Here is a 57,671-nt window from a genome sequence, read left to right as displayed (position 1 = left end):
TTTTGAAATAAAATGTCATTTCGCCAATAGACATTGGCTGTGTTTCAAAGAAAAACTCTGTTTTAGCTTCCATGCACAAAGCTTCAAGATCATCATAGATCCAGTGGCCAGATTTTATTACTTGAGTTGAATTACCTGATTTTGCAAATAACGAAAAAATCAGGAACGAAATTAAAAGTGTAAAAACTATTTTCTTCATATATATAGAAAAATAACACTTTTTTCACCTTAAAGCAATCTATTGTTAATATAGCAATAAATAACTATACTTGAATTAATGAAACTTTTTATTGACTGCCGCATGCTTAACAGCGGAGGAATTGGTACTTATCTTGAATCTCTGCTTCCCTATTTTACTGAAGCCTACGATTGCACCCTTTTGATTTACAGCAATCAGAAAAACAGTCTTCCTAAATTACCGGCTAATACACATATTATAGAAACTGAAATTCAGACTTTTTCCTTAAAAGAAATGTTCTTTTTTCCTAAAAGTTTGCGAAATATTATTAACCTGTGTGATTTTTTTTACAGTCCTTACTGCAATATTCCTAACGGCATCAAAATACCTGTTTTCACAACTATTCATGATATAGTTTTTCTTGATGTTCCGGGACTTTCATCATCTTTAGGTACAATTGTCCGTAAATTCTTTTATCAGAGGGCTATCAATAAATCTAAAGCAATATTTACTGTATCTCAGTTTTCTGCAGACCGGATCAAAGAAAAACTCCGTCTGAGAAAAAAGCCTTTGATTGTCACATATAATTCTGTTCCTGAGCATTTTACAGCTAATAACAACAAACCTGCTACAGGTGAAATTACAAAAGACAACTCAATAATTTACGTAGGAAACATCAAAAAACATAAAGGGCTTCCTTATCTGCTTGATGCTTTTGAAATCTGTAAGAAGAATGGTCTGGACTGTAAACTTGTAATAGTTGGTAATGCAGATAATTTCCGTTCCGGTGACTCGGAAATTGCACAGCGGCTTTCAAACTCATCAGAAAAAGATATTAATTTTACCGGCCGCATATCAGACAGCGAACTTCAGACTTATTATCAGAAAGCTCGGCTTCTTGTTCAGCCCTCTTTATACGAAGGCTTTGGAATGCCTCCAATGGAAGCTTTATATCTGGGAACAAACGTTGTTATGTCTGATATTCCTGTATTCAAAGAAATCTATGAAGGATTTCCTGTTACATTCTTTAAGACAGCAGACAGTAAAGATTTAGCTGAAAAAATCCAGGAAGCCTTTAATAAACCGGCCCCGGCCGCTTCTGCTATTCCTCAGAAATATTCTTTCAAAAATACAGCAAATATAATCATAAATACCTTCAGGAGCATAAAATGAAAGTTGCATTAGTTCATTACTGGCTTGTTACAATGCGTGGCGGTGAAAAAGTTCTGGAAACTCTTTGTAAAATGTTCCCGGAAGCTGATATTTATACAAATGTTTATAATCCAGATGCTGTTTCAGATATAATCAGAAGCCATAAAGTATATACTACAAAAATCAACAAATTTCCTATGGCAAGAAAGCTGTACCAGAAGTATATGCCGTTTATGCCAAAAGCTTTGATGGAACTCGACCTTACCGGTTATGATCTTATTATTTCCAGTGAATCTGGTCCTGCAAAAGGTGTCTGCCCTGCGCCAGATGCTTTCCATATCTGCTACTGTCATACTCCAATGCGCTATCTTTGGGATATGTATCATGAATATTTCAAGAAATCTAATCCTATTGTAAAATTCTTTATGAAAAAGATGATACCAGGATTACGCCTTTGGGATATCAGTTCAAGTAATCTTGTAGACTACTTTGTTGCAAACTCTCATTATGTAGCTTCCAGAATTAACCGTTATTACAAACGAAATGCAGAGGTTGTTTATCCGCCTTGTGCAATCGAAAAATATATTGATAATCCACGTAATCCCGAAGATTTCTATCTTTTCTTTGGTCAGCTCGTCGGTTATAAACGTGCAGATCTTGCTATTGAAGCCTGCATTAAATCTGGACGCAAAATTGTTGTTATTGGAGACGGAAAATCTAAAAAAGCTGCTGAATATACAAAATCTGGTCTTGTAACTTTTACAGGACGCGTAAGTGACCAGGCAATTGCAGATTATCTTTCAAAGGCAAAGGCACTTCTTTTCCCTGGAATTGAAGATTTTGGCATTATTCCTGTTGAAGCAAATGCTGCCGGATGTCCTGTTCTTGCCTATAAAAAAGGCGGAGCTTTGGATTCAATTAAGGAAAATGTTACAGGTATGTTCTTTGAAGAACAGACTACAGATTCCCTTATCAAATGTATGGATTCTTTTGAAAAAAGACAGTCTGAGTTCACTGACAGAAAAGCATTTACTGAACATGTACAGCAATTTTCTGAAAATGAATTCATCAAAAAGATTAACTTTATTGTACAAAATAGAAATAAAATGTTATAATATAAAAACTATATATGGAAGTATCTGCGTATTTTAAGAAAAATCATCCACATACAAGCTCTTTTATCTCTGGCTTTTCTCTTTTTATTGTTGACGCCATTATACTTTTATTATGTATTGGTGCAGGCTTTTTTATTGTAAATATATTTGATTCTTCTGATATAAATTTTAAGTCTTTTGTAAATTACTCAGTTTACATTCCTTTTGTTCTGATTCTTTTTGCAGCAAACGGACTTTATCCTGGAATAATGAATTCTCCAACAGAAGATATTAAACATTATTTCGGTTGTACCTTTTTCAGTTTTCTTGCAATAATTCTTACTGTATATCTTGGAAATGTAAATGATGATTATCAATTTCTTGAAGCTATTTTTAAGGATAGTACAGGAAAAGCAGTAGCCTGTGCTTTTATGATTGCAATTCCAATATGTACAATTGCACTCCCTGCATTCCGCGAAATTGCTAAGCACACCTTTGCACATTTCCGCTGGTGGGGAGTTCCTGTAATCATTTACACAGATAAAACAAGCAGTAATTTTATTATTGATAAACTCATTAAATTAAAATATCTCGGATATCATCCGGCAGTTATCATTGATTCAAACGCTAAAGAGCCTTCTGAATATCAGGGAATTCCTGTTTATCCTCCTTCAGAAGATTTACACAAACAGATTAAAGCTCATAATATTAAACAGGCAATTATTTGTGATTATAAGGGAGATATGTCTTATATCATGTCTTCTTACAGATATACAACTACTGTTTCAAAACATCAGGCATTCTTTACAAATACGCAGCAGCTCAAAGACATTGGTGGAATCATTGGTTTTTCTTCGATCCATAACCTTACTTTTAAGAGAAACCTTTTCATTAAACGCTGTATTGATGTACTTGCAATCTTGATTACCATGCCTATTGTTTTACCAGTTATGATTATTCTTGGTATTCTTACGAAGCTTACATCAAAAGGTCCAATTTTTTATGGTCATAAACGCATTGGTAAAAACGGCAAAGAAATTAAATGCTGGAAATTCCGTTCTATGTGTGTAAACTCACAGGAAATTCTTGAGCAGATTTTAGCTACAGATCCTGTACGACGCGCAGAATGGGAGAAAGACCGTAAATTTCTTGATGACCCTCGTGTAACTAAGTTTGGAAAACTCCTTAGAAAAACAAGTCTCGATGAACTTCCTCAGTTATTTAATATTCTGGTTGGACAGATGAGTCTTGTTGGTCCACGCCCTGTTACTGAACCTGAGCTTGTAAAATACGGAGACTATAAAGATTATGTTCTATCTGTTTCTCCAGGATTAACTGGAATGTGGCAGGTTTCCGGTCGTTCAGATACAGGTTATGAAGAGCGCATTTCGTTTGATACTTATTATATTCAAAACTGGTCTATATGGCTTGATATCTGGATTCTTATCAAAACTGTATGGGTCGTATTAGTTGGAAAAGGTGCATATTAAAAAATGAAAAAACTTACTGCTATTATCCTTGGATTACTTTTAACAGTACCATTTATTTATTCTGAAAATTATAAGATTGCAAAAGGCATTTATAACACAAAGGGCAATTTTAAATTAACTACTACAAAAGCCAGCAGCATTGAAAGAAATTATCCGCTGGATAAAAAAACTATTTTTAATGATGAAGAGCTTGAAGCTTATCTCGAGAATTATCATCAGCAGCTTAAAAATTCACGCTTCTTCGAAGAAATTGATGTAAGCTGGGAAAAAGCCAGTACAGATGACGGCTTTGTTTTAATAAATGTTATTGTTTCTGTTGTAGATTCTAATCACTTCCTTGCTGTTCCTTATGCAAACTTCAAGGATGACTCAACTCTTACAAAGATTACTCCAAAAATCAAAGCTAAGGATACTAACTTCCTTGGAACTATGAATCCTTTAACTTCTGATTTCAATATCGAAATTAAAAAAGACAAATCACAAGGATTCTGGACATTTTCGCCAGGATTCAATATTTCTTATGACTACCCTTTTAAGGCTGGTCCTTTTAATTTAACCTGGGTAAATGATCATACTATAGACTTTACTTTTGGTGATTCTCATCCTGAATGGAATGTAAAGACTGGTTTAAAGACTGTTCTTCCATTTGATAAAATTTCTTTAAATCTTGAAGTATATCAATATTGTATTGGAGAAAATGATTACATTATTTATGATGATGAGATCTATTTTAAGAACGATATAAACTTTTCAACACCTATATCATTATATAAGTTCAAGAACTATACATATCTTACTTATACACCATCTGTAAATTTTGGTATTAATTATGATTTAAATGGTATTGATGAATACAATTCCGATTTACAAGGACCTGCTATTTCATTCTCTCATAAACTTTATAATTCAAATATCAACTGGAAAGGAAATTACAGACAGGGATATTCATGGAGTCTTTCTAATTCATGGCCATATAACTTCTATCGCAAAGAATGGTCTCCTTCTGTATCTATCGAAGGCCAGTATTTTAATTTCATAAAACTTGAAGACAGAGATTATTTTGATTCAATTGGAATTGCTGTAGATTTATACGCATTTACGTATTTTAATCTTACTCCTTCTAAGCTTTATGACAGTTCTGAAAGCGGATATGGTGAAAAAATCGGAAGTAGAATTCGCGGTGTACCTGATGATACATATTTTGGAAATAAATCTCCATCATATACAACATCAACTGCAATTGTTATGAACTTTGATTTCCCAATTAATATAGTTACTACACATTTTAAGCATGATTTAATTAATTTTGATATGCAGTTCTCTCCATTTATGGATATTGCAATCTATAGGGACAGAGCTCTTCCATTACAGACAGACTCTTTAATCTGCTGTGGTATGGAAGTTCTTGTTTATCCATATAAATGGTCAAGTTTTACAATTCGTGGAAGTATTGGATTTGATGTAAAGAGTGCTATTTCAGAAAGAAATGTGATAAAAGGACTTCTTCATAATAAAGAAATCAGTATTGGATTAGGACATCATTTCTAATCCAATAATCAAAATACTAATCAGTCATGTGTTCAAGCTGAAGCACAGCATCACGCTGCCAGTATGTTTCTGGGGTATATCTTGCAATAACTCTTAACAGAGCTTTTGAAAAGTTTTTATAGCCTGCTTCTGTTGAATAACTTGCAAGAATATTAAAACTCTTCCATGCTGAATTCTTATTTCCCCATTCAATAATATCCTGATAATATGAAGCTTCCTGCATAAAGCCTTCAATATTCTCATATTCATAAATTGAATTACGCGAAATAAGAATCTCATTTATTCTTGTTAAACTTGTAATAGCTGCAAGTGCTGCAAATTCCAAAGCTTTATCATTTCTGTTTGCTTCATGATAATATTCTGCCAGCTGGTTATATGCATCAATACAATTATATGAATTTGCACGATATAGATTAAAAAACTTAGTCATTGAATCATTCTTGTTAGCAGAAATTGTACCTATCATGGAACGCTTTAGTGCAGCATCTTTATAATTTTTATCTTCTGCAAGAATATTCATAAGTCTTAATTCCATCTTAGCTGTATCATCCTCAAGACGACTGATTTCTGCCAGCATGTACAGAATTTCATACTTTTCATCTGGAATATCCAAAACATCAGCTTTATCCAGAGCCATGAGATAATAGTCTTCGGCGAATTTATATTCACCTTCAAGTTTATAAATATCTCCTATTAATTTGTGGGCTTCTGGGAAAGCTTTTGAGCTTTCAAGATATATCAAAAGATTATTTACCGAATTATCAAAATAATCCTTTCCCTTCTTTTTGATATAGTATTTTATAATGTCGGCTGTTTCATATTCCTTTCTGTTTTCTAGGACTGTAAGAACAGGATCAAAATGATCTCCTGCTGCCTGCACACGTTTTGCAGAAAGAGAATTCTTTACTGTATTGATTTGTTTTTCAATGCGTTGTTTTCTGTATAAAATAGCATCTTCAGAATATTTTAAGGCTTTTCCATAATCGAGTGCATCCATAGCCTCAATTGCATTTCTATATGCTTCTACACTTTCATCCAGTTTTGCTTTTTTATCTGCAGAAAAAAGAGAAAAACACAAAGCTGAAAAAATAAAAAATAATACAGTTTTCTTCATAAAGATTTCAATTCTTCCTCAAATACTTTATCGGCATCTTTTGCATCAATCGTTCGTACTATTTTACCTTTTTTGAAGATTATTGCTTTATCTGCTGTTCCTGCTATTCCAAGATCTGCGTGACGGCCTTCTCCAGGTCCGTTTACAACACAGCCCATAACTGCAACTGTAATGTCCTTATCCATAGCCATAAGTTTTTTCTGCCAGCGGTCTACAAATGAATGAACATCAAAACCAATGCGGCCACATCGCGGACAACTTACAAGAGTAACTCCACCTGCACGTTTTCCACATTCTTTAAGAATATTTACACCGGCAATTACTTCGTTTTCTGCAGAAGAAGAAAGACTTACACGGATTGTATCACCAATTCCCTGAGCTAAAAGAGTCGAAAATGCAATTGAAGATTTTACAAGTCCGCCGATAAGAGGCCCCGCTTCTGTTACACCCAGATGCAGCGGATTATTATATTTTTCTGCATAAAATTTATTACACTGTATAGTTTCGTTAACATCTGAAGACTTCATGCTCACAACATACTGATCAAACTTAAGGTCTTCAAATACAGCAGCCTCGCGTACAGCAGTTTCACAAAGCCCCTGAGCACGTGTAATCTCACCTGCAGCAATCTGCTTCTGCAAATCCTGAGGAAGACTTCCGCTGTTAATACCAATACGAATAGCAGCTCCATTTTCACGGCAGGCTTCTACAACTTTACGGGTATTTTCAACTGAACCGATATTTCCCGGATTTATACGAATGGCAGCAACGTTCCCCTTAAGACATTCCAGAGCCAGTGTATAATCAAAATGTATATCAGCCACCAGCGGCATAGGAGTTCGTTCAGCAATAAGACAAAGCCCCTGAGCACTTTCTACATCAGGCACTGCAAACCGAACAATATCACACCCCATCAGCTTAAGATCATTAAGCTCACGAAGTATTCTTTCCAATTTATCATTATTAGAAGCAAGGTCAGTTATCCCCTCCTTCCACATAGTCTGCACAGTAACAGGATTATCCCCACCGATTATTATTCTATTAGTAACGCCCTTACCACCCAAGGCAACTTCTTTTGTTTTCATAATTTTAATTATAACGGTTAATAAACAAAAACACCATATCTCAATAAGTGAGATATGGTGTAAAAAGATAATTAAACGATACTTGCCTTCAAACAAAAAAATCTGTGGGACGCAGGGGAAAAAGGGAAAGGAGGGACCCAGGTTACGCAAAAAATCGAGCGAAGCAAGATTTTTGCGTGGGAAACCTGGGAGGATTCCTATTCACTTTTTCACCGTCGCTGGGACCCGCAGATTTTTTTGTTTGAAGGATAAAATCTCTGTTATTTAAGCAATTAACGAGAATACCATAGCGAACAAAGCAACAGACTCACAAAGACCAACAACCATGATGTACTGAGCAAAACCTTTTCCAGTTTCACCAAGAGCATCAGAAGCTGCAGCACCTGCTTTTCCCTGAGCAATAGCAGAGAAACACATAGCCAAACCAGAAGCAATACCAAGACCAAGTGCGAAACCTGGAGTCATAGCACCACTTGCTACCTTTGGTTTCATTGCAATATTCATAAGAAGGAATCCGTAAATTGTCTGTGTAAGAGGAGCACCTGCAAATACAGTAAGGATGAATGGAGCCGGCTTGTTATTGATGTAACAGCGTTTCCAAGCACCAATTGCGCCCTGACCGGCAATTCCGATTCCGATTGCTGAACCGATAGCAGCAATACCCATACAAACAGCAGCACCGATGTAACCTAAAATATCCATAATTAATTCTCCTTATTATTTATCCGCACACAGCGGATTATTTCTAATTTTTTGAATCAGCAAACGGCTGATACTTTACACCACTCCAGCTCATTCCAATATGTGTACAGAACTCGAGAGTGTTCAAACGTACACCGTGAACGATAACTGAAAGTACATTCAAAATCATGTTCAGACCATGTCCGAATCCAAGCAGAACTATTGCTGCCAGGAACAGGATTGCGTGTCCAAGAATAGGACCAGCAAGAGTATTTACAGTATTCGAAATTGCGGCACCCGCAAGACCAACGGCCCACAGACGGATGTATGAAACAATATCACTGAATACGTTTACTACTCCAAGAAGTACCGAAATGATATTTTTACAGCTTTCAAGAACAGAAGCTCCTATACTGCCTTCGTAATTTGCAAAGATAAAACTCATTGCAAAACCTACAGCAATCAAAGTAACTTCAATCTTACCAACCGGAATTGAACCGATATTACCGAGCATTGGGAATACCTGTCCATTTACAACCATTGCAAGAACAATCCAGAACATACCTACAAGCTGCATAAAAGAGCCGAGGTCTCCCAAAACCTTAAGTCCTTTTCCATCTGTAAGATTTCTTATACCAGCTTTAATATGTGCTACGCAAAGCTGAACTAAAGCCAGAGAGAAACAGAAAATCTGCAGGTTCTGGTCTTTAGTAAGATATACAGAAGGATCTGAATTCCAAGGAACATACCATTTAGTATCTTCATAGGCTCCAGAAATATACGGAATAGAAAGGTTTTTGAGCCATTCCGGAAGCATATCTGTAGGGATTCCAAACCATGTACAGGTTACGGCACCCCAGACAACAGTTGCTAAAGATACAAGCAGAATCAGTCCGAGAGCTGCAGGCACTTTCTTTCCAGTAAATGCGTTTTTCAGCATTAGAATGATTGTAAGTGCAGCAACAAGAAGACCGTATCCACCGTCTCCAAAAATCATTGCAAAGAAGACTGTAAAGAACAGGAGGAACCAGCCGGAAATATCAAACTCATGATAGCCTGGAACAGTTCCAAGGAAGTCTGTAAGAGGATAAATCAAACTTACAAACTTGTTGTTTTTAAGCTTTGTTGGAACCTCAACATCTTCATCTTCAGGATCAGCAAAAGCAACAGCCCAGCCATTGGCTGAACAGCAGCGCTTGAAATCTTCAAGATCAGCAGATGGTACATAGCCGCTAAGCCATGCAAGATCATTTTCAGTTCCATTCTTTTCGCAGCCCATACCGCAATTGACGTTCTCGAATTCTATATCGCTTTCAAGAGCTTTTTTGAACGCAGCGATTGCCGGAACATACTTAGCGTTTTCAACATAGAATTTCTGTATCTCATCAATTTCTTTTTCATCGCGGCGAATTTCTTCTTCAAGAAGTTTTGTGGAAATTCTTGGATATGGAACTTCGAATGCTTCTGGAAGGAGTTTTTCAGGTCTGCCTTCACCACCGTTTACGATAAGGAAACGTACAGTCTTTTTATCGTTGTTTACGAGAATTGTCTGAATATCAGGGTCTACAAGATTATACTTTTCGGCGTTGATTTCATACAATTTAAGTGCAATGCCTTTTTCCTTCAAGAAGTCTAAATCTTCAATACATACACTTCCCCAAAGAGCAAATCGATCGAGTTCAGTAGTATCAGCAGAAATCTCTTCCATAAGCTGCTTACGGCGTTCACTTTTCTGAACAACCTCAGAACAAAGTTCAATTACCTTTTCATTTGAAAGAGAAGGTGCTGAACCTTTCTTCTGCTTAGGAAGTTTAATTTCTCCGAGGATAGACTCGGTGAGCATTGCGTTATTTGAATATTCTTTAAAGGCTGTGAGTTTTTCGCCAGCTCCCTCGATTTTTTCAAGGTGAACAAGACCAATTCTTCTCAAAGCCTTAAGAGCCTCTTCTTTTTCCTTATTGAGAAGGACAATAGAGACTTTTTTCATCGGTTCAATCATTTAGCAGCCTCCATCTCTTCATCAATTTTAGCCTGCAGCTTTTTCTTTGAAATCTTACTGCGCACAACGGCCGCAACCTGTTCATCACCAAGGTATACGGTGATTTTTTTGATATTAGCCTTTGTTTCAGGAATCTTAACCTTTTCAAAGAGGTTTACGCGCTGTGTTGTAGTACGTAATTCCTGGCTTAGCAGTCTTACCTGCTCGTCCAGAACCTCTGCTTCCAGGTCAAGAGAAAGCGCCTTTTCCATACGATCGGCCGCCATATCAATCCACAGCGGTGTCTTGTAAAGGTCATAGTCGCCTCTTCCAAAGTCTGCACCTTCATATACCGGAATTGTTACACCGGCTATATTTCCAACACCCTTTTTGATGTTCTTTACAGTTACCATATCCGGAGTGAAAGCTTCACGTTCACCGAATACGGAAATCCACTGTTCGAACTCTTTTTCAAGGGCAACGCGGGCGGCACGGACTTCTTTAGCCTTGGCATCTATTGTGCGGATTTCTGTCTGAAGCTGCTGTTTTTTGAGAATCAAAGTAGGAAGATAACGCTTATACATTTTAAGCGCGTCTTTCTGGACCTTGAGCTCATTTTTTGTCAGCTTAATCTTTGCCATGCGCTACCCCTATTTCTTAGGCCAGTATTCGTCAATCAATGATGACTTCAAGCCGGTTTCTTCCGGATCAAAGCATTCAGCCAGAATCTTCCAGCCGAGGTCGAGAGCATCTTCCAGAGAAATGTTCTTTGAAAGATCCATCATACCGTCTTCGAACTTCTTTCCATATGTAAGAAGTTTTTCATCCCACTTACTCATATTGAAACCCATAGATTTCTTTTCGAGTGTATCTTTGTAGTTTGAATAAAGACGGATCATACCATCCATAAGAGCACGGTGGTCGCTGCGAGTACTTCCGTTTACGTTCTGCTTCAAACGAGAAAGAGAACCGAACGGCTCAATACGTCCACCCTTGAGGTAGTACTGACCTTCTGTGATGTATCCTGTGTTATCTGGAACCGGGTGAGTAACGTCATCACCAGGCATTGTAGTAACTGCAAGAATTGTTACAGAACCTGCGCTATCAAAGTCTACGGCTTTTTCGTAGCGTGCAGCGAGCTGTGAGTACAAGTCTCCAGGGTAACCACGGTTAGAAGGAACCTGTTCCTGTGTAATGGCAATTTCCTTCATTGAGTCAGCAAAGTTTGTCATATCTGTAAGAAGAACCAGAACATCCTTTCCCTTTAGAGCGAACTGCTCTGCAACTGCAAGAGAAAGGTCAGGAATCTTCTGACATTCTACTGTAGGGTCAGCGGCTGTGTGCATGAACATTACAGTCTTGCTCAAAGCGCCACCGTCTTCCAGTGTCTTTTTGAAGTAAAGATAGTCGTCGTATTTAAGACCCATACCACCAAGAACGATTACGTCAACTTCAGCCTGCATGGCGATACGTGCAAGCAGCTGGTTATAAGGTTCACCAGAAATTGAGAAGATAGGCAGCTTCTGTGATACAACCAGTGTGTTAAACATATCAATCATTGGAATACCAGTACGAATCATACGGCGAGCCATGATACGTTTTGAAGGGTTTACTGAAGGACCACCAATTGTAACAAGACAGTCTGTAAGAGCCGGACCATTGTCACGTGGCTGTGCTGAACCGTTGAAGATACGTCCAAGCAAATCATCAGAGAAAGAAACTTCCATCTGATGTCCAAGGAACTTAATGTGGTCTCCGGTAGAAATACCGCGTCCTCCGGCAAATACCTGAAGTGATACTACATCACCTTCGATTTTATTTACTTCGGCAAGTGATTTACCAAAGCGTGTTTCAATTTCGGCAAGCTCACCGTATGCAACATTGTCTGCCTTTACGGTAATAACGCTTCCGACGATGGATTCAATCTTACTATATACTTTGTTCATTACTCACCATCCTTAAGCATTGCGCTTACTTCGTCGCGTACTTTACCGTTTGCAGAAGCAAAGTGAGCGTCAACATCTTTTTCTGCTTTCTTGAACTTATCGCTCTTCCAGAGTGAGTAGTTCCAGTCGATAAACTTCTGTCTCATCTGGTTGAAGAAGTTGCGTGCAGAATCTTTATCAGCAAGTTCAAAATCTGAACCAAGAACCTTAAGAACCTTTGCGAAAGTATACTGCTGGCGTTCAACGCTTACAGCAGCATCAATTTCGTCGAATGAGTTCTGCTGCATATATACTGCATCAAGGAATTCGCTCTTGAGGTATTCGATGTAATCTTCGGTTGTTGTACCTTCTTCACCTACTACCTTCATCATCTGGTTTACTTCAACACCGCTAAGGAATACCTTGCGTGCATAAGCTACCCAATCTTCGCGGATAACTGATTTATATTTTGACCATGAAATGATTGGGTCAATTGCAGGATACTTACGTGCATCTGAACGTTCACGTGAAAGTCCGTGGAAGGCACCTACTACCTTCAGTGTTGCCTGAGTTACAGGCTCTTCAAAGTTACCACCGGCAGGAGATACTGTACCACCAATTGTTACAGATCCGATGTTTCCGTCGCGGAGTTTTACGATACCAGCGCGCTCGTAGAAGGCTGCGATATAAGATTCGAGGTAAGCAGGGAATGCTTCTTCTCCAGGAATCTCTTCAAGACGTCCAGACATTTCACGGAGAGCCTGTGCCCAGCGGGAAGTTGAGTCTGCAAGGAGCAATACGTGTAAGCCCATCTGGCGGTAATATTCAGCAAGTGTAACAGATGTATAAACTGAAGCTTCGCGGGAAGCTACAGGCATAGAAGATGTGTTACAAATGATGATTGTTCTTTCCATAAGAGAACGGCCTGTACGTGGGTCCTTCAACTCAGGGAACTCTTTAATTGTTTCTACAACTTCACCCGCACGTTCACCGCAGGCAGCGATGATTACGATATCAACGTCGGCGTTACGTGATGTTGTATGCTGAAGTACAGTCTTACCGGCACCGAATGGGCCTGGAATACAATATGTACCACCCTTAGATACTGGATAGAATGTATCGATAAGACGAACCTGTGTTACCATTGGCTCAGATGGAGCAAGACGCTCAGCATAGCAGTCTACGGCACGTTTTACAGGCCACTTGAATGCCATTTTAAGTTTATGGTCTTTTCCCTTTTCATCTGTTACAACACAGATTGTATCTTCAATGGTATATTCTCCAGCCTTTTCAACCTTCTTTACTGTATACATTCCAAGAAGATCAAAAGGAACAAGAATTTTATGTGTAAATGGTCCTTCAGGAACAGAACCAATTGGATCTCCACGGAGAACCTTGTCTCCAGGTTTTACAGTTGGAGTCCATTCCCATTTTTTATCACGTGGAAGTGAATCTACATAAACACCACGCTCAAGGAAGAAACCTGCTTTTTCTGCAACCAGAGGAAGCGGGTTCTGAAGTCCATCAAAAGTCTGACCGAGCAATCCAGGGCCAAGTTCTGCACAAAGAAGATCGCCGATTAAGTCTACTTTATCACCGGCTTTAATTCCCTGTGTCATTTCGAAAATCTGCATCTGAGCCTTGTTACCGCGGATACGGATAACTTCGCCTCGGAGCTTCTTTCCGTCTACATTAACGTAGCCTACTTCATTCATAGAAACAGAGCCTTCGAATTCAATCGTGACCATGTTTCCGTTGATGCCGACTACTTTTGCTTTAGTAGTATTTGCCATTATTTATCTCCATCCAAAATCGTATCGTATATCTTATGATAAGATGTTTTTCCGTTTTCAACCTCGAACTTGCGCATTCGCTCTATAAGCATAAGACGGAGGCCGTAGGCATACACCGCATCAATTGAAAAAGCATCCAGAGGACGCAAATCATCGAGCAGACGTAACCTGTACTCATAAAGAAACTGCTCTGCACTCAAAGGGCTGTCCATTCCAACTGCGGTACGTGCTGCAGAAATAATATCTGCTGTACATCCAGGTGGGAGCGGTACACTGTCTTTTTTGAGTTTCTGTGCACGAATCTGAGCGAGTGCACAACGCAGGTTTCTTTCTTTTTCATACCAAACATCCAGAAAGGCAGAGCCTGTGGAGGTAAGTTCCATAGGAGGAACTAAAGAAAGGCCTTCAAGCACGGCTTTTTCTTCTTCGGAAATAAAGCGTGAAGCAACTTCACGGAACTGCTCTGTATTCATAGGCAGTGCTGATTTTCCTTCAGAAGGTGAGATATTTGGTAACTGTGAAACCAAATAATAATAAGCCACTACTCTGCGTCCTCTGCAGCAACTTTCATAAGAGCTGCAACTTTTGGATTAAGGTAAGCGGCAAACATTTCGGCAAGGCTTTCTGCTGAATAGTCATAGAAGGCTGCACCATTCTTAACACCGATTCTGAATCCGGCGGTAAGTGTCTTATCCGGCTTAATCTCAAGTCCTTTTTTGATTTCTGCTTTGAGGGCTGTTTTAAGAGAAGATTCAAGAGCCTTCAAATCTTTTTCGCTAAGAAGAACTGACAGTTCTGAAGCGTCTGAGTTTTTTGCCCAGGCTTTAACTGTTTCTGGAACAAGTTTTCCCAGAACATCTTTTGAAAGAGCTTTTTCTGTACCAGTCTGAATAAGACCGTCAAGCTCGCCTATCAGAGCATCCTTAAATGAGAGAAGCATGTTGCGTCCAGCCTGTACGATAGCTTCTTCGCTTGCTTTCTCCATTTTTTTTGTCTCTGATTGTGCACTTTTTATAATCTCAGCAGCTTTTGACTGCGCGTCTGCGATTATTGCTTCTGCCTTCTTCTCCGAATTTGCAATTATTTTTGCAGCATCCTTTTCTGCAGCAGCAACGCCGTCCTTCTTGATTTTATCAATCAGTTCTTGCAATTGTACATCCATCAAAGTACCTCACTTATAACAATGTCCAGAATAATATAATAATTATACCCCATATACCGCGTTTTTCAATTAAAAAGTGTGGTATTGGGGTAGAATTTTTGTGTAGAGAAGATTAATTTATGTTTAATAAATTAAACCTTTAAACCAATATATCAGATTATTTATTTATTGTAAAGGAATAAATAGTCTTAACCTTCATCTTCTGGCCTGGTTCAAGGATACAGCTTGGGAATGAAGCCTGATTTGGTGTATCTGGGAAACACTGTGTTTCAAGACAGAATGCATCATGTCTGTCATAAACACGGCCGTTCTTTCCAATAACTCCCTTGATGTAATTTCCAGTATAGAACTGACAGCCTTCCATATTAGTAAATACTGTCATTTCATGTCCTGTTGTTGGTTCTTTTACAGTACAGAATTCAACAAGATCCTTGTCATCAAGAGGAAGTCCGCAGTGTGGATTTTCAGGATCGTAAAGTTCTGTTACATAGCAGTGGTCATAACCTACTCCAACATTCTTAATATCCTTTCCAATCTTCTTTTCCTTTGTGAAATCAAAAGGAGTTCCCTTTACATCGAGAAGTTTTCCTGTTGGAATAAGTTTTGCATTAACTTCAAGACGCTTGTCAGAATTCATCTGAACTGTATGATCACCGATGTTTCCGTTACCTGCAAGATTGAAATATGCATGGTTAGTAATATTGATTGGAGTAGCCTTATCTGTTTCTGCATTATAAAGACATGTAAGGTTATTATGCTCATCAAGAAGATAAGTAATTGTAAGCTTTAAGTTTCCTGGGAAGCCCTGCTCTCCATCTGGAGATTCACGTGTAAAACGAACACCGCAAAGTTTTCCGTCATCAATTACCTTGCCCTTCCACATCATTTTATTATAGCTGTCGAAACCGCCATGAAGACAGTTTGGACCATCATTCTTATCAAGTGAATATTTTTTTCCGTCGAGTGCAAACTCAGCTTTACCAATACGGTTAGCAAAACGTCCTACAATTGCACCAAAGAATACTGTTCCGTTTATATATCCTTCGAGAGTTGAATGTCCCAGAACAACGTCTGTCTTTTTTCCATTACCATCATTTAATACAATGCTTGTAATTGTACAGCCGTAATCTGTGCACGAAAAAGACATGTTTCCGTTTTTTACTGTAAAAAGATTTACCTTTGTTCCATCACAAAGCATTCCGAATTTTGATTTAGTTACTTTCATTGCGGGTTTAAACTCCTTATGTATATCACAATTTTATTATAACATATCTATTATAAACTGAACTTCTGAAGCAGGACAAGATAATTCTTCTGCAATATCATCAACCTGCATTCCCTGATGAAACAACTTCTCAACCTTATCTTTTAACGGACGGTTTGATTTTGTAGCACTCTCCGGCATTTCATCATAAACCTTTGTTACTATAAGCGGCACTTCTTTATAAGCAGCCCCATCTTTTGTCACAACAGTTTCATCTTTTAAGATTGATTTTTCTTCCGGTTCATCAAAAAGAGAACCTTGTCTTACAGGTGCTTTTTCTGTAACGCGAAATGAAGCATCTGGATCAATAAACTGATTTCTTTTTTCTTTCTGACCAACCGGTGTAATTTCTGAGAATCTTTCATTTTCAACAAAGACTGTTTTTCCATTTCTTTTTCCGGAAATCTTTTGTGCCTCTGCTATTACATTCCGGAGCAGCTGAGTTGCCTCGCGGAAATTATCCATCTTTTTATCAGCTTCGTTTAAAAGTGCGCGGAGCCTTCTTGAAGATTCATTTATCAATTCAATGTCTCTGTTTGCATTATTGTTTACATCAATAATGACACGGTTCATCTGATTTTTTGTTTTATCAATAATTGCATCTGTTGAAAAAAGTTTTTTAAATCTTACGAGAATAATAATCATCAGAATTAAACTTACTAATGCAATGAAAAGAGCTATATATGCGGCCATAATTTCCTCGTTTTACCTTGTGATATCTATAATCGTTCCAAGATATGAACGGTCGCTTTTTGGAGGGCGAACTTCCTGAGTATCATCCTGTTCAATTTCATCAGAGTTTTTTCGCTTCTGATTTTTACCACCGTAAGCACCAGAGGAATTTGAACCATTTTGATTTACACTATTTGTATCTGATTTTTCATTTGAAGTTTGCTGAACTTTTGCAGCATTTTCCATACTTCGCTGAATATTTCCCTGCTGCTGCATAGCTTCCGTTAACTGAGCCTGCTGTGCGCCTGCCATTGTTTTTGAGACATTAGAAAGTTGTGTGTACATTGTCTGAAGATCAATCGGCTGAATACCCATCCGGCTGCTCCTCTGCTAATGATGGCGGCTCATAAGGTCCTCGTTTACTGAAGGCCTTATCATAATAGAAGGTAACTCCCTTTGTATCAATTTTGACTTCATCAAGAACATCACGGATATAAATCTTAACTCCGGCATAAACATCGCCCTCAACCTTAACTTTTCCAACAGCCTTAAGGTCGCGAAGGTGTTCCTGAATCTTGTTGATTTCATCTGTCATCTTCTCAAGCTCTTCACTTATCTGTTCACAGCGTTCTTTGAGAGTCTTGAGCTTTTCTTCTTTTTCCTGAGGAAGCTTTTTACGAAGCTTTTTCTGTTGTTCAAGAGTCTGTATATCGAGGTCGCAGTTTTCGTATTCCTTTGTAGCCTTAGCCTGCATATTCTGCAGTTCTTCAAGACGCTTTTTAGCGCGTGGATCAACACCAACTTCGAGAATTGTTTCTGTACCACCACCAGGAGAACCAACCTTTCGCGCACAGATTTCCTCGGTAGCCATAAGATGTCCACCAATAATCTGTGCCTTCTTTCCGCGAAGTACGATATTCTTCATGGCTGTTACGCTGGAGTTTACGATAGAGTCATTTACGATAACATTCTCTTCAACTTCAACGGTTGTATCATTGATAAACTTAGCCCAGAGTGATTTACCGGCTTTGATATAACCTTCGCCTTTTCCGAATACACCCTGGCGGACAATAATATTTCCAGTAGCTTCAAGACGAGATTTGTCGACGATTCCACCAACTTCAATATTGGTTGCTTCAACCTTATAGCCTTCCTGAACGTTTCCTTTGATGACAACAGTTCCGACAAATTTAACATCACCGGTTTTAACATTAACTGCGTCGAGGTATTTAACAGGCTCTACGGTTACCTTTCCGTTTACAAGCATAACTTCACCGTCAATCTCGGCTTTAATTGTTACGCCGTCGCGGTCAAGTTTAACATTGGCGCCAAGCTGAATCTGAATATCTTTTCCATTCTTTGCTTCAAGGTAGCGGCCGAACAATGTCTTACCGCCCTTACCTCTTTCTGCAGGAATCTTCTGTGCAAGCGGCTGATCTGCAATAACGTTCTGAATATTGTTAAGCTTCTTATAGTCAACCTTTCCTTCTTCATCAACCTGAGCCTTAAGTTTTTTAGGGTCAGTTTCAAAGTTATAGGAAATGTATGCGTCATGACCATCAACAGGTTCAATTGCAGCGGCGACTTCATAAGGATTATTATAAACAGGATTGTCAACGAACTCGCGGATTTTGTCTTCTTCAATACAAGCTTCTACAACACCCTGCTGAAGGATGGCTCTTTTAATCATATCAAATGAAGCTTCACTTCCACTCATTGATGGAGGAGAAACAACGATAGAGCCCTTCATTTCATCTTTAGTAACTTCAACACCAATTACAACGTCACCGGCAGGAACATGTTTAAATGCACCGACAATTACGTAATCATTATCAGTTCCGTTTTTAACGCTCTTTTTTACAAGCTCTTCATCAAAACTGATTGTGTCAGGACGTTTGATTTCATCAAGAACATCTTTGAGTTCAATTGGAAGTCCTTCTCCAACAGGAAGAAGAACTTTAAGCATGATATCTGATTTGAAATGACGGATATAATAAAGTCCGTCGCGATTTATAACTTTTGCTTCTTCGCCCTCTTCATCAAGATCAAACAGACCTTCAGAAGCAAGACGTGTCTGCTTTTTAACGGTTTCTGGATCCTGGTAAACCATAATTTTCCATGGCTTTTTTCCAAGACCTAAAATACCGTCACTGCCTTTTTCTACAACTTCGTAATGTAAATTGGAAAGTTTGGTATCCAGCTGGACAACTGCATCAGCAAGAGCTTCATCGATAGTATCTGCATTAACTTCAACGAAATGCAGATTTTTATCTACCTGAAGAAGCGTATTCATATCTTCACGAAGTTTAGCCAGCGTTACCATTTTTAAATTTATCCCTAAATAATTCCTTTTCTGAGGTTTGTAAGTTTTGCACGAAGTCTTAAGTTAGCTTTTGTATGGAGCTGAGAAATTCGAGATTCACTTACTTCAAGAACTTCACCAATTTCTTTAAAGGTAAGATCTTCATGGTAGTACAATACAATTACCATTTTTTCTTTTTCCGGCAATTCACTGATAGCCTGTGCGATTACCTTTTTGATTTCTTCACGCTCAGCAATTACATCCGGATTAAGGCTTGAAGGTGACTCAATATTATTTCCGATTGACATATTGTCATTGTCGTCTCCGGCATACCATACATCATTAAGCGAAAGTACACTTGTACCAGAAACCTTCATTACTGTTCTGTGATATTCATCCTCACTCATATTGAGAGAGCCGGCAATTTCAGAATCAGTTGCTGTACGACCAAGACGAGATTCAAGAGAAACGATTGCATCTTCAATTTCGCGTGACTTCTGACGCACTGAACGAGGAACCCAGTCTATCTGACGGAGCTCATCAAAGATTGCACCACGGATACGTGTAACTGCGTAAGTCTTAAACTTTACTCCCTTAGCAGGATCATATTTATTTATTGCATCAAGAAGGCCGAACTGTCCGTAACCAACAAGATCATCAAACTCTACCGAAGCAGGAAGTCCAACTGCAACTTTACCTGCAACATATTTTACAAGAGGCATATACTGCCGTATAAATTTGTCTCTGAGAACTGGTGATTTGGTCTTTTTGAATTCTTCCCAAAGATCATCTTCTTCTTTTTCGTCATTAATTGGCATTTATACTCTTCCTCTTTTTATGAATTTTCATCTGATAGCACGGAGCTGATTGCCTTTGCCATAAGGGCTGCATCCTGAACTTCTGCGGGACCACTATTTTTTTTTGATGACCCCATAGATACAAATTCTGAATCAGAGTCTGAATCATCATCTGATGCAGAACCGGAACTTTCAGAAAACACAAAGTTTTCCATATCTGGCAAGGTATCTATTCCACCCTCTTCATTACTATTTCTGTTTGAAGAAGGAGCAGGACTCGCGTTTTCAACAGGAGTACTGCCTGCCGCAGGTTCTTCTGAAGTTGTAACGGCAACAGCTTCTGCCGGAATGACAGCTTCTTTGCCTGAAAAATTCTTTACAGTTTCAAAATTCCTTAATGGAACAAACCCCTGTGCAGAATTCTGACCTTCAGCATCCCCACTGTTTGAGTTTCGAACATCTGAATCATTAAGCATCTGATGATTATCACCGACAACAAAATGATTATCGCTCTCACTCGGTGCTAACTCTTCATCCTGAATCGTTATATCAACGTTATTTCCTAAGGCAGAGCCGCCAACAGGAACTGATGAAGAACCAGCAGAATAGTCGCTCTGATAATCACCATCTGTACCATCTGAAAGGAATTTACTATAAATAAAGGAAATTCCCAATCCAAGCAGGCCGAAGATTACGGCAAAAATCAGTGCTTTTAATAAAACGGATAAAATCGAAGAATGGGAAAAAAGACCTGATACGAAGGACAAAATAAATCCGCACCCTGCAAACAGTCCGATATATTTTGCGCCTCGCATTTTTCCTCCCAATTACAATTACCCATAAATATTATACACCACTAGAGTGTATATGTCAAAAATTGCTGCCAATTTTTTAACAGCGATTTTTGAACGTTTTTAAATTAGCGTTTTTTACTAAGGAACTTCTTAAGGAAGCTTGAAACTCCCTCATTAAATTCCGGCTCAGTTTTTTCAATTCGTCCAACAATATGTTTTAAGTATACAGCCGGTTTTGATGTAGGATTTACAACAATAAACGGCTTTTGTCTGATTACCGAAGCCTGTACAAGAGGATCTTCAGGAATACAACCAAGATACTCAATCTTATAACCAAGGAACTGACCTACGATTGTAATGATTCGTTCTGAAATACGTTTACCTTCGTCCGGTGAGTGAACACGGTTTACAATAAGCTTGATATTTACAGTACGATCAACAATTTCTGTAGTTATGATTTTGATGATTCCATAAGCATCTGTAATTGCAGTAGGTTCCGGAGTTGTTACTACAAAAACCTCATCAGCAGCAGCAACAAACTGAAGAACGTTATTTGCAATTCCCGCACCTGTATCTATGATGATGATATCTGCATTTCCAAGGGTTGCAAACTGATTTGCAAAGTACTCGAGTTCTTCAACACTAAGATTAGCAATTTTTGAGAATCCGTTGGCTCCGGCAATAAACTTAATACCGAACTCAGTATCCATGATAATCTCTTTCATTGTCTTCTTTTTATTGATAACATGCATAAGATTATACTGAGGCACTATGTTCAGAAGAACATTTACGTTTGCCATTCCAAGGTCACCATCAATAAGGATTACCTTTTTACCCAGCTGAGCATAGGCAATTGCCATATTAACGGCAAAGTTTGTTTTTCCAACTCCGCCCTTTCCACTGGTGATGGCAATTATTCGTGTATTATGATCTCTTTTTGCAGCACTGCCTTTTCCAGAATCTGAAGCATTTGAGTTACCATCATTAAATAATTCACTTAAACCTTCTGCCTGTTCTTCCATATTTATGCCTGTCCTCCAAACTTATCTTCTATATGTATTCTATCAATCTTGAAATTTTCAAGTTTTGTCAGAAAATCAACAACATTCGCTTTTGTAATATCTCTTGAGGCAACCTGCCCGTGAGTTATATATGAAACAGCTTTATGCTTATCATACATTACACTGATAACATTTCCAAACTGTTCAGATTCATCACACTTTGTAACGATTACAGATTTATATCCGAACGGTTCGTAGTTCTGCATTATATTCTGAAGATCCCTTGTTTTTGTTCCTGCCATTAAAGCAAGATAGATATCAGGATTCATTCCAGGTACTTCAAGCAACATTTTCATCTGTGCAATATGAGTTGCATCATTCGGACTGAATCCTGAAGTATCAATAAAGATTGCATCCATATTTGCACGGTTATCATCATAAAGAGTTTTTAAGTCTTCTGTGTGTTCAGCTTTATAAACGTGGGAATCCATATGTTTACCCCAGCGTTCGAGCTGTTCCATTGCACCTACTCTCATTGTATCTGTTGTAATAAAACAGATTGCAGGTCTCTGTCCGTTGTGTTCTGCGGCAAAGGCTTTTACAAACTGAGCAGCAAGTTTTACAAGAGTTGTTGTTTTTCCAACTCCAGTTGGTCCTACAATTATAAATACATGTGGCGGACGGAAAGCAGTTTCTTTTGCAATTGTAATTGATTCTCCAATCCAGTCTACAACACGTCTTTCTACGAGTTCAAAATTATCAAGCTGTTCAAGAGAGAAATCGTTTCTGATTTTTTCTTCTATCATGTTGATATAAGAAAGTGAGAATTCATTCTGCTCAAGCATTTCTTCAATTTTCTTTATTGATTCATGTTTATCTTGAGAAGCGGCTGACATCTGCTGCATCTGCTTAAGCTGGCTTGTGATGTCATTTTTGAATTCTTCGAGTGTTCTGGTAACCATTACATTTGTTACGTTTCCTGCCTGCTGCAAAATTGCCTCGCGGTTACGGGCAAGCTGTTCCTCTTCTGAATAAGATTCATTAAAAGATTTCTGATGAGGAACTACATAACTTACAATTGTAACTGGCTTTTTCTTCAGATACAAAAATCCGCCAGGCCTAAAATCTACAACCTTGTTTGTAATTCTGAAATTTTTACCATATAAATTAAACAGTTTTTCCTTACATTCCTCAAAGGTACTTCCGGTTATTTTCTGTTCAATTTCATCTTCATATGCCATTTCTATCTCTTTCCTTTTTTACACGTTTTCGTCATCAGCAATTTCATCAATAATTTCCAGAGAAACTCCGGTACCAGCTGCATATACTTCCATATCTGATATTACTGCAATTCCAGGCATTTCTTTTTCAAGGGAAGAACGCACAAGCTGACGGACAGCAGCAACAGAAATAATTATTGGCTGATATCCAAGCTGACTTACTTTTGCAAGTGAATCACTTACTGCCTGTACCCAGCGCCTTCGATCTACAGGATCCAGTGCAACATAAGGTTTAGAACCATCAGAAGGATAATATGCATGTTCAGCAATCAACTCAGACAGTTCCTGTGACAGTCTCATTACATGCAGTTTTTTATTATCATCTGCATACTGCATACAAATCTGTAAACCTAAGGCTTCACGAACTTTCTGTGTTAAATCCCAGATATTATTCTGTGTAACCTGTGCATAGTTTGCCATTGTTTCAAGAATACGCACATAATTTCTGATAGAAACTTTTTCTTCAAGAAGATTCTGCAGAACTTTTTCTATTATGCCGTAAGGAATCTTTGCAGTCTCCAGAACTTCAGAAACAAGAACTGGATTATTCTTCTTAACTGTATCCAGAATAACTGAAACTGCCTGACGGTCAAGAAGTTCTGCAGCATGATTTCTGATAATCTCTGTTATATGTGTAGAAATAATTGTCGGTGGGTCAACAATTACATAACCTGCACTTTCTGCTTCGCCTCTTCTATCTTCCGGAAGCCAGATTGCATCCATACCGAATGCCGGATCCTTTGTCTTTTCTCCATCAAGTGGTTCTGTAACTGAACCTGTATCAAGACACATTACATAACCAACACGTACAGAAGAATGTCCGGCTTCAATACCGGCAATCTTAAAGCTGTAATCATTTGGCTCAAGAGTCATGTTATCCTGAATATGAATTTTTGGAATATCGAGACCTATGTCATGACGCGCTTCTACACGAATACGCGAAATTCGTTCAAGAAGTTCAGCTCCTTTTTCCTGATCAACAAGTGGAATAAGTGCATAACCAAGTTCGAGCGAAAGCGGATCAAGCATAACAATAGGCTCTTCTTTTGATGCAGTCTGTTTTGAATCCTTCTGTGCTTTTTCCTGTTTCTGTGCAAGTTCCTGTCTCTGTTTATCACGGGTCATTCTGTAGCCGATGAAAATTGAAAGTGCTCCGACAGGAAGAAGAAGCATCTGAGTTCCACCTCGTAATGCAATACCTGCAACGATGAGAACTGCACCAACAATTTCGTAAATATGTCCGTCTCCGGTGAACTCTGTTTTGAGCTGCTGATCCAGAGACTCATCTGACTTAGTACCAGTAACAAGTAAACCTGTTGCAAAAGAAATAATCAATGAAGGAAGCTGTGAAGTAAGACCGTCACCAATTGTCAGTGTTGAATAAGTATTCAAAGCATCTGTCAACGGCATACGGTTCATTATCATTCCGACAAGAAATCCGCCTATCAGGTTTATAACGGTGATAAATACTCCGGCCTTAACATTTCCGCTTACGAACTTAGAAGAACCGTCCATGTTTGAATAGAAGTCTATATCACGTCTTACAGAAGCTTTAAGTTCTTCGGCCTGTTCTTCTGTAATAGCCCCCTGGTTGAAACGGTTATCAATATCAAAAAGTTTCTGATTCATTGAGTCCAAAGAGAATCGGGCTGCAACTTCTGAAACGCGTCCGGCACCTTTAGTAACTACAAGAATCTGTACAACAATCAGAATGATAAAGATTACAAATCCAACTACAAGATTGTTTCCAGCAACAATTCTGGCAAAAGACTTTACCATGTCACTCTGATTTGCAAGGGTTCCTCCCTGCATTTTTCCAGTAAGGATAAGTCTTGTAGAAGAAATATTTATTCCTAAACTGAACAGAGTTTGAAAAAGAATTACCCGAGGGAATGTCTGAAAGTCTGAAGGACGAGGGGTTCTTACGACAACAAGAAGAATAACAATTGCCAGCATAAGATTTAAAATCATACTGAGGTCAATTATCATTTTAGGAATTGGAACAAATAAGAGGAATACAGCTAATACAACTGCAACCGGTACAATATTACCGGATATAAATTTGAGAATTGTCCCTCTACTTTCGTTTGCCATTAAGTCCCCACCCAAGCAATCTACTATTTATAATTCTTATACTTGTCTAAATGTGCATAAATTGTTGCAAGAATTTTAAAATATTCTTCAGGTATTATATCACCAACTTCCAGATTTGTATACAATTCTCGTGCCAAAGGACGATTTTCTACAACTGGAACCGAGTTCTGTTCTGCAATACGGCGGATTGTAAGCGCGTTTTCATCCTCACCTTTTGCATTAACCATTGGAGAATTTGCAACTGTCTGATCAAATTTTAAAGCAACTGCAAAGTGTGTCGGGTTTGCAATTACAACGTCTGATTCACTAACTGCTTTACGTATATTCTGCGAAAGTAATTGTCGCTGCATCTGCTGAAGTTTACTCTTAACTTCAGGATCTCCTTCCATTTCTTTATATTCTTCCTTTACTTCCTGCTTTGTCATTTTCATTTCTTCCATGAAATCATGACGCTGTACAAAGTAATCTGGAATTGAAAGAATCAAAAATAATACGGCAACGGTGATTAGAATCTGAGCAGCCATTCTTGCAACCTGACCAAGCGCACCAGCAACATCACCATTATCAATTATATCAATCAGAACGAACAGATCTTTTTTGATATATAAATATGCAACAAAGATGATTATACCAACTTTCAGAAATGACTTTGCAACATTAAAAAGTCCTTTCATTGAAAAGATTGTTTTCTTAAGATATTCACCAATCTTTGGTACAATTTTAGAAAACTTTGGCTCTATCGGTTTAAGTGAAAATATAAAACCTCTGGTTTGTACAATATTTGCCATTACTGCTGATACTGCACTTATAAGACCGACAGGAAGTACACACTTTATAAACACATTAAAAAACGCCGGTAAAAAAGTCGGATTTTTTACATCATATGTGGAGCATTGTGTAAAATAAAATTTGAATATTGTTACGATTTCATTAAAAAACCACTTTGAAAGAAAAATTATTGTAACGACACAAAGCAGTAAAACCAGTGCACCACTAATTTCCTGACTTTTTGCTACACGTCCTTCTTTGCGTGCTTTTTCAAGTTTGTATTCGGAAGGTTGTTCGGTACGGCCTTCATCATCTGCTGCCATAGACTACACACCTCCCGAAATTGTTGTAAACAGATTCTCTAAATCAGCAAAGCCTTTATTAAATGAACGTACAAAGAAATCTATTATACTAGGCATTGCAATAGCAATAATTGTAAATGCCACTAAAATCATAATAGGAAAACCTTCAGACAGAAGGTTCATCTGAGGTGCGGCCTTTGTAAGAAGACCTGTACAAACAGTAATTAAGAACAAAGTTCCCATAACAGGCAATGCAATTACAAGAGCATCAGAAAAAAGTCCTGTAAGTCCGGAAATCATAAAGCGGGCAAGTTTTTCATTTGCAGTTGCTATACTCAAAGCGCTCAATGAAGAGAAGCTTGAAACAAGTCCGCCTAAAAATAATTTCTGAAACCAATGGGTCTGCATAAATACAAGCATTGCAACGAGATTAAAAAACTGTCCCATCAAAGGGTTTTCAACCTGTGACAAGGCATCATATGAACTGGCTGCAGAAAGTCCCATCTGAAAAGCGAGAAACTGTCCTGCAGAACTGAAAGCAGCAAAAATTATGGAAATAAAAAATCCCATTATGATTCCAATGAGAGCTTCACCAATCAGTAAAAGAACATAAATCATTGAAAAAGCACCGTCATCTCCAATGTACGGCTGATAAAGAGAAGCATCTATTCCACCATAAATAAAAAATGCCATATAACCTGCAATTGCAACTTTAGCAACTCTTGAAGCAGAACGCATGGAGAACATAGGAAGTGTCAAAATTAAAGCAAAGCACCTTACAAAAACTATGAGATAGACTGGAGCTTTAAGTAAAATACTATCCAGCATAACTCACCTATTTTGCAAAATCCGGAATTCGACTGAACAACCTTATTGTATATTCACCAAGAGATGTAAACATTGTTCCACCCAATAATGCTATTACGAGAAGAATAACAATCAGCTTTGGAAGAAAAGTAAGTGTCTGTTCCTGAATGGAAGTTGTTGCCTGAAAGATAGCTACAATAAGTCCAACTAAAAGAGCGAGTCCTAAAACAGGTGCAACAAGAGAAATTACTTCAGTTACTGCACCACGCATAAGTGAAATGATAACACCAATTGACATTTTTCAGACCTCCCTTTTCTTTAGTTTAGTGTATTACAGAATTAAACAACTGCTGTGTCAAAAGTCCCCAGCCGTCTACAAGAACAAACAGAATCAGTTTGAACGGCATGGAAATCTGTACAGGCGGAAGCATCATCATACCCATTGCCATGAGGATACTCGCGACGACCATATCTATAATGATAAATGGTATATACAAAATTACACCAATCTTAAATGCAACTGTAAGCTCATGAAGAATATAAGCAGGCACCAGAATATGAGTAGGAACATCCGCAAGTGTATTTGGCTTTTCAAGTTTAGCCATATTCATAAACATTTTGATATAGCTTGTATCACCGGCCATCTGTTCATACATAAACATTCTGAGCGGCGCTTCTGCTTCGTGATATGCCTGCTCAATTGTGATTTCACTATTTGAAAGCGGCTTATAAGCATTATCATAAACTTTGGTAAATGTTGGCCACATCACAAAGATTGTCATGAAGAATGCAATACCGTTAAGTACAGATGTTGGCGGAACCTGCTGTAATGACAAAGCACGCTTTATAAAGTCCAGTACGATAGAAAAACGCAGGAAGCAGGTTACAAGTATTAAGATACTTGGTGCAAGAGTCAGAATTGTAAGAAGAAGAAGGAGTCTTACAGAAAAGGCAACTTCTTTTCCTGTCTGTGGTTCAGTAATCTGTACTGCAATATTTGGCACAACTGAATTCCGTACATTAGGATTCATCTGTGTTGTTCCCTGTGTAGAACCTTGAGGAAAATTATTGTTCTGAGCATAAAGCAAACTACCCTGTGTAAAAATAAACAGGGCAAAACTGAGGAAAATTATTTTAAGTGATTTTTTTGATTTCATTTTAACTTTCCTCATCTATTCCGGTTTTTCCGGTATTACTAAACAGATTATCTACCTGCTGTTCAGTATCTGTAAAAACATTTTTCTGTCCGCCTTTTTTAATCAGGAACATATCAAGAACATCAGAAAAACTTGCAGGCTTTTTAGTATTATTTTTCTTATCTGCTGTAAGATTCATTGCTTTAATCAATTCTTCATCATGAATCTCACCGAGCAATGTAATATTATCTTCTGTAACACCAATCAGATAAGCTTTATCAATAAGAGTGATTACTTCAACAGATTTTCCCGGGGCAATATTTATGTAAGCTGCCCGTCGCAGGTATTCATCATCAGTCTTAACAATATTAGTTTTCTTTTTGATAAACCAGAAAACTCCATAAATTAAACCGACAACAATAATAAGAACTACAATCATTCTTACAAACATACCGACTGTTGAAGGTCCTTTATATGTTTGTGCTGTTGTAGAATTTTCAGAAACAGCATCATCTGAAATTATGATTGTTTCTTCTGAGATTTGATTAGATGTCTGATTATTTGCAGTTGTTTGAGAATATAATGCAAAAACTGCGGCCATAAATACAATTACAGCCGCAAATAGTTTTTTTGTTTTTTCCAATTATTAAACCCACCCTTTTAAAAATTGGTAATATTGTTTAGTTCAATTCTGATACTCGTTCCATAGGAGAAAGGATTTCAGTTACACGAACACCGAAGTTTTCATCGATGACTACAACTTCTCCCTTTGCAATCTTCTTATGGTTTACAAGAATATCTACAGGCTCACCGGCAAGTTTATCAAGCTCGATAATTGTACCTTCACCCATTCCAAGAATATCTTTAATGGTTTTCTTTGTACGACCGAGCTCTACAGTCATTTCCATGAATACGTCCATGATAAGACTGATATTGCCCTGTTCACCAGCATTAAGACCTGTCTGGAGATTTGGATACTGTAACTGCTGAACGTTAGGAACATTCATTCCCATATTTACACCCATGTTCTGTGGCATTCCCATTCCCATACCACCCATGGCCATTCCATTACCCATACCCATATTTGGCATTCCGCCCATAGGCTGCTGCATTCCCATACCCATTCCCATATTAGGCATTGCACCGCCCATCTGCTGCATTCCGCCCATTGGAGCACCGCCCATAGCCTGACCGCCTGCTGCAGCATTCATTCCACCGAGATCAATTGGAGTAAGACTTGCAGAATCATCTGTTCCACCACCGAGAGCCTTTGTAAGACCTTCAGCAGCATCTCCACCAATACATTCCCAGAGGGTATATGCATTTCCATCATAAGTAAGCGGATAACTTGCAAGCACAAAGTCACCCTGTGGGAACATGATCATAGCCTTTGACTCATTAAGAGTTTCTGGAGTTCCATAACCAAGTCCAGAAGCATTTCCTTTGCTCTCTACTTCCTGGATTTCTGCACTGATATGAGTTGCAATAAATTCAGAAACAACAGAAAGAACCATATCATCAACTTCTGTTGCTTCTTCTGAACTTACAAGCTGGAAAATCTTAAGTGCAAATTCCGGAGCCATAAGATAAAGATGGCTTCCTTTTACACCTGCGTTATAGTCTGCATTGATTCCGATTACAACCTCTGGCAACTTTGACAACACGTGGTCACGGTTAGTCTGCTCAACTACAGGATTTTCTGTAGTAAAGGTTACGCTTGTTGTTTTATTGATATTTTCTTCCAGCTTAGGCTTAAGCGCATCAGCCATTGATTGAAGAGTCGGTATATCAAAATGATATGTAGGACCATTACCTACATGTCCAGATGAATTCAATCCGTCAATTGCAACACCTGAAAGCAAAGCATCAATTTCATCCTGTGAGATAGCACCATCACTCATAAGTATCTTCTCCTTCTACAGAAAGCTCTTCAAACTCGTCTGACTCAATGTTTTCAATCTTTCCTGTAATTTGAACTGCCATTTTTTTACCGACAACACCTGGCTGACAGTAAAACTTTTTCTTATTTCCTACGCTAAGAGTCAGAGGATCTCCAACTTTTACGCTTGAAAGACGTACAACATCACCAACACGCAGTGAAAGAACGTCTCTAATTGACAAATTAATTGTACCAATTTCTGCTACTACATCCATATCGACAGTAGTGAGCTGCTGCTTAATAGTTCCCAAGTACTGAGTTGTAGAACTTTTTCTTACAGAAGAGAACCAGAACTGAGAAGACAGCTTTGAAATAATTGGTTCAAGTACGAGGTAAGGAATACAAAAATTCATCATTCCTTCCTCGTCCCCTACCTTAGTTTCCAGAGTTACAAGCACAACCATTTCGGTTGGTGGTACAATCTGAGCAAACTGAGGGTTAGTTTCTATCTGAGCAAAACGAGGACGAAGGTCAATTACCTGGGTCCAGGCTTCACGGATATTTGCAAGAATGCGGACAATAACCGTTTCCATTACTTCCTGTTCGATATCTGTAAGGTCACGGTTTTTATTTCCTGTTGTTGCTCCACGACCACCAAAAAGGCGGTCGATCATACAGAAGGTAATTGCCGGGTCAATTTCCAAAACGGCATTACCCTTAAGTGGATCCATGTTGATTACAGCAAGAGTTGTAGGTGTTGGAATAGAACGAATAAATTCCTCGTATGTAAGCTGATCTACTGAAGCAACGTGTACATGAACAAGAGAACGAAGCTGAGCAGAAAGCGAAGTTGTTGTTAAACGAGCAAAGGTCTCATGCATGTTTGAGACCGTACGCAGCTGTTCCTTAGAGAATTTATCAGGACGCTTGAAGTCATATATCTTTATTTTGCGGGCACTATTGACCGGCTTAAAGTCATCTGCTTCGGTATCACCCGAGCTGATTGCTGTAAGAAGCTGGTCAATTTCGTCCTGTGACAGAACTTCGTTCATGAAACTCCACCTTTATTTAATTTTGCTCTATTACATCTTTCTGCTGGAAAACAACATCACGAATTCGTGAACTGCTAAGAATCTTATCATTGATTCCGTTTTTAATTTCGTTTTCCAATGCATCTTCATTATTTGTATTGCGAAGCTCTGCAGCAGTTTTACCACTGAAATAGCGGCGCAGGAAAGCCTTAAGCTCTACAGTACGCTGTGTAATTTCTGTAGAAGTAGCCTTATCATCCTTTTTATAGGCTAAAGCAACGTCTACACGTACAGTTGCAGGAGGATCATCACATGTTGTTGTCTGGATTATTCCTAAAGATGTATACCAGTCGTAAATTTCACGCTGGCCAGAAACATATTCTTCTGATGTCGGAATTGCAGTAACCTGTGTAGAGTTTTTACTTGTAATCTTTACAGTTACAACAACTACTACAACAATAACAATGATTGCAGCGAGTCCAATAATAATCCATTTAAGAAGGCCGGAAAGTAATCCGCCAATACCACGCTTTTTTTCAGGAGCTGAACCAGCCCCTCCCTCATCGAGGTTGATTTCATCATCGTCTGCCATTTCCCCTCCAGCAAATCAATAACATTAAATAATTTACCACTAAAAGTGTCCTTCGTCTAGGATAATAATATCCACGCGTCTGTTATACGCACGACCCTCTGCCGTATCGTTGGAAAACTTTGGTCTGGTGTCGGAATAACCGGCCACAGAAAAATCATTTTCCCTTACTCCATAATCGGCTAAATAATGCAGAACATTAATAGCTCTTGCAGCAGAAAGTTCCCAATTACTAGGAAATTTTGAATTTTCTGCTACCGGAGTATTATCTGTATGCCCTTCTATACGGAATCTTCTTCCTTTCAGTTCATCAGAACGGAAAAAATCCGCAAGACGAAGAAGGGTTTCGCGTGTATCATTTATATTCAAATCAGCACTTCCCTCTTCAAAAAAATTATCTGAAAGAAGTGTAATAATAAGTCCACGTTCATCACTTGTAATTGTAATCTTGTTAGATTTTACATCAGGAGCAAAAAGGCTTACTGCCTTCTTTTTTGCCATACCAAGTGATTTTCCTTTTTCAAGAGAAGGAAGTGAGTTAATATTGTTTCCGAGATCTGAAAGCTGTCCTGCAGACAAGGAAAGACCACCAGAGGTTGTTTCTGTTTCCTGCATCTGAAGAGACTGTGTAATTGTAGCCATCTGGGTAACATCTACTTCTGAAGGGTTATAAAGCATAACGAAGAAGCAGAGCATGAGGGTAATCATGTCACCATAAGTACCCAACCACGCGGTCGACGGTTTTTCAGGCTGTTTGGCTTTCTTTCCCATTTTTTCTATTTAATCCTTAAAAACTAGTCCTTCAAAACATCAGCTTCAATAGCTTTTCTTGTAACTGGATCAAGATAAGTAAGAAGCTTCTGTGCCATAATACGAGGGTTTTCACCGGCCTGAATGGCAAGTACACCTTCAATAATCATTTCTTTAGAACGCATTTCTAAAGCATTCTGATTTGCAAGCTTTGTTGAGAACGGAGTAATCAACCAGTTGGCCATCATAGATCCGTAAAGTGTTGTAATCAACGCAACGGCCATGTTAGGACCGAGGGAAGATTTATCTTCGAGGTTGTTCAACATACCAATAAGACCAAGTACGGTACCCATCATACCGAAACCCGGTGCGAATCCAGCCCAGGCATTGATAAGACCAATCCATTCCATATGGCGGTTTTCAACCTGAGTCATTTCATTTTCCATGATTGCACGAATAATGTTACCGTCTGTACCATCAACTACGAGACGAAGTCCCATTTTCATAAACGGATCTTCAAGATCATCAAGACCATCTTCAAGTGCAAGAATACCTTCACGGCGGGCTTTTTCAGAAAGCGCCTGCATATTTATTACAATATTCTTTTCACCAAAATCCGGAACCTTAAATGCCTTACCCATAATTTTGAACATACCAAGGGCTTTCTTTAAAGGAGCCGCAATAAACATGGCGAAGTAAGAACCACCGATTGTCATGAAAACAGACGGGATATCGATAATTCCGCCTAATGTACCACCAGATGTCAATACTGACATGACGATCATGGCAGCACCGCCGACAATACCCAGTAAAGATGCTATATCCATTACAAGACCTCTTGTCTCTCAACTCCGATATTTCTTCGGTAGTTAATGATTTTTTCTATAATTTCATCGGGGGAATTCTTGACAATGATTTTACGCCCTGACAACATAGTAAGTGTCAGGTCAGGAGTAGATTCCATACTTTCAATCATGTGCGGATTCACCCAATATTTTTTCCCATCTAACCGCATTACATCAATCATATGTTTATAATTATATACTTTAATTATAATCTTTTTTTTTCATATTTCAATTATTATTTTCATTATATGCAAAAAATATGGCTTTTTTTGATAGTTTTTTAGATATTTTTTCCACTTTTTTATAATTTTTCATTATATAAATAAGAATGTATGACAAAATACATCATACGCTATATTATTATATTTATACTAAGGAATTATTATATATGGCAACTACACCCTGTATATACATTATTGAAGATGAAGAATCTATTTCTAAACTCATTCAGCTCTATCTGACAAAAGAACAAATTGAATCAAAACCTTTTTTAAACGCTGAAGCAGCATTACAGGAACTCAAGGAGGGACATAAACCAAACCTCATCATTCTTGACCTAAACCTTCCTGGAATGAGCGGATTTGAATTTCTTGAAGAATTACAGAAACAATTCAGCAAAGACATGCCTTCTGTAATGATTCTTTCAGCGCGTGATACAGATGAAGACATCATAAAAGGCCTTGGCTATGGAGCAGATGACTTTGTTACAAAACCATTCTCTCCTGGTGTACTGATTGCACGTATAAAAGCAAACCTTCGCCGTCAGAGTTTCTTCCTTGAAAAAATGGAAGCAACAATAAACTTTGGTCCATACTCCCTTTTACTTGGAAGCTGCGTTCTTAAAAAGAACGGTCAGAAAATCTCTCTTTCGACAAAAGAATATGAAGTTCTTGAATTCCTTGTAAAGAATGCAGGCCAGGTAATTGCCCCTGAAAAAATCTACCAGAATGTCTGGAAAGTTGAATACGGTGATATTACAGCGGTCGCCGTTTACATTCAGCGTCTCCGCAAGAAAATCGAAGACAATCCTTTGGACTGTAAATACATTAAAACAGATTTTGGTAACGGATACATTTTTTCGGATGAATATATGACTAAAAACTGTTAGTAATACCTTATGAAGATACGAAAACAATTTTTGATTCTATCATTTTTAGTTGTTTCAGTTCCTATTCTTTGCTCTGTTTTTATTATTATTCATACTTACGTTCACTCTCCAAACAGATATCTTCTTGAAGGTACAGTTCCACCCCAAAAAGAAGACTTCCCTCTTCTGACTGATAAGGAATTAGCTAACCTTACAAATTCATTAAAAATGCTGCCTCAGGAAGTTGAAGCAGTTTTATGCCGTACAACTGACAGAAAAATTATTTATTCAACAATTCCAGATATTAAAGCAGGAACTTATATGTCCAGAGAGGAACTTCTTGAATATGCCTCTCAAACCTCAGATAAATACTTTTACCAGTTTACACGACTACCAACAATAGATTCACAAACCTTTTTAATTACAAGACTTTCACTTAAAAGAATTAACAATGAAAAGAAAACCCGTACTTATCTTAAAATCCTTTTTGCTATTATCATAATTACTTTTTCAAGTCTTATTACAATTCTTTTTATAACAAGGGCAATTTTTGAAGGACTTAATAAGATAGAACATTCCAGCACACAACTTGCCGAAGGAAAACTCGACAAACCTATTACTACAGAAAATAATTCCAGCAAGGAAAATGAATTTACATGCATTATGCATAGCCTTGAAAAAATGCGCTGCGAATTACTGGAAATGCAGACTAGCAAAAACCGCTTTATTACAGGTATCAGTCATGATCTTAGAACTCCTGTTGCCGTTATTAAAGGCTATTCTGAAGCAATTTTAGATGATGTAATTACAGAAGACGCAGAAATCAAAAGATCCATGGACCTTATTGAACACAAAGCCTCTCAGCTAGAAGGTATGATTGAAACCCTTATCAACTTCATGAAGCTTAATAATACAGAAATCAAAGAAAATCTTGTAACTAACTCAATTACAAAACTGATTATAGACTTTGCTAAATATGTTGAAATCACAGGTAAAGTTTTTAAACGTAATGTAAGTACAGATATTCAGTTACCAAAAGATATCCGAATACCTTTTAATAACCAGCTGGTGCACCGTTCTTTTGAAAACCTGTTCAGCAATGCTATCAGATATACAAAAGATAATGATTTAATTGAGATTATTGCCTATACAAATGAAACTGAAAAAGCAAAATCAATCATCTTACAGATAAAAGATTCTGGTGTAGGAATTGATAAAAAAGACGTTGATCATATTTTTGAAACCTTTTACCGGGGAACAAACTCCCGCAAGGAAGAAGGAATGGGCATAGGACTTTCTGTAGTAAAGAGCATTATGGATACCCATGGCTGGGAAATTTCTGTTACATCTCAGAAAAAGAAAGGAACATGTTTTACAATTGTTATCCCTTACTAAGAGTATACCTGATTAAAAAAGCTCTTCAAGAAAACGGTTCAGAAAAAGCATTCCTTCCCTGCTCATAGCATAACGGCCGTCTTGAGTAAGTGTGCAGAGACCTTTTTCTTTCCATGCATTAAAAAGTGAAAGAAATTTCTCAGGTAAATCACAGGCAAAAATCTCTTTATACTCTTTTTCTGATATACCAATTGTTTTTCTGAGCCCCATCATAAAAAACTCAAATTGAGAAGTCTCAAGTTCAATATTTTCAGAACTCTGTGGAGGCTGTCCATTCTGTACCTTTATATATTCATCTATATCAGAATTATTAGTCCATCTGAAGCCTGAGCCATCCGGCTTATAGACTGTACCACAGGCACCACTTCCACAACCGATATAATTTCCATGATTCCAGTAAACAAGATTATGACGACATTCTTTTCCAGGGAGGCAGAAATTTGAAACCTCGTACCATTTATAGCCTTGTGCTTCGAGGAAATCCCTGCCAGCTAGCCATAACTTATCCGCATAATCAAAATCATAATCCAGGTTACCAGCAGCAAATTGTTTTCCAAACGGCGTATTTTCTTCGATGGTAAGGGAATACAAAGATATATGATCTGGTTTATACAAACAAAGCTCCTTCAGCCCTGTAATAAGGCTCTCTTCAGACTCTCCGGGAAGCCCCGAAATCAGATCATATGAAACTTCACCCTTCCATTTCTGACTTATAATTTCCATTGCGTTTTTATTTGTCTGAACATCAGCACGCCGGCAGGCTTTTTTGAGCACAGCATCATTCATGCTCTGTATTCCGCAGGAAATACGTGTAACTCCACAGTCAAAAAGAGCTCGCAGAAGAGTTTCAGTTACATCATCCGGATTAACTTCAATAGTAATTTCAACATCAAAAGCAAGTTTTACTGAAGATTTTATTTTTGAAAAGATTTTTTTAAGCTGATTTTCAGTCAGAAGGCTCGGAGTTCCGCCGCCTATATAAATTGTTTTAAGTTTTTTGATATTATATTCTGAAATACGGAAGTCGATTTCATTACACAATGCATCTATATAAGAATCAGGAACTGCTTCATATGGCTTACTGAAAAAATCACAATAGGCGCATTTTGAAATACAAAACGGAATATGTATATAAAGGGAACTTTCCATCATCAAAAGCTATCAGAATAAACGGAAACTCTTAAACGGAAAATAACACATAAATACTTTTGCACTTACATCTTCTTTATTTACAGCTCCCCAGAGACGTGAATCGTCAGAAGATTTCCTGTTATCTGCAAGTACAAAGTATTCGTTATATCCCAGTGTAAATTCATCAAAAGAGCCTTTTATACCAATTTCTGTATCCCAGTCTGAAGGTGGAACAAAGAAAGTAACATTATAGGGTTTGTCTACAATTTCAAATTCTGTAAGAAAATGCTTTTGTCCAGCCGGTTTGATATAGAGAACATAATCTCTCATATAAATAGTATCACCAGGCATTCCAACAACACGGCGCAAATGTGCTTTAGATGCAGGCAGTTCAGTTTTTTCGATTATTGAAATCTTCTGTGCTGTGAAAAATCGTACAAAAATATCTGCCTGACGTTTAAAAAAGTTAACATCTACAGAATTACGTGGCTTTAAGAGTACGATATCCCCACGTTCATAGGTATTCAGCAATGGAGAAACCATTACAACAGAGTTCTCAGGAACATCTGGTATCATAGAACATGAATTCTGATTTACAGGATAAACAAGATATGTAATTGCAAGATTTACAAATATATAGAGACAGATAAAGAAAAGAATTACTGAAATTGCACGTTTCTGACGTTCTTTTTTAAGCTGATATGAAAAAACTTCTATATTGCGGTTCATGTTGTTCCTTATTTATAAAAAAATATCATAAAGTATAGTTTATTACAACACAGTTTTTTTTGAGTAACTGAATACCCTTCACTATGTTTTTAATTTAAGGTGCGCAATTATAAACGCATCATAATATAGAACAAGCAGAATTTTATTCAGTTACGCTTAGAATTCTGGTAACTTGAAAGGCATAAGACTATACTTTATAATATATCATTATGTCCAACAGAAAGATTATTGCAGAAAACAGAAAAGCACGATTTGACTACTTCATTGAAGATACTTACGAATGCGGAATTGTACTGGAAGGTACAGAGGTCAAATCTGTAAAGAATGGAAATATCTCATTTCCTGACGCCTTTGCGGAAATTACAAATGGCGAGGTATGGGTAAAAAACTTCCATATTTCTGAATATTCTTTCTCTTCTATATTTAATCACGATCCGGACAGGCCTAAAAAGCTTCTGCTCCATGCAGAGGAAATCAAAAGGCTTACCCGACGTGTTGAAGAAAAGGGCTGTACACTTATCCCTTTGGATTTTTATCTTAAAGATGGCCGTGTAAAAGTTACACTGGGAGTCTGTAAAGGTAAAAAGCAGTATGATAAGCGTGCAGCAATTAAAGACCGCGATGTTCAGAGAGACATCCAGCGGGAATTTGCAGGAAAGCTAAGGGGTTGATTTGAAGAACACAAGAATTGTTTCAAAAAAATCAATTTTATCAGCAATTCTTCTCATTTTCACAGCAGTTCTTTCTGCTCAAAGTTATAATATTGACTATTATGGCATCGTCTCTACAGAAATAGATGCAAATATGTCAAAAATGACAAGTGACCTCTATTTTACCCAGCTTTCTGAAATAAATAATTTTTCCGTTTCAGATAAAAGAACTACTCCAAACCTTTCAGAACGTCCTGACGCATCCGAATTTGCAGAAGGCAAACTTTCATTTTTCACCTTAATCACAAAAGATACTAATGCAGATAAATGGATTACTACTTACTATGTAGTAGACAAAACTAAAAACGAAGAACATTCAAAACGCAAAATATATGATTCCTTCTATAAATTATTGATGGAACCAAAAGATGTATTAAAAGATACAATCAAGCAGTTAATTGAAAACGACAACGCTGCAACCGGTATAAGTACATCAATTCAAGAATCAAGCACTCCGAAATCAGCTAAAATCGCTTCTACAGAAGAACTTTCCGGTACCTGGAGCGGGGAAGACAGCATCAATAAAATTGTAATAATGCGTGGTGGCCGTGGCTTTGTAATTTTTAATAACGGCGCTTCAATGAATATTACTGTTGAACTTTCGGGTTCAGAATCAAACAGAACAGTAACCGTTATTCAAAAAGGTAATTCAAACGCCTCATTCTATCCGGATTTAAAACGAACCGCAGCTCTTTCAGCGGCTGTTTCTGCAGCTCCGATAAAATGGACACTCACTTTGACAGATACTAATACTCTTAAGGGAATAAAAAACACACTTCTTCCGGATGGAGACGATTACAAAGAAGGTACAATTCCTGTTGTTTGGACTAAGCTTAATTAGTTGTTTGAGATAATTTAATTAGATTTGAGGAATATCATAAACAGGAATACCGGTAACTATCGGTTTCTTATTTTTTCCTAATACAATATTTCCACAGCTTACATCGTATAAAAAGAAAACCAATGCAAAAAGCAGCGCAAAAGCAAGACCAGCAATTTTACAGATTCTTTCAGAAATAAAATCCGGTTCTTCATGGCGCAAAACAGTACCTGTATCGTACAAAGTTGTCTGAGCCGGTCTAAGACCTGTAATTTTTACTAATTTCTCCCCTTCACTCACGTAATCAAGCTTATGAGCATAAGACGCAATTACAGCACGGTCATTCTGAAGGGCCGCAAGCTCAAGAGAAAGCTCACTATTAATATTCTGAATATCAGAAGTCTGGCGGCTTATAAGCCGCTTCTGCTCCTCCATCTTATTATAACAATGAAGACTATTCTGTCCAAAAGTCATGGATAGAAGAACATAAACGAAGGTACCGAAAAATATAGCTGCCAAATACTTTGCACGATTCATAGATAATTTAATAATCGGCAAAAATTTTCATTTTCTGAAATGAAAATATGTGTTATAATAAAAAAAAGAATATAGTAAATATAACTGTTTTTTTCGACTCATCCTGCCGATAAATAAAAAGTATATTACTATCCGTTTGAGAGGAGCTATATGAGTAAATCTGATGACAATACAAATGAACTTGAGAGCTACGGTGTTTGGGTAAAGAATTCAACAGGTGGCAGCGAAAATACCGAGACCCCAGCAGACACATCGGACGAACTGAATCTTGATGATGTTGGCTTGGATTTACCAGATTTTGATGACTCCGACTTTTCCGACATGTTTAAGGATGAACCGGAAGGAGTTGATTCTAATCCTCTTGATGATTTTGGAAGTGAAGACGATACAACACTCAGCACAGATGAGCTTGCTAATATAACAGATGGTTTTGAAGTTGAACAGGTTGATGCTCCAGCCGAAACTGATGACCTTGATTTAGGCGATTTTGACATTCCAGAAACAACTGAAGAAGTTTCAGAAGAAGTAACAGATGCTGCAGAAGATGCTGGTGAAGAAGTTAGTTTTGATACAGAATTCACAGATTCAACTGATGATTTAACTTTTGACACAGAAATTACTGAAACTGAAGAAACAGCAGAGACTTCAGATGATGATTTGAACTTTGATCTAGGAGAATCAGAGGTTACAACAGAAGATGTAAGTTTTGACATTGATGATTCTCTTGCCGTTGATGAAAGTGAAGCCGTTCCAGAAGAAGTAAACTTTGAAACTGATGATACAACTTCAGAAACTGAAGAAGAAGTTTCTTTTGGTGATGACGAAGAAATCTCACTTGATGACTTTATGGACGGTGGCTTCTCCGATGAATCAGTAGCAGCAGGAAATAACGGTTATGAACCAGGTGCAGAACCTGCAGCCGTTTCTTCTAACACTGAAGAATTGTCTCTCGATGACTTTATGGACGGAGATTCATTTGAATCAGCTCCAGCAGAAGTAAAAGAAGCTGAACCAATCGTTGACGAAGCTCCACTTGATATGGATATCAGTTTTGATGATTCTGCAGATACTGTAGAAACAGAAGACAATGTATCTCTTGATATTATTGATGATGATATTGACGATGAAACAGATGATTCTGAAGAAGTAGAAACAGAAGAAGTTTCACTTGATGATTTTGGTTCAAGTTTTACAGCAGAAGAAACCACTACCCCATCAGTAAGTTCTTCTTCAGAAAATATCAGTACAGAAGATATTGATCTTTCAGACTTTGGAATTGATGCAGATGCAGAAGAAACTCCAATTGTTCAGGACGTAGAAGAATCAAAGAATAAAGATAAGATTGTAGATTATGATCTTTCTGTTGGTGATGAAAATACAGCAACAGCTCCAGTTGTAAATGAAATTAAATCTGATACAACTGAGGAAGCTGAAGAAATCGCAGAACCAGTTGAAGAAAAGCCAGCTGAAAATGCAAATACAACTTCAGTTGATAATTCACTCTTACAGCAGATTGTTTCAGAGCTTTCAAGTCTTAAAGACGAAATGAATAAGCTCAAATCAAATCTTGCAGAAATCAAAACTCAGGAAAATACAGTTAATCCAGCCGCAGTTGTTGCTGCCGGAGCCGCAGGTATTGCAGCCGGTGCTGCTGTCGCTGCCCTTTCAAATGATGATGTAAATCCAGAAACTGCAGAAGAAGATAAAGGTGGATTCTTCAGCGAAGACGATGGTGATGACACAATTGCCCTTTCATTCGATGAACTTGATAACATCATGAATACAGCAGAGTTTGGAGATACTGTTGAAGCTGTAACTGAATCAGAAGAAGAAGCTCCTGCTGAAGAAACAGTTGTTGAAGAACCTGCAATCGAGGAACCAGTAGTAGACGATACAATTTCTGAAGAACCGGTAATCGAAGAAACTTCAGTTGATATTGATACAGATTCTGTAGAAGCTGCAGAAACAGAAGAAAGCTTTGATATTGAAGAAGTTCCAGTTGAAGCTGATGATACAGTTATTGAAGAATCAATTATTTCTTCTGAAGTAGAACCAACTGAAATTACAGATTCTGTAGATTCAGAAATTGAAAATGCTATTTCAGATGAAACAGATACATCACTTGATGACATCACATTTGATGATAATCAGACAGATGACTTTGACTTCTCAGATGAAAAACTTGAAGAACCAAAGATTGATGAGTTTATTCCAGACGGAAATGATGAACTTTATGAAAATGAAGAACTTCCAGATGAGATTTCAATTCCTAAGGAAGACGACCTTCTTGTTGAATCAACTTCATCAGACTTTATGGATTCAGTAAAAGAAACTACAGAAGAAGATGAAACTGCAACAGAATTTATTGCAGAAGAATCAATTGAAGAAGATACATTAGACCTTCCTTCAGAGCTCCCTTCTGAACTTCCAGATACAATCGAAGAGCCGGTTGAAGAAGAAACAGTTTCTGAAGAAATTACAGAAGAACCTGTTATTGAAGAAGAATCAGTAATTGATGATGAACCGGTTATTGAGGAAGAAGCAGCTGTTGAGGAAACAATTGCCGAAGAACCTGTAATTGACGAACCAGTCATCGAAGAAACAGTAGAAACACCTATTGAAGAAGCAGTTGATGAAACAGAAGTTATTGATGATGATATTCCAACAGTAGACAAGCTTTTGAGTGATGAACCTGTAGAAGAAGAAGTTAGTTCAGTTCCTTCATTTGCAGAAGTTGATAATCTTGATAACAATCTTTCTGAAAGCAACCTTGCTTACCTTGATAAGCAGAACGCTGACGGAGTTTCAGATTCAATTGCAAATACAGACCTTAAACAGGATATCAAGTCAGTTCTTCTTTACATGGATCAGCTGCTTGAAAACCTTCCTGAAGAAAAGATTGTTGAATTTGCTAAGTCAGATGAATTTGTAACTTATAAGAAACTGTTCAATGAATTAGGACTTTCTTGATATGGGACTTCTTTCACGAGCCAGTACCCTGGATACACCAGTAACAACTCAGGGGCTGGCTTTCTCTGATTTTATAAATATACATTCAATCAAATTATGTGCTTTACTCGAACAAAAAAACAGCTATTACTGCGTAAATAATAGTATTGGTTTTGATTGTGAATCTATAATTTGCGCTGATTCAACTGTTGATTTCTGGAATGGAATCTGCAGCAATTCTAACAAAATCTATACTTTTACTGGAACAGACAAAAATCCTCTTTTACAACTTTTTTCAATTAACCTTAAAGAAAAGCTTCAGGAGCTTTCTGTCTATAAAAATAGTTCAAACCAAATCCTTTTATGCGAAGGAATACTTTCAGATAAGGCTGCACAGGATTTTAATAAAATCTCAAATTCAGAACATACAAATGAATACAATAATATCAATCCATTATTAAAAGAAAACACTGTCGTTTTATTGTATAAAATTGATATCGAAAAAGCAGTAAAAGCATTTTATAATTCACAGAGTACAAATACAAAACACAATTTTGAAAGTTTTAATAAAGCAATAATAAATGAAGTTTATAACAGATTTGCATGCTTATATAATAATTCAGACACAACAATAAAAGACTCTGATCATGGCATCAAAACTGTAATAATTACAGATAAAGCTTATTCCGTAGAACTCATAACTCAGCATATAAAATTGAATCTTCAGGAAGTCTTTGATTCTTATGCCTCTGAAGTTCAGATTTCTTTTTCAGGAAAAGCAACTTCCTGCGACGCAATAAAAGATTATTTACAGGCGGAATAATTTTGAAGGTAACAATTCAAAAAGCAAAAAATGGAGAAAATACAGCTTCTGTAGAAGGGCACTTTCTTCACTCAAATTATGCACCTGTAAAAGAAGCTCAGCGATTTGTTGATAATCTTTCACTTCCTTTTACTCCGACAACAATTATAATTACAGAACCTGCACTCTCCTATTGCGCTGATTTTCTAAAACAGAAATTTCCGGAAATAAAAACTGGAGTAATCCGATATATAAATGATTTTTCTGAATACAACAGTAAATTTGATTTTGTAATAAATTATTATGAACATCCTGATTTTGAAACATATTTAGAAAATAACTTTACAGAAGAACAGTTACTGACAACTCATTTTATCAGCTGGCCGGCTTCATCACAACTTTTCAACGAAACAGATAAGATTGTATGGAATGCAATAAGACAGTCAATGCTCCGAGCAAAAACCTTATTGATAACCAGACAATATTTTGAAAAAAAATGGTTATATAACAGCTGTAATTTTTTGAAATACTGCTCAAAGACAATCAGTTTTGAAAACACAATAAATAAGCCGGCCCTTATAATTTCTTCTGGTCCAAGTCTTATTCCTTTTATTAATATTATTAAAGATTATCAGGATAAGTTTTTTATAATCTGTTTATCTTCAGCAATTTCTGTTTGTATAAAGAACGGAATTACTCCAGATTTATGTATGACAACTGATGGCGGTTATTGGGCCGGAGAACATTTAAAAGCTCTCTATAAAAATGATATTCCAATTGCTATGTCATCTGAAGCATATTGTCCTAAAAAGCTTTTGAGAAAACTTACAGTTATGCCTCTCGATTATGGAGATGGTATTTCCTCTGCATTATTAAAAACTCAAAATATACAGACAATACAGGCATCTCGAAATGGAACTGTAAGCGGCACTGCCCTTCTCTTTGCCTATAAATATTGTACAAATAATATTTATCTTTGCGGTCTCGATATGTCAGCTCAAAAAGGATTTCAGCATACTCAGCCTAATGAACTCGAAAAAAATTCTTCATACAAAGATAATAGAATCAGTACAAAACAAACTCGTTTAGGAAAATCTGAAATAACTAACGGTAGTTTGGATATTTATAAAGACTGGTTTATCAATAATCCGCTTAAGACAGAGGAAAGAAAGATTTTCCGTCTTATGGAAAAAGAATATTGCAGAAATTCTCTTGGCTGGATAAAAGATATTACAGCAAAAGATTTCATCGACTTAATTTCTAAGCATTCAGAAACATCTGAGATTAATTTTATAACTTCTGATTTTCAGTTTGATAAATCCGAATGTCTGAAACTTTTATATGATTCTGAAAAAAATATCCAATGGAAGAAACAGCTTTTCCCTCTTGATTTTGTTCAGGCAATTCATGATCCTTTGAATAAAGAAATTGAAAACAGAATTGAAACTGAATGGCAAAAATTACAAAAACGCATTGAGAGAATCTTTTCATGAGTATATATAAAAGTTTTGAATCAGCTAAAAATGGTACTCTAATCCCGGTCTTTCAAAGCGGAAGAACAATGGAATCACGTTATAATCCGGAACGAGATTCCGAAAACCTTTTAAATACAATTACAGAACAGGCAAATATCTTTTTAGTTCTTGGTACTGGAAGTGGAATTTTTATAAGTTTACTTTCACAGAAATTTCCGTCTTCAAAAATAATTGCTTTTGAACTTTCCGGCGACGATTTTGATTTTCTAAAGAGCAGCGAAAAGATAACTTCACTCAATAAAAATCCGCAGATAATTTTTGCATATCTTGAGAATATAGAACAGCTTCTTTCACAAAACTATTTACCAGCCAGAGATGGCAATCTAAAAATTATTGAACAGAAAGCCTGGATAAATGAAAACTCAGCACATATAAATGAAATAAATCAGGTACTAAAAAAGTCTCTTGGAATTATTTCTGCTGATTACTCGGTCCAGGCTCATTTTGGTAAAATCTGGAACTCAAATATTATTAACAATAGTATTCTTGCTGAAAAATTAAATACACCATCTTCACTATTTACCACAGACTGTATAAAAAATAAAACAGCAGTTGTAGTTGCAGCTGGACCTTCCCTTAATCGCACGATTGAAATACTTACGGATAAATCTAAAAGAGATAAATATTTTATTTTTTCAACAGATACAGCAGCCCAAACTCTTAAAAAGAAAGGAATCTCGCCGGAAGTTATTGTTTCCATAGATGGCCAGGCGGTGTCTTATAATCATTTTATAAGTAATGCTGAAAATAAAAATAATGAGACTGTTTATGCTTTTGATCTTTGTGCAAATGCGTCTGCGGCAAGGTATCTTTATGAGACGGAGCATAAATTATTATTCTTCTGTTCAGGACATCCCTTATCATCTGCAATAAATTTAAGTTCGGGCTCCCCTCTCCCTCAACTCTTTTCAGGTGCTGGTACAGTAACAATTACAGCCTTAGATCTTGCACTTCAAGCAGGATTTAATAAAATAATAATTCTCGGAGCTGATTTTTCTTATCAGAATGGAAGAGCTTATGCTTCAGGTACTTATCTGGATACTCTTTATAATCAAAATTCTTCAAGACTGACTGAAACAGAACAGACTTTTTCTAAGCTTATGTTCCGTACCGAGTTAAAAGAACTCTCAGCAAATATAAAAACAACAGAGATTCTTGAAGCCTATAGAGTTTCTCTTGAAAAATATCTGGCAGGTAAGAATGTTACTTTTTCAAAGAAAGATGATATTTACTATCTCGAAACTTCATCTAAAGTAAATGTAAATCTTTTAAATCCAAATAAAACACTTTCCCCTAAATCTTTTATGAAAAAGTTTAATTCATCATCATTAGAAGAAAAAGAACCTCTCCTTTTACCTTATATTGCCTGGCTTAGAAACAATGGAAACTTCTCAACTCTTAATTACAGTGAATTACTTAAACTTGCTTTAGACAGTATTGTAAGTTATAATATATAGTATGAAAAATCGATTTATCGTTATTTACACAATTTTTGCAGCAGCCGTTTTTATTTTTGCAATGAGTTTTTTCGGCTACAATTTATTTAATGAATATACAAAAAATCTGAAAACTTCTGAACTGCGTTTTACAGAACTTGCCAATGATATACGAACTTTAAGTTATGCACAGGATGAAAACACTCCAGCATATTCACAGGGAATAAAAAAAGCTATTGGAGAAGCATCTGATTTTTCATACATTCATGTCCGCAGAAATAATGAAACAGTAATTTTATATCCTACAGGAAAAAGCAAAGAAGAAACTATTTCCAGACTGACAAAAACTTTCAGCACAAACCTCAATGTTAATAAACAGAATATAACAATTGAAAGTAATATTTATTTAATCCGTCCTGATTCTATTTTTTATTATGCAAGAATCTCATTTTTGTTAATCCTCATAATCACAATTATTACAATTATTATGATTATCTATCTGAATATAACAGAGACTAATTCAAATGTTTCTGAAATCGAAGAAGATATAGAAGATGATTCAGAAGAAAATGAGATTGAAGATAACGAAGATTTTTCAGAAACTGAAATTGAAACTGAATCTGAAAATGAAATAAACACTGCTGACAAAGCAACTGAATCTGAACCTGTAGAAAAAAAATCAGAACCAGAAACTCCAGCAGAAATTAAAAATGATTCAAAAGAACAGCCTGTAGAATCTGAACCAGTAAAGACAGAAGCACCAGAACCGGAAGAAGAAAGATCAAGTGAAGTAACTCCTGAAGAAGTACAGGCTATTTTCTCTGAGCCACTTACAGATGCTCAGACTGAAATGGCAAAACTTCCTATAGATGAAATTGAACCTTCCCCTGCCGGATTATTTGATCCGGAAACAGGTATTGGCTGGGAATCATATTTAATGACACGTCTTGATAATGAAATAGACAGAGCAACTGCTTCAGAAATCGATCTTTCCCTGTTTATCATTAAGCTGGCAAATATTGAAAAGACCAGTGAAGAGTTTAAGAATGTCTGTAATTATCTTTCAATTCAGTTCCAGTTCAAGGATCTTCTTTTTGAATATAAAGAAGACTGTATTGTTGCAATCAAAATCAGCATGAGTGTTGATGAAGCACTTGCTCTTGCTGATAAGTTATACAGTGATATAAGCAATATCGTAAATAATAAAGACAGCCGTATTGGAATTTCTTCACGTTCAATCCGAATGGTTGGAGGAGACCGTCTGTTACTTGAAGCAGAACAGTCAATCGAACATTCAGATGCAGATTCTCCGGTAATTGCTTTCCGTGTAGATTCAGAAAAGTACCGAAAGCTTATGGAGCAGAATCAGGCTTAGGAGCTTCTAGAGCTTCTGAAGCTTCTTTATTTTCCGGTTTCTCTTCCTGAATCTTCATAAGTTCTTTGTACTTATCTTCAAAAGTTTTAAGATTCTTATTGTCCGGATATTCTGTTTTCAGAGTTTCATACGCTTCTGTAAACTTCTGTGCGTTTTTTGTTTCAAACTTTTTATTATCTGCTATCAGCACTGCAAGGTAGTTTTCTAAATATTGCTGATTATCTGGCTGAACTGTAAGAAGCTCTTCATATACAATTACAGAGTTTTTGAAATCTCCCTGCATAGAATATATATATGCAAGACTTGCTTTTATTGAAGAGTTTTCTGGATCCCGTTCCAGAATTGTTTTATACATTGGAAGTGCATTAGCCCAGTCTGAACTGTATACATAACATTTTGCAAGTTTATAATAGGCAGCCCAATACTGTTCTTTTTTTCGCATTGCAAGTTCATAATATTCTGCTGCTTTTTTATAATCTTCGAGTTTATAATACGACTCACCAAGATTATAATATTCAGCATAAATATTACGAGTTTTTATCCCCTCCTGCCCCGGAACCGGAACAGAGAGGTTTGTCGTTGTACATGAGGCAAAAATTATTGTTGCAGCTATAGAAGTAAACTTAGCCCAGAACGATTTTTTCAATTTCATAAAGCTGAGATTTATAAAGTCCGGAAATGTTATGACCATAATCAGCAATTAACTGAATCATGTTACGAGGAGCGTCTTTAGTATCACAACCGTTAAGACGGTCACCTGCATCACCAAGTCCTGGCATAATGTAAGCTTTTTCGTTCATTACAGGGTCCATCCAGAGTGTGTAACATGTACAGTTTTCAAGAGCACGAGTTACACGGATACTTCCCTTAAGTGTTGAAATTGTATTAAAGAAAGCAATTGACTTTGGACGAACGCCCTGGCTCTGAAGGTACTTAACAACAGTTACAAGAGAACCACCAGTAGCATTCATAGGATCAGCAAAAATCAAATCTTTACCGTCGAGCTGGTCGAGGTTGAAGAATGATTTATTGAGGTCCATAATGTATTCCATATCAGCCTCATTCTTTGTATCGTTACGGCTGATTTTGAAAAGTGCGAATGGAGTTTTGTATCCGTGGCTTGAATATTCCTGAATTTCCTTAGACATAATCATACTTGGAAGAAGAGCACCGCGGAGCATAACGCACATTACAGTGTTTTCAATTTTGTGATCAATGTCTGGAATCTTATGAACAGCATAGTTCTGAACAGGGAAAGTAACAGGAGTCTTTACAACAATGTGGCCTTTCTTGTCAGAGTGCTGGTCTGTATAAGCCATGCGGAAAAGCATTTCGTATGCACGCTGGCTGTAGTACATAAACTCCTGATGGTCTGTGCGCTCGTCGCGGAGCTTAGAAATTACACGAGAACATTCAGCATGAGCACCCTCTTCTGTTACAAAAGAGTAAACCTTAATATTAGGATGCTTAGCACAGATATTCTGCATTTCATGACCAAGCTTATCGTAGCCTTCAATTATTTTTTCTTCATCTTTTGGTTCAAAGGATTTCATAGTTTCCTTGAACATAACTTCAAGGTTTTTCAAATCGGCCATATCTTCTGAAGTAAGATATCCGTCCAAATCCTCTGCTTTAAGAATAATCTTATTGTCTCCTGCCATTTTAATGCTCCTGAGTAAGGCCGCGTACGGCCGATTATAACGACAGCAGTTTATACAACTGCTGTTTATCTATTCTGATATCATTTATAATTAGTTCACTGTCTCCGATAATTTCTTCCTGAGAATTAGTAAGTCCGAAGGCAAGTATTAAAAGAGTTCTTCCGGCCTTTAGGAAGGTTCCGTTTTTAAATCGGAAATCTAAATCAAGAAAATACTGATTTGGATGTTTTGGATCAGTTGTAAAATTTCCTTTTACATCAATTAACTTAAGATCTAACTGAGCACCTGTAAGAATTGTAAGGAATGACTGAGGTTTATTCGCAAAAAAGCGGATTTCATTTTCTGCACCTTTGAGATATGAAGTAAGCTCTTCATCAAGGTCAGAATACAATTCCGTTGTATCATCTGCAGGCAGTGCTGCTAATCTATCATATTTAGTCAGCATACCTTCAAGACCACGTCCAATACAGGCAATCTTTGGTGAAGGGAAAGTCATTTCAACGGGGCCAGTGTAAACCTTGTATTTATTTAGACTTTCAGCAGGAGTAAAATCATTTACAATCCAGCCTTTTTTTGCATTCAAAACTTTAGGAATGAATGATGATGGTATACTACCTTCAACAGATGCCTGAACCTCTGTTTCATGCTTTGAACGATTGAGACCACAGTAAATTTTGTTTACGTGATCTGCAATCATTTTTGCATCAGATTCTGTAGCATCTTTGTAAAAGCCTGTGATAATACGTTCTATAAGAATATTATCAGCTTCCTTAGGTACTGCGATATAAAAGGCACTCTGGTCATCAATCAATTCCAGAGCATCAACAGGTCTGCCTGCAGGTGCGGATTTACAGCCTGCAAGCAGGAGAACTAGCAAAATACTTGTCATCCCGAAAAGCTTTCGGGATCTCAAATTATGCTTTTTCAATCTTGAAACTCCATTTCTTATCATCAGCTTCTACTTCATAAGCGCCTGTAAGACTTGAGTTCCAGCTTGTTTTTTCTGCAAGAGTTTCTCCGGAAATAAAGTCTGCAAACATCTTATAAGCAGCTTCGAGATCAGCGTCTCCGCCAAGCTCAAGAGTAATTCTATCAGTTACATTGTAACCGTTTTCCTTACGCTGGTTCTGAATACCGCGGATAAGGTCACGTACATAACCTTCTTTCTTAAGTTCGTCTGTAATCTTAGAATCAAGACCAACTGTAAGAGTTCCGTCATTCAAAACCTTAAGGTCATCTTTTTCAAAGCGTTCTACGATTACCTTCTCTTCGTTGAGTTCAACTGTTGTTCCGGCAACATCAATAGAAAGCTTAGTTCCTTCAAGAATTGACTGAATCTGTTCGTTAGAAAGAGTCTGGATAATTCCGGCAGCCTGCTTCATAAGAGGTCCGAGTTCCTTACCAAGAACCTTGAAGTTAGCCTTAGCCTTGTACTCAACAAGCTCGTCTTCGCGGTCGTGGAATTCAACCTTCTTAACATTAAGCTCTTCTGCGATTGTATCCTGCATTTCTGAAAGTACAGTCTTTTCGCTTGGGTTGCGTGTTACGAGAGCAACACTTGCAAGTGGCTGACGGTTCTTGAGGTTGAACTGGTTTCGGAGGCTGTGTCCCATAGAAACGGCCTTCTGTACAGTTGCCATCTTAAACTCAAGTTCTTCGTTGATCCATGACTTGTTAGGTGTTGGATAATCACAGAGGTGAACTGATTCCTTGTCTTCGCTTGTCTTAAGGTTCTGGAACATTTCTTCTGTAATAAATGGAACAAATGGTGCAGCAACCAGAGTAAGAGTCTTAAGTGCAATATAAAGTGATTCGTATGCTTCTGCCTTGTCGTTGTCGTTTTCTGATTTCCAGAAGCGGCGGCGGCTGCGGCGGATATACCAGTTATTAAGCTCGTCTATGAAGTTTACGATTGGATCGATAGAACCAGAAAGGTCGTAATTATCCAATGCAGCACTTACATCTGCAATAAGCTTCTGTGTAATAGAAAGCAGCCATGCATCCAAAGGATTTGATGGAAGCTTTGAATCAAACATATGTCCAGTTGGAGCAACCTTATCAATATTTGCATAAGTAACAAAGAATGAATAAGAGTTCCACCAAGGGATGATGATAGATTTAAGTACGTCACGAACACCAGCGTCTGAATAGCGGATTTCATCTGCCTTAACAACAGCTGAGTGCATAAGGAAGAGACGGATTGCATCAGCACCAAACTTGTTGATAGCTTCTACTGGGTCTGTATAATTGCGCAAAGACTTAGACATCTTGCGTCCGTCTTCAGCAAGTACGATACCGTTTACGATACAGTTTTCGAAAGCAGGCTTATCAAAAAGCTGAGCAGCAAGAACTGTAAGTGTATAGAACCATCCGCGTGTCTGGTCGAGACCTTCGGAAATGAAGTTTGCAGGGAAGTTCTTTTCAAACTTCTCTTTATTTTCAAACGGATAATGTACCTGAGCGTAAGGCATAGAACCTGATTCGAACCAGCAGTCAAATACTTCTGGAATACGGCGCATTGTACCCATTCCGCACTTTGGACACTTGAATGTAATCTTATCTACAAACTGCTTGTGAAGATCATCAGGGTAAGTTCCGCTGAGGTCTTTAAGTTCCTGGCGGCTTCCAACACATACAGTGTGCTTACAATCTGGATCATCACAGCGCCAGATTGGAATTGGGTTACCCCAGTAACGGTTACGGCTAACTGCCCAGTCACGAGCTCCGGCAAGCCACTTACCAAAACGGCCTTCCTTAATGTGGTTAGGCTGCCAGTTGATTTTGCTGTTTGCACGAAGAAGTACATCATGGTAATCAGCTACCTTTACGAACCATGAACCAATTCCACGATAAATCAATGGAGAACCACATCTCCAGCAGTGTGGATAAGAGTGAACTACAGAATCTCTCTTAACGAGTTTTCCTTCGTCCTTGAGACGCTTCATAATATCTTTATCAGCATCTTTTACAAAAAGGCCCTGATAATCTGGTACTTCTTTTGTGAACTTACATTCAGCGTCAATTGGCTCAACGTTTGGAACGCCGGAACCACGGAATACCTTGTTATCTTCCTCACCAAATGCAGGAGCGATATGAACGATACCAGTACCGTCTTCTGTAGAAACGTACTCAGCATTGAACATGCGGAAAGCACCCTTTTCGCACTTCTGACCGCTCATTTCTTCACAAACTTTAGGATCTTTGAGGTTAGCAAAGTATGGGAACAATGGCTCATATTCAGCACCAATAAATTCCTTACCCTTATGACGATAGATGATTTCGTAAGCATCTTCGCTCTTGTAGTATGCAGAAAGACGAGCTTCAGCAAAAATATAGAAGTCTCCGCTTTCCTTATCGAGAATCTTTACATAGTCAATTTCCGGTCCCATACAAAGACCAAGGTTTGAAGGCAATGTCCATGGAGTTGTTGTCCATGCAAGGAAGTAAGTTTTTCCATTTGTCATATCAGGATCATTTACACCTTCTGGAGCTTTAGTAATCTTAAAGCGTACAGTTACAGTCTGATCCTGAACATCCTTATAGCCCTGAGCAAGTTCGTGTGTAGAAAGTACAGTAGAACAGCGTGGACAATATGGAAGAATATATTTTCCTTCGTAAATAAGACCTTTATCCCAAAGAGATTTAGCAACCCACCAGATAGATTCCATGAACTCTGGGTTCATTGTTTTATAGTCATTATCAAAATCAACCCAGCGTCCCATACGAGTGATGGTTTTACGCCATTCAGAAGTATATTTGAGAACTGATGCACGACAAGCTTCGTTAAATTTATCAATTCCCAAAGCTTCAATTTCGTGCTTAGAATTAAGTCCAAGTTCTTTTTCAATCAGGTTTTCAACAGGAAGACCGTGGCAGTCCCAGCCGAAGCGGCGCTCAACGCGTTTTCCTTTCATTGTCTGATAGCGTGGAATAATATCTTTAATGGTTGATGGAATAAAATGTCCGAAGTGTGGGAGTCCTGTAGCAAACGGAGGGCCATCATAGAATACGAAGTCCTCTGCCCCTTCTCTCTGGCTTACTGACTTTTTGAAGATGTCATTATCCTGCCAGAATTTTAAAACTGATTCTTCCTGTGAAGGAAAGTCAACTTTTGGATCAACCGGTTTGAAACTCATGAATGCGTCCTTATATATATGATATTATTTATAATCTTCTTATTATGACATAAAACGCGATTTTATTCTATATATTTCCGAAACTCCGTCATTGCGAGCGAAGCGACGTGGCAATGACGAGACTCGACAATGAAATATGATTTTTACAATAAGATTGACTAATCAACCTTTATCAAATAAAATTAAAAAGATATGAGCAAAAAAATCTTTAAACAGAAAATACCTATCTGTTTTGCTACAGATGATAATTACGTTCCATTTTTAACTGTTGCACTTGCATCTTTACTTGATAATGCATCAAAAGAAAACTTTTACAAGATTTATGTTCTGACTTCTCATCTTTCAGAAGAGAATATGAACAGCATAAAAAAACACAAACAGGAAAATTGTTCCATCGAATTTGTGCAGCTTTCTAAAGAGCTCGATAAAGTTCAGGACATGTTCCATCTTCGTGATTACTATTCAAAAGAAACTTATTACAGAATCTTTATTCCAAATCTTTTCCCTCAGTATGATAAGGTTTTGTATCTCGACTGTGATATTACAGTTCTTGGCGATGTAAGCGAACTTTATAACACACAGATTCACGGATATTACGTTGCTGCAGCTCAGGAAGAAGTAATGCAGACCTTCGAAGTATTCGGAAATTATGTTGAACAGGCCGACGGTATTAACCGCAAGGAATATTTTAATGCAGGTATTCTTCTTATTAACTGCCGACGCTGGAGAAACAAGTTCATTGCAGAACGCTTTGTTGATCTTTTGAACCGCTACACTTTCCGTGTTGTTCAGGATGAAGATTATCTTAATGTTCTCTGTAAAGGAAATGTAAAGAAAATCAGCCTTGGCTGGAATAAGACTTCATATAAGAATGATGCTTTTGATGATAAAGATTTGAAAATCATTCACTGGAAAATAAACTGGAGACCATGGAAGTATAAAGATGTTCTTTACGAAGAGCATTTCTGGAAATATGCAAAAATGACAGACTTCTACGAACGTCTTATTACAATGAGAGATTCCCGAACCGAAGAAGACAAGAAGAAAGATGAACTTCTTATGGAAAATCTTTCAAAGATGGCTCAGGAAGATGCAGACGATCCAAACAACTACTATAAAACCAGTGGAAAGAAAGGATTCTGGGTACGCTTCTTCAAAAGAATCGGCATAATCATCAGATTCAGATTAATAATAAATGCAAGTATTTTCAGGCGAAAAAAATGATTGAAAAAGACAAAGGCAGACTCGAAGTATTAGCACGTATTGAAGAATACGAGAAAAAAGGCTGGTGGTCAAAAGATGTTGAAGAAGATCCTCCAACTATTCCTCTTACCCCAGACAAAGTTGATTATCTTAATAAAAAGTTGAAAAATAAAATTGCAACATTATTTGTAAATATTGTTGCAATTCATTTTATTAAGAAGCTTGTAAAAACAGGCCAGATGATTATTAAAGATATCAAAGGCATTGAAAATTATGAGGCAATTAAAGATTCAGGAGCAGTTCTGACTTGTAATCATTTCAATCCGTTTGATAACTTTGCAATTCATTATGCATTATTCCCATATCTGTATTATAAGAATGGAAGAGCCTTGTATAAGGTAATCCGCGAAGGAAACTACACAAACTTCCCTGGACTTTACGGCTTTTTCTTCCGCCACTGTAATACACTTCCTCTGAGCGCTAATTTTTCTACAATGAAAAACTTTATGGCGGCTATGAAAGTGCTTCTTGAAAGAGGAGAAAAAGTCCTTGTTTATGCAGAACAGGGAATGTGGTGGAATTACAGAAAGCCCCGCCCTCTTACAGTTGGCGCCTTTAAGTTCTCTGTAGAAAGCAACGTACCAGTTCTTCCAATTTTTATTACTATGAATGATTCAGATAAGATTGGCGGCGACGGTTTCCCAATTCAGGAATATACTCTTCATTTCCTTCCTGCAATTTATCCTGATCCGAATAAATCTGCTAAAGAAAACATGGAAATGTTAAGAGATAAGAACTATGCTGCATGGAAAGAAGTTTACGAAACCACTTATGGTATTCCTCTTTCTTACTCATGCGAAAATTCTGAAAATAACTGATTCTGATATCTACTGGGGGATAAAATGCTTCTATACATTCTGGTAATTGGTCTTACAATGCTTCTGGTTTTCTGTGGAAACTTTTTCTGGTTCCCGGTAGATATGTCATTACTCAAAATTTCCCTTCTTACTTTGATGCTGCCGTTTCTGGTTGTTGCATGGGATGGAATTTCAGCAACTTTTGTTCGACGCGCTTTACCAGAAAAATGGTTTACAAAAGATGTTAAATTCCATCATGTAGGAAAAAAAGAATGTAAGTTTTATGAACTTCTTGGAATAAAATACTGGAAGGATCATGTACTTGAGCTTGGAATGTTTACAAGCTTCAGTAAGAAAAAAGTTTCTAACCCGAATGATCCGGAATATATTTCAAGATTTATTATGGAATGTAATTATGGAGTTCAGGTTCATCTCTGGAATTTCATTTTAGGCTTTGTCCTGATGCTTTTTTTTCCACGTTTGATTTCTTTAAGGTTCATTTTACCTGCAGTTATTGCCAATTCAATCTTAAGTATTCTTCCACTTATGATTTTAAGGTATAACGTTCCACGTCTGGAAAGACTTCTTGCAGTTCTTGAGAAAAAAGCTAATCGCGCCCACGTGGCCCAAAAGCCTTCTGCCGAGCCCTCACCTGCTGAATAATTGTATTATCTTTTTCAAGCATATCAATTAAGTCCCAGTGCCAGTCTAAATCATTTTCAGGAAATAAGGCTGGCGGATCCGGCTTACGACGGGAATTAGCGTCTTTTACAAGTTTCATTAAATCTTCAAAAGTAGAATGGTCTGCAAGCCTCTTTAAATACGGTTCTTCATTATTAGTAAATACTTTCTGATTATCATTAAAAATATAATCTTCAGATTTATATTCAAAAGGCTTAACAGAATTTCTCACTTTCTTACTACGTCCGGAAACACAGCTGTAATTTGTCTCACAACTGCGAAGATGTTTTGGAATTGTATATGAATCATCCTTGTATTCATAAGTAATATAATCAGTTGAATAATCCATATCAGTCTGCCAGTAACGGACATCATAAAGTTTTTCACCATCTATAATTAAGCCGGTGATGTCTTTTGGAAGTGACTGCGGACTAATCATAAAGCCTTTTGATGAAGCAATTCCGCGGTAGAATTTATAAGATACATTCTGATTTTCAGAAGTCATCAGGCTTCCGTTTTCTTCAGAAACTTCTCTCTCATCGAGTACAAAATATTTCAGATATATTGAATCCTCAAGCATAAAGAATGGAATTGTATTTTTCTGCCAGTTGGAATATTTAAGATCCAAAGCTCCGTAAAGCGAGTTTGTAGTTTCTTTTGTATCTATATTCTGAATGTAAATATGCTCAGCATTACGGGGAGTTGGAATGTTTCTTGTACGAGCTTCTTTTTCACTATAAGAAGCAGGTTCAGCAGCACGGTCATAATACCAGCCATAATATTCTTTAAGGACAACTACGAGTTGAGGCTCATCTTCATCATTCTGTTCAAAAAAAACGTATCGGTCTTTTGATTCCCAGATTCCAAGAAGCCTTGTTGGGAGAGTCTCGGCAAAGAGACAAGTAATTATTAGAGAAAATGAAAGTATGGAAAATAATTTCTTGGACATCTTATTAATTATCGGCAGAAATTTTAATCTTCAGAATAAAATGAATTTTCAATTTCTTCATCAGTCAGTACACCGCCTTCCCAGTCATACCATAGTACCAAAGCTCCATCTATAATACTTCCTTTATTCAGTTTTATTTTTGGACTTCCTTTTTCATCCCTGTCTGT

General features: G+C 37.3%; 54 protein-coding genes (1 of these 54 running past the window's edge). 16 read left to right on the top strand and 38 right to left on the bottom strand.

Going from position 1 to position 57,671, the window contains the following annotated elements:
- Nucleotides 1-199 carry the beginning of a hypothetical protein gene (locus BMY21_RS14030; protein WP_074645261.1) on the bottom strand. It extends 1,484 nt beyond the left edge of the window, so 199 of the gene's 1,683 nt are visible here — the first part of the coding sequence; its start codon is at nucleotides 197-199; the stop codon falls past the left edge of the window.
- 78 nt (nucleotides 200-277) lie between these two features.
- On the opposite strand from BMY21_RS14030, the gene BMY21_RS14025 reads away from it, so the two are divergent.
- From BMY21_RS14025 to BMY21_RS14010, 4 genes are read left to right on the top strand one after another with little or no spacing between them, the layout of a single operon-like run.
- Nucleotides 278-1,351 (top strand): glycosyltransferase family 4 protein, encoded by a 1,074-nt coding sequence (locus BMY21_RS14025; RefSeq protein WP_074645259.1) that lies wholly within the window; start codon nucleotides 278-280, stop codon nucleotides 1,349-1,351.
- Nucleotides 1,348-2,445 (top strand): glycosyltransferase, encoded by a 1,098-nt coding sequence (locus tag BMY21_RS14020; protein WP_074645257.1) that lies wholly within the window; start codon nucleotides 1,348-1,350, stop codon nucleotides 2,443-2,445. The genes BMY21_RS14025 and BMY21_RS14020 overlap by 4 nt, the downstream gene beginning before the upstream one ends.
- Before the next feature lie 14 nt (nucleotides 2,446-2,459).
- Nucleotides 2,460-3,914, top strand: coding sequence for an undecaprenyl-phosphate galactose phosphotransferase WbaP (gene wbaP / locus BMY21_RS14015; protein ID WP_074645255.1), 1,455 nt, complete (start codon nucleotides 2,460-2,462; stop codon nucleotides 3,912-3,914).
- 3 nt (nucleotides 3,915-3,917) lie between these two features.
- Nucleotides 3,918-5,462 (top strand): hypothetical protein, encoded by a 1,545-nt coding sequence (locus BMY21_RS14010; protein ID WP_074645253.1) that lies wholly within the window; start codon nucleotides 3,918-3,920, stop codon nucleotides 5,460-5,462.
- A 16-nt stretch (nucleotides 5,463-5,478) separates the two neighbouring features.
- Here BMY21_RS14010 and BMY21_RS14005 read toward each other — a convergent pair whose 3' ends face one another.
- The 29 genes from BMY21_RS14005 to BMY21_RS13865 form a co-directional block, all read right to left on the bottom strand.
- Nucleotides 5,479-6,576 (bottom strand): hypothetical protein, encoded by a 1,098-nt coding sequence (locus BMY21_RS14005; RefSeq protein ID WP_074645251.1) that lies wholly within the window; start codon nucleotides 6,574-6,576, stop codon nucleotides 5,479-5,481.
- Nucleotides 6,573-7,661, bottom strand: coding sequence for a flavodoxin-dependent (E)-4-hydroxy-3-methylbut-2-enyl-diphosphate synthase (gene ispG / locus BMY21_RS14000; protein WP_074645249.1), 1,089 nt, complete (start codon nucleotides 7,659-7,661; stop codon nucleotides 6,573-6,575). The genes BMY21_RS14005 and ispG overlap by 4 nt, the downstream gene beginning before the upstream one ends.
- A gap of 264 nt (nucleotides 7,662-7,925) precedes the next feature.
- On the bottom strand, nucleotides 7,926-8,363 hold the full coding sequence (locus BMY21_RS13995; protein ID WP_074645247.1) for an ATP synthase subunit C-like protein: 438 nt from the start codon (nucleotides 8,361-8,363) through the stop codon (nucleotides 7,926-7,928).
- 43 nt (nucleotides 8,364-8,406) lie between these two features.
- Nucleotides 8,407-10,341, bottom strand: coding sequence for a V-type ATP synthase subunit I (locus BMY21_RS13990; protein ID WP_074645245.1), 1,935 nt, complete (start codon nucleotides 10,339-10,341; stop codon nucleotides 8,407-8,409).
- A complete protein-coding gene (locus BMY21_RS13985; protein WP_074645243.1) occupies nucleotides 10,338-10,961 on the bottom strand; it encodes a V-type ATP synthase subunit D in 624 nt (207 codons plus the stop codon). Before BMY21_RS13985 ends, BMY21_RS13990 begins: the two co-directional genes overlap by 4 nt.
- A 9-nt stretch (nucleotides 10,962-10,970) precedes the next feature.
- Nucleotides 10,971-12,266, bottom strand: coding sequence for a V-type ATP synthase subunit B (locus tag BMY21_RS13980; protein ID WP_074645241.1), 1,296 nt, complete (start codon nucleotides 12,264-12,266; stop codon nucleotides 10,971-10,973).
- Complete coding sequence (locus BMY21_RS13975; protein ID WP_074645239.1) at nucleotides 12,266-14,038, bottom strand: V-type ATP synthase subunit A; 1,773 nt, start codon at nucleotides 14,036-14,038, stop codon at nucleotides 12,266-12,268. The genes BMY21_RS13980 and BMY21_RS13975 overlap by 1 nt, the downstream gene beginning before the upstream one ends.
- A complete protein-coding gene (locus tag BMY21_RS13970; RefSeq protein ID WP_074645238.1) occupies nucleotides 14,038-14,580 on the bottom strand; it encodes a DUF2764 family protein in 543 nt (180 codons plus the stop codon). Before BMY21_RS13970 ends, BMY21_RS13975 begins: the two co-directional genes overlap by 1 nt.
- Nucleotides 14,580-15,200 (bottom strand): V-type ATP synthase subunit E, encoded by a 621-nt coding sequence (locus tag BMY21_RS13965; protein ID WP_074645237.1) that lies wholly within the window; start codon nucleotides 15,198-15,200, stop codon nucleotides 14,580-14,582. Before BMY21_RS13965 ends, BMY21_RS13970 begins: the two co-directional genes overlap by 1 nt.
- Nucleotides 15,201-15,357: 157 nt before the next feature.
- Complete coding sequence (locus BMY21_RS13960) at nucleotides 15,358-16,425, bottom strand: aldose epimerase family protein (protein ID WP_074645235.1); 1,068 nt, start codon at nucleotides 16,423-16,425, stop codon at nucleotides 15,358-15,360.
- Nucleotides 16,426-16,461: 36 nt separating this feature from the next.
- Entirely contained in the window at nucleotides 16,462-17,157 is a 696-nt protein-coding gene (locus BMY21_RS13955; RefSeq protein WP_074645233.1) for a hypothetical protein, read from the bottom strand.
- A gap of 12 nt (nucleotides 17,158-17,169) precedes the next feature.
- Complete coding sequence (locus BMY21_RS13950; RefSeq protein ID WP_074645231.1) at nucleotides 17,170-17,511, bottom strand: hypothetical protein; 342 nt, start codon at nucleotides 17,509-17,511, stop codon at nucleotides 17,170-17,172.
- Nucleotides 17,492-19,459 carry a FapA family protein gene (locus BMY21_RS13945; RefSeq protein WP_074645229.1) on the bottom strand — a complete coding sequence of 656 codons (1,968 nt, stop codon included), beginning with the start codon at nucleotides 19,457-19,459 and terminating at the stop codon, nucleotides 17,492-17,494. The genes BMY21_RS13950 and BMY21_RS13945 overlap by 20 nt, the downstream gene beginning before the upstream one ends.
- 14 nt (nucleotides 19,460-19,473) lie before the next feature.
- Nucleotides 19,474-20,256 (bottom strand): RNA polymerase sigma factor WhiG, encoded by a 783-nt coding sequence (whiG, locus tag BMY21_RS13940; protein ID WP_074645228.1) that lies wholly within the window; start codon nucleotides 20,254-20,256, stop codon nucleotides 19,474-19,476.
- 17 nt (nucleotides 20,257-20,273) lie between these two features.
- A complete protein-coding gene (locus BMY21_RS13935) occupies nucleotides 20,274-21,050 on the bottom strand; it encodes a hypothetical protein (protein ID WP_074645226.1) in 777 nt (258 codons plus the stop codon).
- Between the two features lie 104 nt (nucleotides 21,051-21,154).
- Nucleotides 21,155-22,051, bottom strand: a complete 897-nt coding sequence (locus tag BMY21_RS13930) for a MinD/ParA family protein (RefSeq protein WP_074645224.1) — start codon at nucleotides 22,049-22,051, stop codon at nucleotides 21,155-21,157.
- A gap of 2 nt (nucleotides 22,052-22,053) precedes the next feature.
- A complete protein-coding gene (locus tag BMY21_RS13925) occupies nucleotides 22,054-23,271 on the bottom strand; it encodes a flagellar biosynthesis protein FlhF (protein WP_074645222.1) in 1,218 nt (405 codons plus the stop codon).
- Nucleotides 23,272-23,289: 18 nt separating this feature from the next.
- Entirely contained in the window at nucleotides 23,290-25,404 is a 2,115-nt protein-coding gene (locus tag BMY21_RS13920; protein WP_083379882.1) for a flagellar biosynthesis protein FlhA, read from the bottom strand.
- 23 nt (nucleotides 25,405-25,427) lie between these two features.
- A complete protein-coding gene (gene flhB, locus BMY21_RS13915) occupies nucleotides 25,428-26,495 on the bottom strand; it encodes a flagellar biosynthesis protein FlhB (RefSeq protein ID WP_074645220.1) in 1,068 nt (355 codons plus the stop codon).
- A 3-nt stretch (nucleotides 26,496-26,498) separates the two neighbouring features.
- Complete coding sequence (fliR, locus tag BMY21_RS13910; RefSeq protein WP_074645218.1) at nucleotides 26,499-27,302, bottom strand: flagellar biosynthetic protein FliR; 804 nt, start codon at nucleotides 27,300-27,302, stop codon at nucleotides 26,499-26,501.
- A gap of 7 nt (nucleotides 27,303-27,309) precedes the next feature.
- Nucleotides 27,310-27,579: a flagellar biosynthesis protein FliQ gene (gene fliQ / locus BMY21_RS13905; protein ID WP_074645216.1), complete on the bottom strand. Its 270-nt coding sequence runs from the start codon at nucleotides 27,577-27,579 to the stop codon at nucleotides 27,310-27,312.
- Nucleotides 27,580-27,604: 25 nt separating this feature from the next.
- Entirely contained in the window at nucleotides 27,605-28,438 is an 834-nt protein-coding gene (gene fliP / locus BMY21_RS13900; protein ID WP_074645214.1) for a flagellar type III secretion system pore protein FliP, read from the bottom strand.
- Nucleotide 28,439: 1 nt separating this feature from the next.
- Nucleotides 28,440-29,060: a FliO/MopB family protein gene (locus BMY21_RS13895; protein ID WP_074645212.1), complete on the bottom strand. Its 621-nt coding sequence runs from the start codon at nucleotides 29,058-29,060 to the stop codon at nucleotides 28,440-28,442.
- Between the two features lie 37 nt (nucleotides 29,061-29,097).
- Entirely contained in the window at nucleotides 29,098-30,318 is a 1,221-nt protein-coding gene (gene fliN, locus BMY21_RS13890; RefSeq protein ID WP_074645211.1) for a flagellar motor switch protein FliN, read from the bottom strand.
- Nucleotides 30,311-31,348 carry a flagellar motor switch protein FliM gene (gene fliM, locus BMY21_RS13885; protein ID WP_074645209.1) on the bottom strand — a complete coding sequence of 346 codons (1,038 nt, stop codon included), beginning with the start codon at nucleotides 31,346-31,348 and terminating at the stop codon, nucleotides 30,311-30,313. Before fliM ends, fliN begins: the two co-directional genes overlap by 8 nt.
- 16 nt (nucleotides 31,349-31,364) lie before the next feature.
- On the bottom strand, nucleotides 31,365-31,919 hold the full coding sequence (locus BMY21_RS13880) for a flagellar basal body-associated FliL family protein (RefSeq protein WP_074645207.1): 555 nt from the start codon (nucleotides 31,917-31,919) through the stop codon (nucleotides 31,365-31,367).
- Nucleotides 31,920-31,958: 39 nt separating this feature from the next.
- Nucleotides 31,959-32,687, bottom strand: coding sequence for a flagellar motor protein MotB (motB, locus tag BMY21_RS13875; RefSeq protein ID WP_074645205.1), 729 nt, complete (start codon nucleotides 32,685-32,687; stop codon nucleotides 31,959-31,961).
- 23 nt (nucleotides 32,688-32,710) lie between these two features.
- Complete coding sequence (locus tag BMY21_RS13870) at nucleotides 32,711-33,493, bottom strand: motility protein A (protein WP_074645203.1); 783 nt, start codon at nucleotides 33,491-33,493, stop codon at nucleotides 32,711-32,713.
- Nucleotides 33,493-33,693 carry a flagellar FlbD family protein gene (locus tag BMY21_RS13865; RefSeq protein WP_074645201.1) on the bottom strand — a complete coding sequence of 67 codons (201 nt, stop codon included), beginning with the start codon at nucleotides 33,691-33,693 and terminating at the stop codon, nucleotides 33,493-33,495. The genes BMY21_RS13870 and BMY21_RS13865 overlap by 1 nt, the downstream gene beginning before the upstream one ends.
- Before the next feature lie 206 nt (nucleotides 33,694-33,899).
- Between BMY21_RS13865 and BMY21_RS13860 the strand changes: the two genes are divergently transcribed.
- Together BMY21_RS13860 and BMY21_RS13855 are read left to right on the top strand one after the other, a co-directional pair.
- On the top strand, nucleotides 33,900-34,619 hold the full coding sequence (locus BMY21_RS13860) for a response regulator transcription factor (RefSeq protein WP_074645199.1): 720 nt from the start codon (nucleotides 33,900-33,902) through the stop codon (nucleotides 34,617-34,619).
- A gap of 9 nt (nucleotides 34,620-34,628) precedes the next feature.
- On the top strand, nucleotides 34,629-35,993 hold the full coding sequence (locus BMY21_RS13855) for a sensor histidine kinase (protein WP_083379881.1): 1,365 nt from the start codon (nucleotides 34,629-34,631) through the stop codon (nucleotides 35,991-35,993).
- Nucleotides 35,994-36,005: 12 nt separating this feature from the next.
- Here BMY21_RS13855 and hemW read toward each other — a convergent pair whose 3' ends face one another.
- Both hemW and lepB read right to left on the bottom strand, forming a co-directional pair.
- Nucleotides 36,006-37,145, bottom strand: coding sequence for a radical SAM family heme chaperone HemW (hemW, locus tag BMY21_RS13850; RefSeq protein WP_074645195.1), 1,140 nt, complete (start codon nucleotides 37,143-37,145; stop codon nucleotides 36,006-36,008).
- A gap of 9 nt (nucleotides 37,146-37,154) precedes the next feature.
- Nucleotides 37,155-37,853 (bottom strand): signal peptidase I, encoded by a 699-nt coding sequence (gene lepB, locus BMY21_RS13845; protein WP_074645193.1) that lies wholly within the window; start codon nucleotides 37,851-37,853, stop codon nucleotides 37,155-37,157.
- Nucleotides 37,854-38,062: 209 nt separating this feature from the next.
- Between lepB and smpB the strand changes: the two genes are divergently transcribed.
- Together smpB and BMY21_RS13835 are read left to right on the top strand one after the other, a co-directional pair.
- Entirely contained in the window at nucleotides 38,063-38,524 is a 462-nt protein-coding gene (gene smpB / locus BMY21_RS13840; RefSeq protein ID WP_074645191.1) for an SsrA-binding protein SmpB, read from the top strand.
- 1 nt (nucleotide 38,525) lies between these two features.
- Nucleotides 38,526-39,404 (top strand): TP0183 family DNA metabolism protein, encoded by an 879-nt coding sequence (locus tag BMY21_RS13835; RefSeq protein WP_074645189.1) that lies wholly within the window; start codon nucleotides 38,526-38,528, stop codon nucleotides 39,402-39,404.
- A gap of 18 nt (nucleotides 39,405-39,422) precedes the next feature.
- Here the strand turns inward: BMY21_RS13835 and BMY21_RS13830 are convergent, their stop codons facing one another.
- Nucleotides 39,423-39,920: a septum formation initiator family protein gene (locus tag BMY21_RS13830; RefSeq protein WP_074645187.1), complete on the bottom strand. Its 498-nt coding sequence runs from the start codon at nucleotides 39,918-39,920 to the stop codon at nucleotides 39,423-39,425.
- 150 nt (nucleotides 39,921-40,070) lie between these two features.
- Here BMY21_RS13830 and BMY21_RS13825 point away from each other — a divergent pair, with 150 nt between their 5' ends.
- The 5 genes from BMY21_RS13825 (at nucleotide 40,071) to BMY21_RS13805 (ending at nucleotide 48,017) form a co-directional block, all read left to right on the top strand.
- Nucleotides 40,071-42,890 carry a midas domain-containing protein gene (locus BMY21_RS13825; RefSeq protein WP_074645184.1) on the top strand — a complete coding sequence of 940 codons (2,820 nt, stop codon included), beginning with the start codon at nucleotides 40,071-40,073 and terminating at the stop codon, nucleotides 42,888-42,890.
- Nucleotide 42,891: 1 nt separating this feature from the next.
- Nucleotides 42,892-43,692, top strand: a complete 801-nt coding sequence (locus BMY21_RS13820; protein WP_074645182.1) for a hypothetical protein — start codon at nucleotides 42,892-42,894, stop codon at nucleotides 43,690-43,692.
- 2 nt (nucleotides 43,693-43,694) lie between these two features.
- A complete protein-coding gene (locus tag BMY21_RS13815; RefSeq protein ID WP_074645180.1) occupies nucleotides 43,695-45,164 on the top strand; it encodes a 6-hydroxymethylpterin diphosphokinase MptE-like protein in 1,470 nt (489 codons plus the stop codon).
- Nucleotides 45,165-45,232: 68 nt separating this feature from the next.
- Nucleotides 45,233-46,663 carry a motility associated factor glycosyltransferase family protein gene (locus BMY21_RS13810; protein ID WP_177177767.1) on the top strand — a complete coding sequence of 477 codons (1,431 nt, stop codon included), beginning with the start codon at nucleotides 45,233-45,235 and terminating at the stop codon, nucleotides 46,661-46,663.
- Between the two features lies 1 nt (nucleotide 46,664).
- Nucleotides 46,665-48,017, top strand: a complete 1,353-nt coding sequence (locus BMY21_RS13805; RefSeq protein WP_074645175.1) for a hypothetical protein — start codon at nucleotides 46,665-46,667, stop codon at nucleotides 48,015-48,017.
- On the opposite strand, the gene BMY21_RS13800 is transcribed toward BMY21_RS13805, so the two are convergent.
- From BMY21_RS13800 to ileS, 4 genes are read right to left on the bottom strand one after another with little or no spacing between them, the layout of a single operon-like run.
- Entirely contained in the window at nucleotides 47,995-48,669 is a 675-nt protein-coding gene (locus BMY21_RS13800; protein WP_074645173.1) for a tetratricopeptide repeat protein, read from the bottom strand. The genes BMY21_RS13805 and BMY21_RS13800 overlap by 23 nt on opposite strands.
- Nucleotides 48,641-49,678, bottom strand: coding sequence for a uracil phosphoribosyltransferase (locus BMY21_RS13795; RefSeq protein WP_074645171.1), 1,038 nt, complete (start codon nucleotides 49,676-49,678; stop codon nucleotides 48,641-48,643). The genes BMY21_RS13800 and BMY21_RS13795 overlap by 29 nt, the downstream gene beginning before the upstream one ends.
- 34 nt (nucleotides 49,679-49,712) lie before the next feature.
- Complete coding sequence (locus BMY21_RS13790) at nucleotides 49,713-50,606, bottom strand: hypothetical protein (RefSeq protein WP_143064246.1); 894 nt, start codon at nucleotides 50,604-50,606, stop codon at nucleotides 49,713-49,715.
- Nucleotides 50,593-53,814, bottom strand: a complete 3,222-nt coding sequence (gene ileS, locus BMY21_RS13785; protein WP_074645166.1) for an isoleucine--tRNA ligase — start codon at nucleotides 53,812-53,814, stop codon at nucleotides 50,593-50,595. Before ileS ends, BMY21_RS13790 begins: the two co-directional genes overlap by 14 nt.
- Nucleotides 53,815-54,006: 192 nt before the next feature.
- On the opposite strand from ileS, the gene BMY21_RS13780 reads away from it, so the two are divergent.
- From BMY21_RS13780 to BMY21_RS13770, 3 genes are read left to right on the top strand one after another with little or no spacing between them, the layout of a single operon-like run.
- A complete protein-coding gene (locus tag BMY21_RS13780; protein WP_074645163.1) occupies nucleotides 54,007-55,038 on the top strand; it encodes a glycosyltransferase family 8 protein in 1,032 nt (343 codons plus the stop codon).
- Nucleotides 55,035-55,895: a lysophospholipid acyltransferase family protein gene (locus BMY21_RS13775; RefSeq protein WP_074645160.1), complete on the top strand. Its 861-nt coding sequence runs from the start codon at nucleotides 55,035-55,037 to the stop codon at nucleotides 55,893-55,895. Before BMY21_RS13780 ends, BMY21_RS13775 begins: the two co-directional genes overlap by 4 nt.
- Nucleotides 55,896-55,919: 24 nt before the next feature.
- Entirely contained in the window at nucleotides 55,920-56,537 is a 618-nt protein-coding gene (locus BMY21_RS13770) for a glycosyl-4,4'-diaponeurosporenoate acyltransferase CrtO family protein (protein WP_074645158.1), read from the top strand.
- Here the strand turns inward: BMY21_RS13770 and BMY21_RS13765 are convergent.
- A complete protein-coding gene (locus tag BMY21_RS13765; RefSeq protein WP_074645154.1) occupies nucleotides 56,482-57,504 on the bottom strand; it encodes a hypothetical protein in 1,023 nt (340 codons plus the stop codon). The genes BMY21_RS13770 and BMY21_RS13765 overlap by 56 nt on opposite strands.
- Nucleotides 57,505-57,671: the final 167 nt, after the last annotated feature.

Origin of the sequence: Treponema bryantii (genome assembly GCF_900111035.1) — a bacterium.
GTDB lineage: Bacteria > Spirochaetota > Spirochaetia > Treponematales > Treponemataceae > Treponema_D > Treponema_D bryantii_C.
The sequence above is the reverse complement of the archived record's forward strand: the minus strand, read 5'-3'. Positions and strand labels throughout refer to the sequence as shown.

Coding starts and splice junctions, on each gene's coding strand:
- ispG (WP_074645249.1), bottom strand. CDS start 7,661: ATGAAAACAAAAGAAGTTGCCTTGGGTGGTAAGGGCGTTACTAATAGA.
- BMY21_RS13780 (WP_074645163.1), top strand. CDS start 54,007: ATGAGCAAAAAAATCTTTAAACAGAAAATACCTATCTGTTTTGCTACA.
- BMY21_RS13980 (WP_074645241.1), bottom strand. CDS start 12,266: ATGAACAAAGTATATAGTAAGATTGAATCCATCGTCGGAAGCGTTATT.
- BMY21_RS13805 (WP_074645175.1), top strand. CDS start 46,665: ATGAAAAATCGATTTATCGTTATTTACACAATTTTTGCAGCAGCCGTT.
- BMY21_RS13990 (WP_074645245.1), bottom strand. CDS start 10,341: ATGATTGAACCGATGAAAAAAGTCTCTATTGTCCTTCTCAATAAGGAA.
- fliN (WP_074645211.1), bottom strand. CDS start 30,318: ATGAGTGATGGTGCTATCTCACAGGATGAAATTGATGCTTTGCTTTCA.
- BMY21_RS13955 (WP_074645233.1), bottom strand. CDS start 17,157: ATGGCCGCATATATAGCTCTTTTCATTGCATTAGTAAGTTTAATTCTG.
- BMY21_RS13935 (WP_074645226.1), bottom strand. CDS start 21,050: ATGCGAGGCGCAAAATATATCGGACTGTTTGCAGGGTGCGGATTTATT.
- BMY21_RS13775 (WP_074645160.1), top strand. CDS start 55,035: ATGATTGAAAAAGACAAAGGCAGACTCGAAGTATTAGCACGTATTGAA.
- whiG (WP_074645228.1), bottom strand. CDS start 20,256: ATGCCAATTAATGACGAAAAAGAAGAAGATGATCTTTGGGAAGAATTC.
- BMY21_RS14020 (WP_074645257.1), top strand. CDS start 1,348: ATGAAAGTTGCATTAGTTCATTACTGGCTTGTTACAATGCGTGGCGGT.
- fliQ (WP_074645216.1), bottom strand. CDS start 27,579: ATGTCAATTGGTGTTATCATTTCACTTATGCGTGGTGCAGTAACTGAA.
- BMY21_RS13855 (WP_083379881.1), top strand. CDS start 34,629: ATGAAGATACGAAAACAATTTTTGATTCTATCATTTTTAGTTGTTTCA.
- BMY21_RS13865 (WP_074645201.1), bottom strand. CDS start 33,693: ATGATTGATGTAATGCGGTTAGATGGGAAAAAATATTGGGTGAATCCG.
- BMY21_RS13975 (WP_074645239.1), bottom strand. CDS start 14,038: ATGGCAAATACTACTAAAGCAAAAGTAGTCGGCATCAACGGAAACATG.
- lepB (WP_074645193.1), bottom strand. CDS start 37,853: ATGAACCGCAATATAGAAGTTTTTTCATATCAGCTTAAAAAAGAACGT.
- smpB (WP_074645191.1), top strand. CDS start 38,063: ATGTCCAACAGAAAGATTATTGCAGAAAACAGAAAAGCACGATTTGAC.
- BMY21_RS13810 (WP_177177767.1), top strand. CDS start 45,233: ATGGAATCACGTTATAATCCGGAACGAGATTCCGAAAACCTTTTAAAT.
- BMY21_RS13770 (WP_074645158.1), top strand. CDS start 55,920: ATGCTTCTATACATTCTGGTAATTGGTCTTACAATGCTTCTGGTTTTC.
- BMY21_RS13995 (WP_074645247.1), bottom strand. CDS start 8,363: ATGGATATTTTAGGTTACATCGGTGCTGCTGTTTGTATGGGTATTGCT.
- BMY21_RS13960 (WP_074645235.1), bottom strand. CDS start 16,425: ATGAAAGTAACTAAATCAAAATTCGGAATGCTTTGTGATGGAACAAAG.
- hemW (WP_074645195.1), bottom strand. CDS start 37,145: ATGATGGAAAGTTCCCTTTATATACATATTCCGTTTTGTATTTCAAAA.
- BMY21_RS13925 (WP_074645222.1), bottom strand. CDS start 23,271: ATGGCATATGAAGATGAAATTGAACAGAAAATAACCGGAAGTACCTTT.
- wbaP (WP_074645255.1), top strand. CDS start 2,460: ATGGAAGTATCTGCGTATTTTAAGAAAAATCATCCACATACAAGCTCT.
- BMY21_RS13800 (WP_074645173.1), bottom strand. CDS start 48,669: ATGAAATTGAAAAAATCGTTCTGGGCTAAGTTTACTTCTATAGCTGCA.
- BMY21_RS13825 (WP_074645184.1), top strand. CDS start 40,071: ATGAGTAAATCTGATGACAATACAAATGAACTTGAGAGCTACGGTGTT.
- BMY21_RS13860 (WP_074645199.1), top strand. CDS start 33,900: ATGGCAACTACACCCTGTATATACATTATTGAAGATGAAGAATCTATT.
- fliP (WP_074645214.1), bottom strand. CDS start 28,438: ATGAAATCAAAAAAATCACTTAAAATAATTTTCCTCAGTTTTGCCCTG.
- BMY21_RS13870 (WP_074645203.1), bottom strand. CDS start 33,493: ATGGATATAGCATCTTTACTGGGTATTGTCGGCGGTGCTGCCATGATC.
- BMY21_RS13945 (WP_074645229.1), bottom strand. CDS start 19,459: ATGGTAACGCTGGCTAAACTTCGTGAAGATATGAATACGCTTCTTCAG.
- BMY21_RS13985 (WP_074645243.1), bottom strand. CDS start 10,961: ATGGCAAAGATTAAGCTGACAAAAAATGAGCTCAAGGTCCAGAAAGAC.
- flhB (WP_074645220.1), bottom strand. CDS start 26,495: ATGGCAGCAGATGATGAAGGCCGTACCGAACAACCTTCCGAATACAAA.
- ileS (WP_074645166.1), bottom strand. CDS start 53,814: ATGAGTTTCAAACCGGTTGATCCAAAAGTTGACTTTCCTTCACAGGAA.
- motB (WP_074645205.1), bottom strand. CDS start 32,687: ATGGGAAAGAAAGCCAAACAGCCTGAAAAACCGTCGACCGCGTGGTTG.
- BMY21_RS13930 (WP_074645224.1), bottom strand. CDS start 22,051: ATGGAAGAACAGGCAGAAGGTTTAAGTGAATTATTTAATGATGGTAAC.
- BMY21_RS13920 (WP_083379882.1), bottom strand. CDS start 25,404: ATGGCAAACGAAAGTAGAGGGACAATTCTCAAATTTATATCCGGTAAT.
- BMY21_RS13880 (WP_074645207.1), bottom strand. CDS start 31,919: ATGGCAGACGATGATGAAATCAACCTCGATGAGGGAGGGGCTGGTTCA.
- BMY21_RS13820 (WP_074645182.1), top strand. CDS start 42,892: ATGGGACTTCTTTCACGAGCCAGTACCCTGGATACACCAGTAACAACT.
- fliR (WP_074645218.1), bottom strand. CDS start 27,302: ATGCTGGATAGTATTTTACTTAAAGCTCCAGTCTATCTCATAGTTTTT.
- BMY21_RS13950 (WP_074645231.1), bottom strand. CDS start 17,511: ATGGGTATTCAGCCGATTGATCTTCAGACAATGTACACACAACTTTCT.
- BMY21_RS13765 (WP_074645154.1), bottom strand. CDS start 57,504: ATGTCCAAGAAATTATTTTCCATACTTTCATTTTCTCTAATAATTACT.
- BMY21_RS14005 (WP_074645251.1), bottom strand. CDS start 6,576: ATGAAGAAAACTGTATTATTTTTTATTTTTTCAGCTTTGTGTTTTTCT.
- fliM (WP_074645209.1), bottom strand. CDS start 31,348: ATGAACGAAGTTCTGTCACAGGACGAAATTGACCAGCTTCTTACAGCA.
- BMY21_RS13830 (WP_074645187.1), bottom strand. CDS start 39,920: ATGAATCGTGCAAAGTATTTGGCAGCTATATTTTTCGGTACCTTCGTT.
- BMY21_RS14025 (WP_074645259.1), top strand. CDS start 278: ATGAAACTTTTTATTGACTGCCGCATGCTTAACAGCGGAGGAATTGGT.
- BMY21_RS14010 (WP_074645253.1), top strand. CDS start 3,918: ATGAAAAAACTTACTGCTATTATCCTTGGATTACTTTTAACAGTACCA.
- BMY21_RS13965 (WP_074645237.1), bottom strand. CDS start 15,200: ATGGATGTACAATTGCAAGAACTGATTGATAAAATCAAGAAGGACGGC.
- BMY21_RS13795 (WP_074645171.1), bottom strand. CDS start 49,678: ATGGCAGGAGACAATAAGATTATTCTTAAAGCAGAGGATTTGGACGGA.